This window comes from Xaviernesmea rhizosphaerae (assembly GCF_001938945.1).
GTDB classification, from domain to species: domain Bacteria; phylum Pseudomonadota; class Alphaproteobacteria; order Rhizobiales; family Rhizobiaceae; genus Xaviernesmea; species Xaviernesmea rhizosphaerae.
In genome coordinates this window covers 112,480-168,411 of record NZ_MKIO01000025.1, presented here as the reverse complement: position 1 = coordinate 168,411, position 55,932 = coordinate 112,480, and the positions used below count along the sequence as shown (strand labels likewise).

Sequence of the window (55,932 nt, the reverse complement as noted above, 5' to 3'; positions counted from 1 at the left end):
AAGCCGATGCTGGTGGGCATGGTGCCGCTCGCCACCGGGATGGGAGCTCTCGCCTATGCCGCGACCTATTTTTCGGTCCGGCTTTACAATGCCCGGCGTGCCGCGCGCCGGCTCGCCCGTTTCGGCGCCAGTCGCTCGCTTCCCTGAGTGCCGGCTTGGCGCAGCCTGCCACGAGCCTTATATGCGCCTTGCGGGAAAAGAGGCCGGTCGCGTGACGGATGCCGGCAGCCCGGACGCATCGGGCAAAAGGCATGACGCCAGGCGCGTGAGAAAGGACAGGCCATGATCATCGGGATCGGCAGCGATCTTATCGACATCCGTCGCATCGAAAAATCGCTCGACCGGTTCGGCGAGCGTTTTGCGACGCGGTGCTTCACCGAGATCGAGATCGCCAAGTCGGAGCGCCGCGCCAACCGTGCCGCCTCCTATGCCAAGCGCTTTGCTGCCAAGGAGGCCTGTTCCAAGGCCTTGGGCACCGGTCTGGCCCAGGGCGTGTTCTGGAAGGACATGGGCGTGGTCAACCTGCCGAGCGGCAAGCCGACCATGGCGCTGACCGGTGGCGCCGCGCAAAAGCTGGCGGAGCTGACGCCCCCGGGCCATCGCGCGGCCGTCCATCTGACCATTACCGACGATTTTCCGCTGGCCCAGGCATTCGTGATAATCGAGGCGCTGCCCGTTGCCGAGCGTGACGGAAGCGAGTAGAGCATGCAGCGCGGGATGCCTGGCCCTTGATCTGCTCCTTGCGGGGCAGGGGCTGCGGCAGATGCGGCGGATGTCCGGGCCGGCTTTTCGAGGCAATCCGGCAAATCATATGAACGAGGGTTTTCGCCCCGCAGGCGCGCCGCCGCTCCGGCAGCGCCGCTGCTCGTGAAAACCCTCCAAAGGCCACGTCCCGCGCGGTCGGCGCCATTCTTGTCGGGTGGTTGCGCCGGCCGGGAAAGGCCGCCAGCTCCATACCCGCCGAAGCGCCCCTCGATGACGGCGCGGCCGGCGGCGGCCAATCGAAGGAAAAGACCACGTGGTTGAGAAGATCGAGAAAAAGGAAAGCGGACTCTGGGAGAACGTGAAGATCATCATCCAGGCGCTGCTTCTGGCGCTGGTGATCCGCACCGTCCTGTTCCAGCCCTTCACCATCCCCTCGGGCTCGATGATGCCGACCCTGCTCGTCGGCGACTATATCTTCGTCAACAAATTCGCCTATGGCTATTCCAAATATTCGCTGCCGCTGTCGCCCGACATCTTTTCCGGCCGCATCTTCGGTTCGCAGCCCAAGCGCGGCGACGTCGTGGTCTTCCGCTTTCCGCCCAATCCCGACATCGACTACATCAAGCGCGTGATCGGTCTGCCGGGCGACAAGATCCAGGTGCGCGACAGCATCCTCTACATCAACGACAAGCCAGTGCCGCGCGTGCCCGACGGCAGCTTCCGCGCCGACGACCAGTATGACACCGGCGCCGAGGTGCCTGTCTATCGCGAGACGCTGGATGATGGCGCGACCTATGACACGCTCGACCAGTTCCCGAATTCGCGCGGCGACAACACCCAGGAATTCGTCGTGCCGCCGGACCATTATTTCATGATGGGCGACAACCGCGACAATTCCGCCGACAGCCGCTTTGACGTGGGTTATGTCCCGGCGGAAAACCTGGTCGGCCGCGCCAGCCTGATCTTCTTCTCGCTCGGCCATGACACCTCCTTCCGCGAGGTCTGGAAATGGCCGACCAATCTGCGCTACGACCGCATCTTCAAGGCGGTGCACTGAGCCGATGCGCAAGCTGACGCCGGAAGACCGCCAGGCGCTGGAAGAGGTGCTGGGTTACAGCTTTGAGGACAAGGCGCGGCTCGACCGCGCCTTGACCCATTCCAGCGCGCGCCGGGCCAAGGGCTCGGATTACGAGCGGCTGGAGTTTCTGGGCGACCGTGTGCTGGGCCTGTGCGTGGCCGAGCTTCTGTTCAAGACCTTTCGCGAGGCCAATGAGGGCGAGCTGTCCGTGCGGCTGAACCAGCTGGTCAGCGCCGAGAGCTGCGCGGCCATCGCCGACCGGCTGAAGCTCGAACGCTTCATCCGGACAGGCGCCGATGTGCGCAAGCTCACCGGCAAGCACGTGCTGAACATCCGGGCCGACGTGGTCGAGGCGCTGATCGCCGCCATCTATCTCGATGGTGGGCTGGAGGCGGCGCGCGGCTTCGTCATGGCTCATTGGGAAGACCGCGCCGCCAGCGCCGAGGGCGCGCGGCGCGATGCCAAGACGGAGCTGCAGGAATGGGCCCACGCCCGTTTCGCCGTCACCCCGCATTATCGCGTTGACGACCGCTCGGGCCCGGATCACGATCCGCGCTTCACGGTGACGGTCGAAATTCCCGGACTGGCGCCCGCCACGGGCGTCGACCGGTCGAAACGCGCGGCCGAACAGGCGGCCGCCACCAACATTCTGGAGCGCGAAGGGGTCTGGACGCAGGCTGCCGGGCGCACGGAGAAGGACAAGGCATGAGCGACGAGATCCCCTCTGGCCCCGAGAGCGCCCCCGAGAGTGCCGTGGACACGCCGACCCATTCCGGCTTCGTCGCGCTGATCGGCGCGACCAATGCCGGCAAGTCCACCCTCGTCAACCGGCTGGTGGGCGCCAAGGTCACAATCGTCAGCCATAAGGTGCAGACGACGCGGGCCATCGTACGCGGCATCGCCATTCACGAGCGGGCGCAGATCGTCTTCATGGACACGCCCGGCATCTTCAAGCCGCGCCGCCGGCTGGACCGCGCCATGGTCACCACCGCCTGGGGCGGTGCCAAGGATGCCGATCTCGTGGTGCTGCTGGTCGATAGCGAGCGCGGCCTGCGCGGCGATACCGAGGCGATCCTCGAAGGGCTGAAGGAAGTCCGCCAGCCGAAGATCCTGGTTCTGAACAAGATCGACCGTGTGCGGCCGGAAGACCTGCTGAAGCTCGCCTCCGCCGCCAACGAGACCGTGGCCTTCGACCGCACCTTCATGCTGTCGGCCGCGACCGGCTCCGGCTGCGAGGACTTCCTCGACTATCTGGCCAAGACCCTGCCGGAAGGCCCCTGGTACTATCCGGAGGACCAGATCTCGGACCTGCCCATGCGCCAGCTCGCCGCCGAGATCACCCGCGAGAAACTGTTCCTGCGCCTGCACCAGGAGCTTCCCTATGCCTCGCATGTCGAGACGGAGAAGTGGGAGGAGCGCAAGGACGGCTCAGTGCGCATCGAGCAGGTGATCTATGTCGAGCGCGAGAGCCAGAAGAAGATCGCGCTCGGCAAGCAGGGCGAGGCGATCAAGGCGATCTCCACCGCGGCGCGCAAGGAGATTTCCGAGATCCTGGAGCAGCCCGTCCACCTCTTCCTGTTCGTCAAGGTGCGCGAGAACTGGGGCGACGATCCCGCCCGCTTCCGCGAGATGGGGCTGGAATTTCCCAGGGGCTGAAACGCGATGCGCTCGGTGACGGTCTGATGTCGATCGTCACTGCTCCGGTGCACAGTCAGTTGCCGGATCGCCGGCTTGCCGAACACGCTTTCCCCTGTCACCTGTCTTTCGGTGCACGAAAGAAGGAGAGGGCGAATGCCGCAGCTTGTCGACGGCCGCTGGGTCAAGGACGATGTCGCCGCCAGCGAAATGAAGAACGGCGCCTTTCATCGCGAGCCGACGCGGTTTCGCGATCTGAAGATTGCCGCCGAGCCGGGCCGCTATCAGCTCTTCGTCGCCTATATCTGCCCCTGGGCCTCGCGCACGCTGATGATGCGGGCGCTGAAAGGGCTGGAGGAGATCCTGCCCATTGCCGTATCAGAGCCGGAACTGGGCGAGGATGGCTGGCGCTACGACATCCCCGTCGACGCCGGCCCGAAGGCGCCGCCGATCCGCTTCCAGCATCAGCTCTACACCACGTCCGACGCGCATTACACCGGCAAGGTCTCGGTGCCGGTTCTCTGGGACCGGCAGGAAGGGCGCATCGTCAACAACGAATCCGCCGATATCCTGCGCATCCTCAACCACGCCTTCGATGATCTCACCGGCAACAGAAGCGATTTCTATCCGCAGGCGCTGCGCGGCGAGATCGATCATTGGAACGGCCTGATCTATGACAGCCTCAACAATGGCGTCTACCGCGCCGGCTTCGCCAAGAGCCAGGCCGCCTATGAGGCGGCCGTCAACGACGTCTTCGCCATGCTCGACCGGCTGGAGGCGCATCTGGCCACGCATCGCTATCTCGCCGGCGCCTTCTTTACCGAGGCCGATATCCGCCTGTTCGTGACGCTGATCCGCTTCGATGCCGCCTATCACGGCGTTTTCAAGTGCAACCTGCGCCAGCTCGCCGACTATGCCAATCTCCAGGCCTATCTGCGCGAAATCCTGCAATGGCCCGGCATTGCCGCGACCGTGCGCATCGATCACATCAAGCGCGGCTACTACTCGATCGCCCATCTGAACCCGACGGGAATCGTTCCCCTCGGCCCGCTGCAGGATTTCTCCATCGCCCATGGGCGGGAGCATCTTCCCGGCGAGGGCGTCTGGCAGAAGGCGGCCTGAGCCTTTTTGCCCGGCCCTTGTCCGGAGCGGGAAAGTCACATGCGAGCCGAGCCTGGCAGGTGCCGGCGAAGCGGCAGGCTCATCGGCAGAAGTCCCAGCGCGGCGGATGAGCTGGGGGCGGCTGTCCGCGCACCCTCTCGCCTGCTTGTTCACGCGGCGCGCGCCCTGTAAAACCCGGTCATGCAATGGACCGATCAAGCCGTGGTGCTCGGCATCAAGCGTCTGGGCGAAGCCTCCGTCGTCGCCGAGGTGATGAGCCGCGACCATGGCCGCCATCTCGGCATCGTGCGCGGCGGCCGCTCGCGGGCGATGCAGCCGGTGCTGCAATCCGGCAATCTGGTGGAGCTCACCTGGCGCGCCCGTCTGGACGAGCATATGGGCGAATTCCGCATCGAGCCCCTGCGGCTGCGGGCCGCCCGGCTGATGGAGGCCGCCACCTCGGTCTATGGCGTCCAGGCGCTGGCCATGCTGCTGCGGCTGCTGCCGGAGCGCGATCCGCACCCCCATTTGTTCGAGGCGCTGGATGTGATCCTCGACCATATGGAGGACCCGTCCGAGGCCGGGGAGCTGTTCATCCGTTTCGAGATCGCAGTGCTCAACGACCTCGGCTTCGGCCTGGATCTCATCCAATGCGGGGCCACCGGCACGCGCGACGACCTTGCCTATGTCTCGCCCAAGACGGGGCGGGCCGTTTCCCGCGCGGCCGGCGCGCCCTATGCCGACAGGCTCTTCACCCTTCCGCCGTTCCTGACCGATACGGGTGGGGCGGCCGATCACGCTGCGCTGGTCGAGGCCTTCCGCATGACCGGCTATTTCCTGCATCGGCATGTGTATGACCCGCGCGGCCTTCCGGCATCGGCCGCCCGCGAAGGCTTCGTGCAGGCCGCGTTGCGGGCCCTGAAGGCGCGCGCGCCCGGCGCGGAGTTGGTCCCTTCCGCTGATTCCGTCTCGGCCTCTGGTCCGGCCGTGCGCCTGTCCCAGATAGGGGAGGCCGGCCAGGCGTCCGAAATCGGGAGCGACCGAGCCGCGCCAGCGCGTGATGACCGCGCGAACGATGCCGATTCCCTGGCGTGCCCTGCCGGCACGCCTACCTTGAACGACACGGAGCCTCGCTGATGGACCTTTTGATGCTCGGTGCCTTTCTGCTGGCGCTTCTGGCCTTTGCCCGTGCGCGCCGCACCGAGGAGCGCCTCGCCAGCGAAGTCAAGGCGCTCAAGGCCGAGATCGCCGCCCTGCGTGCCGTCCTGCCCGGCCTTGCCGGTGGACAGCCGGAGAGCCTGCCGCAACCTCTGGCGGAGGTGGCGCCCGCCGACGGCGCGGCATTGCCGGCGGAGGATGGTCTGACCGCCGTCTGGCCGGGCGCACAGGCAGAGCGCGCCCAGGCGGAGGTCGGCGCGGCGCTGGAGCGCGCGGCGCGCGGCGAGCCTGCGCCCAAAGCGAAGGGCGACGCGGCCTTTCCCGAGAGCGGCCCGGTCGATGCCGTGGCTGCACCCCGGCTGGAAAGCCTGGAAAGCCGGCTCGGCGCGCGCTGGGCCGTGTGGACCGGCGGTCTGGCGCTCGCGCTCGGCGGCATCTTCCTGGTGCGCTATTCGATCGAGGCGGGGCTGGTCGGGCCGGGGATCCGGGTGGCGCTGGCGCTTCTCTTCGGTCTGGCGCTGATCGGAGCGGGCGAGATCGTTCGCCGACGGGCCGTGCCCGCGCTGTCCGCCCGCTTTTCCAATGCGATGATCCCCGGCGTGCTGACGGCGGCCGGTGCGGCCAGTCTTTTCGGCGCGCTTTATGCCGCCCATGCGCTTTACGGCTTTATCGGCCCTGTTTCGGCCTATCTGCTCCTGTCGGCGGTCTCGCTCGGCGTGGTGGCGCTGTCGCTGCGCTATGGTCAGGCCCTGGCCGGGCTGGGGCTCGCCGGATCGCTGATCACGCCGGCGCTGGTCTCCTCCGACGATCCCAATTTCTGGGCGCTGTTTCTGTTTCTCGCCATTGCCTGGACCGGCACGGCGCTCGCCGCCCGGCTCAAGGGCTGGCGCATCGTGCCCGCGCTCGCCAATCTTGGCCTGCTCGGCTGGATCCTGCTCGCTTTGCTCGGCTCGGGCATGACCGACGAGCTGCCGATCGTCACAGCACTTCTGGTGATGATCGCCGGCACCGGCCTGATCTGGCCGGCCGCAGCGCTCGGCCACCGGCGCGAAGCCGATGCGCCTGATGCCGCCACAGCCGGCGCCGAACGTGAAATCCCTGTCGCGTCGGACAAGCCGGATGCCGCAGCCGCTGCGCCGGGGACCGCACCTGCGGACATGCCTGATCGCCCGCGCCGCCCCTGGCTCGCGCCGCTGCGCGTGCCTTTTCTTGGCATTACCTTCACGCTGGCGCTCACCGTCTTCCTCTCGGCGCTGGCGCTTGCCACACTCTCGCTTGATCGCCCGCTGGACGGCATTTCGCAGGCCTCGGCCGTGCTTGCCGCGCTGGCCATCCTCGCGGCGCTGCGCCGGGGCATGCTCTATCCGGCGCTTGCGGCCGCTTTCGGCGCCGTCGGCGCGGTAGACCTCTATGCCGATCTGCTGACGCCGTCGGGCGCCATGCTCGGCGCGCCGCCACCGAACTGGACGGTTGCCGCCTTTGCCGCCGGCCTGTCGTTCCTCCTCATCGCTTTCGCCTGGCCGGGCCTGCGCCTCAGGATGATGCCGGCGTCTGAACGGCCGCCGACCGGCCGGCTGGCGGCGGCGATCGCCGGCCTGACGCCGGTCGGGCTGATGGGTCTTTCGTTCCTGATGGTCGGCGTCTTCGCCCAGGATCTGCTGCATCAGCTGCTGTGCCTGGCGCTCGCGGCCCTGCTGCTTGCGCTGACGGAGGCGACGGCGCGCTGGCCGGTCTCGCCGCAAGCGCCGGGCGAGACCGCGCGCGGCCTGCTGATGGCCGGCGCTCTGGGCCTGATCGCCCTTGCCGCCCATGCCAGCGGCAATGGGCTGGCAACCGTGCTCATCATTGCGCTGGCCGGCCTCGGCTTCACGCTGGCAACGGGCTGGCGCGCGTTTCCGGCGCTGCCCTTCATCACCGTGCTGGCGGCCGCCATCCTGCTGGCGCGCTATGCAGCCTTGCCGACCATCGTGCCGGCCGAGGCGCTGGGGCGCACGCCGCTCTTCAATGCGCTGCTGCCGGGCTATGGCCTGCCGGCGCTGACGCTGATCCTTGCCGCCTGGCGCCTGCGCGCCTGGCCGGATGCCCGCGCGCGCGAGCTGCTGCAGGCGCTGGGATGCCTGTTCCTGCTGTTGACGATCGGCATGCTGGTGCGCCACGCCTTGCATGGCGGTGTCATCGATGCCTCCGTACCGTCTCTGGGCGAGCAGGCGATCTACACCCTGCTGCTCATCGGCGCCTCAGCGATCCTCACCGTTCTGGAGCGGCGCAGCCCCAGCCGCTTCTTCCGCCTCGGGAGCATGGCACTTTCCGCGGTGTCGGTGGGGCTGGTGCTCATCGCCCATCTGATCGCGCTCAATCCCTATTTCACCGGCGAGCCGCTGGGTCGCTATCCGCTCGTCGATCTCCTCGGCCTCGGCTATCTCCTGCCCGGTCTGGGCTTTGCCGGTCTGGCTTATCTCGCGACCGTGCGCCGGCCCAAGGCCTATGTCACGCTGATCGGCGCGGCTGCCGGGTTGATGATCTTCGCCTGGGCGACGCTCAGCGTGCGCCGCGTCTGGCATGGGGAAGGCATTGCCAGCTGGAAGGGGTTTCTGCCGGCTGAAACCTACGCCTATTCCGCCGTCTGGCTGGGGCTTGGGGTGGTGCTCTTGATCGCGGGCGCCCGCCGCCATGCGGTTGCCCTGCGCCTGGCCTCGGCGGCCCTGGTGCTGGTGGCCGTGCTCAAGGTGTTCCTCATCGACATGTCGAACCTCGAAGGCGTGCTGCGCGCGCTGTCCTTCATCGGCCTCGGCGGCGTCCTGATCGGCATCGGCCTGTTCTATCAGAAAATCCTTTCGGGCGTGGGGATGCCGGCCTTGCCCGCCGCGCTGCGCTCTGGCACCACAGCAACAACGCCTCCGGTGCCCGAGCAGGATTTTCCCGATGACCGTCCTTCCCCAGACGATACGCGCGACGACAGATGAACCAGTAACCCCGGCCATGCCGGCCGCATGCTCTGATCTGGCGACCATGGCCGGCCATTTCGCCCCGTTTACGGCGCTGGCCGAGCGGCTCCTGCCGCTCTCGTCACCGGCCGGCAATGACGGGTCGCATGATGAAGGCCATATCCTGCGCGTCTGGCGCAATGCGGCGGCAATCCAGGCCGGGGAGGGCGGCGATCCGCGCCTGATCGCCGCCGCCGTGCTGCTGCATGATTGCGTGTCTGTCGAGAAGACCTCGCCGCAGCGCGCCCAGGCCTCGAAGCTTGCGGCGGAGCGGGCGGAGACAATCCTGCTCGCCGAGGGCTGGAGCGCGGCCGACCGGGCGGCCGTCGCCCATGCGGTTCACGCCCACAGCTTTTCGGCGCGCGTTCCGATCGAGAGCCTGGAGGCGGCGATCGTGCAGGATGCCGACCGGCTCGATGCGATCGGCCTGATCGGCGTGGCGCGCTGCTTCTATGTGGCCGGGCGCACCGGTGGCGGGCTGTTTCATCCGCTCGATCCGATGGCCGAGCATCGGCCGCTGGATGACCATGCCTTCGCGCTCGATCATTTCGAGACCAAGCTCCTGCGGCTGGCCGATACGTTCCAGACCGCCACCGGCCGCGCGATGGCACAGCGGCGCACCGAGGCGCTGCGGCAGTTCCGTGACGCGATCCTGTCGGAAATCTAGCAGGCTGCCGCGCAAGGGCATGCAGCGGCTTAATCGGTAAAAAGTGCATAAAAAAATACTAAGCGGCTGTAGCGCATCTGAAAGACCGCGACATGCTTTAGGGTCAGAACCCTGAAGCACCGGACTGAAAATCCTATGCGGACCGACGCTCCGGCTTCGTCTGTGTCAGCGCTGCGGGCAAATTCCCGAGACGAAGCGGGGCAACAGTCCCGTGATGGTCAAGGCTCCAAGGTAGGCGCCGTTCTCGCAGGAGGCCATGCTCTCATCCGCATCGCCACATTGGGCAATCCCGCCATCCGAAGAGCGCTGCAGAGCATGGTCCAGCTCAGCCCGCTCGTCACCACGCAGTGTCTCTCGAAAATCGTCCAGTCGCTGCAGCAAGTCGGCCGTACCGAAATCGCTGCCTGTCCGCTTCAGGCAATGTTCCAGGAACTCAACCGAGGCCAGCTTCTGTCGATCGGCTTTGCCGGGATTGCATTTCTGCAAACTGCCCGGGACATAGAAGTTTCCGTCCGGGCTGGGATCTGTCCCACCGCCACAGCCAGGAATTCCATCCACTGGTCCAAGACCCCCATCTGCGCCGGCGTTGGCGGGTGTCGCGAGCGCCGCACCGAATGCGATGGACAGGACGACTGACATCTGAGCGCAGGTCTTGAGGAGGTTTATCGCCATCTGTCCTTCTCCAATCATTTAGACGAGGCGGATATAAGCACCCTTTGTGTCATATTTCGGCGGAAACGATATCGGTGGAGGGATCGGGTATCGATCTCGGCCTCCGGCGCATCGGACCGTGTATGCCGCAGTCCACGACACAAAGGCTTTTCGCGCTGTTGGCTCCCTGTCTCTCGACCGTGTCGCTTGTGGGAGGATTGAGATAATAAGGGGCGGCCAAACCAAGACGTCGCTCATGTCCTGTCCTGTGTGGTATGACTTTCGGCCTGATACTCAAAGCCTCGCCGCAGGCGCGCCCTGTGCTGGACAGCCGGCAGCAGATATGATGTCCTAAATCTACGGTTGTCCAAGCCATATCAACCTCCGCTAGAACAAGAGCCTGTCGATGCGCCTCTCCGCCCTCCACGTTCACCCGCTGAAAAGCGCGCGCGCCGTTGCCCTGGCCGAGGCCGAGGTGCAGCCGCTGGGGTTCACGGGCGATCGCCGTTTCATGCTGGTCGATACGGCCGGCCATCTGGTGAGCCAGCGTGACCTGCAGGCCCTGGCGCAAGTGACGGCACGACTCGGCGCAGAAGGGCTGGTTCTGGAGAAGGACGGCGAGCGTCTCATCGTCCGCCTCGATCCGGTCCGGCGCATCGAGGTGAAGATCTGGACCAGTTTCGTGGATGTGGTTCTGGCCGATGCGGCGACGAATGATGCGCTCTCGCGCTGGTTCGGCCAGCCGCTGCGGCTCGTCTATCAGGATGCGCAGGCCGAGCGGCATGTGGGCGCGGCCTGGGCGGGCGGGCCTGTTCCGGTCAGCCTGGCCGATGGCTATCCGGTGCTGCTGACGACGACGGGATCGCTCGACGCGCTCAACCGCACGCTGGCCGAGCAGCGCCAGCCTGCTGTCGGCATGGACCGCTTCCGCCCCAATCTCGTGGTGGATTGCGCCATCCCCTGGGACGAGGATGCCTGGGAGGCGATCGAGATCGGCGGCATCCGCTTCGACCTGGTCAAGCCCTGCGAGCGCTGCATCATGACGACGCAGGACCAGATGAGCGGCGAGCGCATCGGCGGCAATCCGATCCAGGGCCTGGCGGTCGAGCGCATGTCGGCCGATCCGCGCGTGCGCGGCGTTCTGTTCGGCTGGAACCTGGTGCCGCGCGGCACCGGCAGGATCGCCGTCGGCGACGCCGTCAAGGTCCTCGGCCGGCGCGGCGAGACCTGGCCGATGCGGCGGCGCGAGGCCCGGTAGAGCACTTCGCGCCGACGTGGCCACTGGTTTTGCGATCAAGACATGCGACAGAACGAGGGCTGGAAGCGCGGGAAGCGAATGTGAAAAGCGCAATGCGCTCGATAGCACCGCACGGAAGAAAGGTCTTTCGCCCTCCGGGCAGGACGCGGGGAGCAAAAGCTCAAGGCGTTTTCGGCGACCTCAAGTTCACCGGAGACGCGTCGGATCAATGTCCTGCAATCATCCCTCAATTTTATTGGCTTTTCGCCGCAGGCTTTACTCCGTACAAACGGATATCAGCAACCGGATTGCCGCCATGTCGTCGCCCAGCGCTTCCTCCCCGCCGAAAGCCTTTCCCTGGCTGATCATCCTGGCCGGCTCGGTGGTGGCCATGCTGACCTTCGGCCCGCGCTCGGCCATGGGCTTCTTCCAGCTGCCGATGCTCAATGATCGCGGCTGGGACCGATCCACGTTCGGCCTCGCCATGGCGCTGCAGAATTTGAGCTGGGGCCTGAGCCAGCCGATCTTCGGCGGTCTGGCGGACAGGTTCGGCACCTGGCGGATCCTGGCGCTGGCCGGGCTGATCTATGCGGCGGGGCTCCTCGTCATGGCTCATGCGCAGGCGCCGCTCTGGCTGCATGTCGGCGGCGGCATCCTGGTCGGCCTCGGCGTCGGCGCCGGCTCCTTCGGCACGGTGCTGTCGGCCTTCGCCCGCCATGTCACGCCGGCCCAGCGCTCCATGGCCTATGGCATCGGCACGGCGGCGGGCTCGGCCGGCATGTTCCTGTTCGCGCCCCTGTCGCAGGGGCTGATCAATGCCTATGGCTGGTCCGACACGCTGGTCTTTCTCGCCGCGCTGATGCTGATCGTGCCGCTGGCCGCCATCCCGCTCGCCGGCAATTCCGCCTCGGGCACCCAAGGCGCCTCCCTCTATCCGCAGACGGCGGGCGAAGCGCTGAAGGAAGCCTTCGGCCACCGCAGCTACTTGCTGCTCGTCACCGGCTTCTTCGTCTGCGGATATCAGGTGGCCTTCATCACCGCGCATTTCCCCGCCTATATCGGCGATCTCGGCATCGATGCGCGCTATGCCGTGATCGCGCTGGCGCTGATCGGCTTCTTCAACATCATCGGCTCGCTGGCGTCAGGCGTGATCAGCCAGAAGAACTCCAAGCCGCATGTGCTGGCGCTGATCTATCTCGCCCGCTCGGTGGTGGTGGCAGGCTTTCTTCTTCTGCCGCAAACGCCGGTTTCGATCATCGTCTTCTCCATGCTGATGGGGCTGCTCTGGCTGTCGACCGTGCCGCCGACCAATGCGCTCGTCGCCATCATGTTCGGCACGCGCCATCTCGGCCTTCTGGGCGGCATGGTGTTCCTGTCGCACCAGGTGGGCTCCTTCCTCGGCGTGTGGATGGGCGGCGTGCTCTATGACCGCTTCGGCTCCTATGGCCCTGTCTGGTGGGTGAGCGTGCTGCTCGGCCTGTTCGCCGCGCTCGTGCATCTGCCGATCCGCGAGCGGCCGGTGGCGCGGCCTGCCGCCGCCTGATGCCGCTGCACCCAAAAAAGCGCACCATCGTGACGCTTGAAAAGCGTCATGAAACTGACTAATTCAGCCTATGGTCATCGGCCGTTCGTTTCGCGCCCCTCTTATGCTCATTTTGAGCATATCCGGGTAAGGGACAGCGGGGTGGAGAGGCTAGAGCATCGGACCGAAAAGTGGGAACCGGTTTTCGGAAAAATCCGATGCAAAAACAGAAAATTAGAGCATCGGACTGCGTACGATTTTCAGTCTGATGCTCTAGGCAGGCGGCCGGGGATGCGGGTCCGCCGGGAAGGAACAGTCCATGCACAACACCCAGTTTCACCCGCTGGCCGCCGGCGCACCAGGCATGACGAGCGCCGCACAGCGCTTTGGCGTTCTGCCCAAGCCGGATCTGTCCTTCACGCCCGAAATCGCGCGCGAGACCGAGCATCTCTACCAAAAGGTCAAGGACTTCATCCCCGCCTTTGAGTGGCCCGTCTATGCGCCCTATGTCGCGGCCATCAACCGGCTGAAGCGCGAGCGCAACGCCGTGATCCTCGCGCATAATTATCAGACGCCTGACATCTTCCACTGCGTGGCCGATATTGTCGGCGACTCGCTGAAGCTCGCCCGCGATGCCACCCGCGTGGATGCCGAGATCATCATCCAGTGCGGCGTGCACTTCATGGCCGAGACCTCCAAGCTCCTGAACCCGGAAAAGACGGTGCTGATCCCCGATTCCAGGGCCGGCTGCTCGCTGTCGGATTCCATCACCGGCGCCGATGTGCGCCTGCTCAAGCAGCGCTATCCCGGCGTTCCCGTGGTCACCTATGTCAACACCTCGGCCGATGTGAAGGCGGAGACGGACATCTGCTGCACCTCCTCCAACGTGCTGCAGGTGGTCGAGAGCCTCGCGAGCGACACGGTGCTCTGCATCCCCGACGAATATCTGGCGATGAACGTGGCGCGCCAGACCAACAAGAAGATCCTGACCTGGAAGGGCCATTGCGAGGTGCATGAGCGCTTCGGCGCCGAGGAGCTTCTGGCCTACAAGGCCGCCTATCCGGGCCTGGAAATCGTCGGCCATCCCGAATGCCATCCGGATGTGATCGCGGTCTGCGATTTTGCCGGCTCGACCGCCGGCATGATCGACTATGTCAAGGACAAGCGTCCGCCACGCGTTCTCCTGGTCACCGAATGCTCGATGGCCTCGAATGTCGCCGCCGAGGTCGAGGGCGTGGATTTCATCAAGCCCTGCAATCTGTGTCCGCACATGAAGCGCATCACGCTGCCGAAGATCCTCGACAGCCTGCTGACCATGACCGACGAGGTGACGATCGATCCGACCGTGGCCGATCGGGCGCGCCTTGCCGTGGAGCGGATGATCGCACTGAAGGCATAGAGCGGGCCTGTCAGAGCCTGTGGGAGGGATGATCCATGAAGAGCGACAATTTCCAGCCGGAAAGGACGGGCGGCATCGATGACATCGTCATCGTCGGCGGCGGTCTTGCGGGGCTGTTCTGCGCGCTGAAGCTCAGCCCGCGTCCGGTCACGCTGCTGGCGGCCGCCCCCATTGGCCATGGCGCTTCTTCCGCCTGGGCGCAAGGCGGCGTGGCCGCGGCCATGAGTCCGGGCGATACGGTGGACAAGCATGTGGCCGACACGCTAGTGGCCGGCGCCGGCATCGTCGACGAGAAGATCGCCCGTCTGATGGCCTCGGAGGCGGCAGACCGCATCCACGACCTGCTGGCCTATGGCGTTCCCTTCGACAAGGATCTCGAGGGCCATCTCGAACTGTCGCGCGAGGCCGCGCATTCCGAGCGGCGCATCGTGCGCGTGCGCGGCGACATGGCCGGCAAGGCGATCATGGAGGCGCTGATCGCCAAGGTGCGCGCCACCCCGTCCATCCGTGTTCTGGAAGGCTATGTGGTGGAGGAGCTGGTGCGCGAGGGGCGCTTCGTCTCCGGCGTCATCGCCCGGCCGGATGCCGGCCAGTCGCTGCGGCGCGTGGCCTTTCCCGCACGCGCCGTGGTGTTGTGCTCGGGCGGCGTCGGCCATCTGTTTTCCGTCACCACCAATCCGCATGAGGCCTGCGGCCAGGGCATCGGCATGGCGGCGCGCGTCGGCGCCATCGTCGCCGATCCAGAATTCGTGCAATATCATCCGACCGCGATCGACATCGGCCGCGATCCCGCGCCGCTCGCCACCGAGGCGCTGCGCGGGGAGGGCGCGCATCTCGTCAACGCCGCCGGCCAGCGCTTCATGGCGGCGCTGCATCCCGATGCGGAACTGGCCCCGCGCGACATCGTCGCCCGCGGCGTCTTTGCCGAGGTCAGCGCCGGGCGCGGCGCCTTCCTCGATTGCCGCGCGGCCGTCGGCGCGCATTTCCCGGATGCCTTCCCGACCGTCTACGCCTCCTGCATCGCCGCCGGCATCGACCCGGTGCATCAACCCATTCCCGTCGTGCCGGCCGTGCATTATCACATGGGCGGCGTGCTGACCGATGCCGACGGACGCACGTCGGTGGACGGGCTCTGGGCGGCCGGCGAGGTGGCCTCCACCGGCGTGCACGGCGCCAATCGCCTGGCCTCCAATTCGCTGCTCGAAGCCGTCGTCTTCGGCGCGCGCATCGCCGAGGACATCAAGACCGTGCTGCCGGTGGCGCGCATCGCCAGCTGGCACGAGAATGCCGGCGAGAGCGACGATCCCGTGACGCTGGAGGACAGCCCGCAGCTAAGCACCCTGCGCAAGCTGATGAGCGCCAAGGTCGGCGTGATCCGCACCCAGGCGGGCCTCTGCGATGCACTGGCGGAAATCGTCGAGCTCGAGCGTGCCAATACCCGTCTGCGCTTCGGCAATATCCTGACCGCCGCCAAGCTGATGACCGTGGCAGCGCTCATCCGCACGGAAAGCCGCGGCGGCCATTTCCGCGCCGACTTCCCCGCCGCCGACCCCGCCTGGCGCCATCGCAGCTTCCTGACGCTGTCGGATGCGAACCGCGTGGTGGCCGAACGCTTCGGCATGCGGGCGGCCTGAGGCACGCCCTTCCAGCCTCTTTCTTTCCTGCCGGCCGCGCCGGACGATGCCACCTGAGGACCTGTGACACATGACTGCAACCGCTCCGCACCCGCCCGAACTGCCGGCGCTTCTCGTGGAAGACCAGGTGCGCGCCGCGCTGGCGGAGGATCTTGGCCGGGCCGGCGACGTGACGACGCTGGCGACGATCGGCCCGAATCGCCAGGCGAGTGCCGTTCTGGCCGCGCGAGAGCCGGGCGTGCTGGCCGGCCTGACGCTGGCGCAGGCGGCCTTCCGGCTGATCGACCCGACGATCCGCTTCGACACGCCACTTGCCGACGGCGCGCCCCTGTCGGCAGGCACCGTAATCGCCACCGTTTCCGGCCGCGCCCGCGCACTTCTTTCGGCCGAGCGGGTGGCGTTGAACTATCTCATGCATCTGAGCGGGGTGGCGAGCCTGACGGCCCGCTTCGCCGCCGAGATCGCCCATACTCACGCCCGCATCACCTGCACGCGCAAGACCTTGCCCGGCCTGCGCGGGGTGGAGAAATATGCCGTGCGTCTCGGCGGCGGCTCCAACCATCGCTTCGGTCTGGATGATGCCATCCTGATCAAGGACAACCACATCGCCGTTGCCGGCGGCATTGCGCCGGCGCTTGCCGCCGCGCGCGCCTATGCCGGCCATCTCCTGCGCATCGAGATCGAGGTCGATACGCTCGACCAGTTCCGCGAGGCTCTGGCCGCGGGCGCCGAGGTGGTGCTGCTCGACAATATGACGCCGGACCAGCTGGCCGAAGCCGTGGCGCTGAACGCCGCGCATCATGGCCTGATCGCTGGCGGCGATTATGTCCATGCGGTCAAGCGCACGGTGCTGGAGGCCTCGGGCAATGTCGCGCTCTCCACCGTCAGGGCCATCGCCGAATCGGGGGTGGATTTCATCTCGACCTCGAAGATCACCATGGCCGCACCCACGCTCGACATCGGGCTCGATATCGCCATGGCATGAACCCTTCCGTCTCGCCCTGACAAGGCCAGGGAATGGCGCGGCCTGTGCGGATAAAGCCCGCCCGGGCCGGCTCCGGCGATATAACGCCATGTCGTCGCTCGGATCTCCTCTCTGTTTTTGCAGCGGATTTTTCTCAAAATCGGGTCCCCCTTGTCGGTCCGATGCTCTATGCATGGCCGGCGGCGAAAGGATCTGGTGCCGAGGCCTTGGGCGTCAGCGCAATGGCCTTTGGCGGACCTTCATCGCAAGGGCGAAGGCTGGGGAACTTTCCCGGCCTTTCCGCCTTTGCCCTCGGCTTTTTCTCTTCCTGAAAGGATGCGGTTTGGACGGCGATATCTGGATGTTCATCGCTATCGGCTTCTTCGCGCAGCTGGTGGACGGCGCCCTCGGCATGGCTTTCGGTCTGCTGACCACCACCAGTCTCCTCACCCTCGGCGTCCCCATCGCCACAGCCAGCGCCATGACCCATGTCACCGAGGTGTTCACGACCGCCGCATCGGGTCTGTCGCACACCTATCACCGCAACATCGACTGGAAGCTCGTCGCCCGGCTGGCGCCGGCGGGCATGGTGGGCGGTGCGATCGGCGCCTTCGTCCTGTCCAACATCGATGGCAAGGTGATCGAGCCTTATGTCTCGGCCTATCTCGTGCTGGTCGGCTTCTACATCCTGTTCAAGGCCTTCCGCCCCATGGCGATCCGCGAGGTGCGCGACTGGCTGGTGCCCTTCATCGGCCTGGCCGGCGGCGGGCTCGATGCCGCCGGCGGCGGTGGCTGGGGGCCGATCGTCACCACCTCGCTGATCGGTCGTGGTCATGATCCCAAACGGGTTATCGGCTCTACCAGCCTGACGGAGTTCGCAGTCACGCTGGTGATCTCCGCCACCTTCATTCTCACGCTCGGCTTTGCCGAACTCGGCTCGGCCATCGGCGTCATCATCGGGGGCGTGCTCGCCGCGCCGATCGGGGCCTTCGTGGTGAAGAAGCTGCCGGTGAAGCCGCTGATGATCGCGGTGGCCTGTCTGATCATCGCCACCTCGCTCTACCGCGTCTTCTGATCGCGCGCGTCCTGCAGACTCCGAGCTTCTGACGTTTGCGTGAAACGCGGAACAAGCCCCCTTCTTCGGCTGTTCCAATCCGAATGCATGAAGGCCGGCCGCTGGCTGGCCTAACCTGAGAAGGAGACCCGATGAACAGCCCGATTCCCGCAGCCTTCGCCTATGCCGCTCTCGCGACCGCCGCGCTGATGACGACCGCCGCACCTGCCGCCGCCCAATCGACCTCGCACACGGCCATGGCGGAATTTGTCGGCAAGGATGGCAAGTCCAACGGCCGGGCCATGCTCACGGCAGGCAAGAACGGCGTGCTGATCGAGATGGAGCTGACGGACCTGCCGCCGGGCAAATGGGTGGCGTTCCACGTGCATGAAACCGGGCGCTGCGACCCTGCGGGCGGCCATGAATCCGCCGGCGGCCACTTCAATCCGACCAAGGCTGAGCACGGTTTTCTCGCGGCCAACGGTCCGCATGCGGGCGACATGCCCAACCAGTATGTCGGACAGGATGGGGTGCTCCGGGCGCAGGTGTTCAACGGCATGGTCAAGCTCGACGACAGCACGACCGGCATTCGCGGCCGCGCGCTGATGATCCACGCCCGCTCCGACGACAACCGCAGCCAGCCATCAGGCGATGCGGGAGAGCGGCTGGCCTGCGCCGTGATCCGCTGATCGAGCAAGTCTCTGTTTCAATGGAGAAAAGGGCCCGCCGATCGATTTCGGCTGGCCCTTTTTTATGAACGGTCCTGATGGTGCCGGCGACAAAGCCAAAGCCGCGCGCGTCAGTTGACCGCGATGTTTTCCATGGCCAGCCGCGCCTGGGCAGTGTGGGTTAGATCGCGCGTGGTCTTCCACCAGTCCGGGGTGCCAATCCACACCCGCAGGATCAGCGTGGCATTGCTGCCGCTGAAGCTGTCGACGAAGACACGCGGCGGCGGTGCGTCGAGCACGCGACCGTCCGCACGGGCAAGATCATTGAGCACCGTGGTCGCCTGGTCCACCTGCTCGCGGGCGACGGTGATGCTTAGGTCGAACTTTCGCGTGGCCTCGCGGCTGTAATTGGTCACCGGCACGTTCCACAGCGTCGAATTCGGCGCGAGCAGATAGACGCCATCGGCCGTCACCAGCTCGGTGGCGAAGAGGCCGATCTCGCGCACGGTGCCGGAGACCTGCGGCGTCTGGATGGTTTCGCCGACACGGAAGGGCCGCAGCACCAGCAGCATGATGCCGGCGGCGATGTTCTGCAGCGTGCCCTGCAGCGCCAGGCCGATGGCAAGACCGGCGGCGCCCAGCGCGGCGATGATCGAGGCGGTCTGCACGCCGAACTGGCCGAGCACGGTGATGAAGACGAGAAGCAGCAGCGCATAGCGGATGATGTTGGAGAAGAAGCGCGCCAGCGTCTCGTCGATGCCGTGAACCTTCTTCAGCCCGCTATAGGCCCAGTTGTGGATCAGCCGCGCCAGCGTCCAGCCGATGATCAGCAGGATGATCGCGCCGAGGATCGAGAAGGAATATTGAACCGCGAGCGCGGTGATCTGCGTGAAGGCGGTTCGCGTGGCGACGATCACGCCCGAGACCTGATTGTCCATCGACGGCTCCAGCTTTGTTGCAGTGCGACGGAGATGGGGCGGGAGGCGGAGGCGTCAAGCCGGACAAAGGCTTCGGAGGGCCGCGAAATCTGCCGGTCGGGTGCCGATCAGGCCCGCGATCGGTCTTCACGCTAGCGCATCGGACAGGAAACCATACACAGGCCGATGCTCCCGATTTCTGTTTTTGCCTCGGATTTGTCCGAAAACCGGTTCCCACTTATCGGTCCGATGCTTTAGCGGCTGCCTAGCTTCAGCCCCGGCGCGGGGCGCTCCTCCAGAATCTGCCGGCGGAAGCGGAAGAGGGCGGCCGGGCGGCCACCGGTGCCGGCCGTGCTGGCGCCCGTCGGCTCCACCAACTCCGCGCCCTCCACCAGGCGGCGGAAATTCTGCTTGTGCAGATGCCGCCCGGAGATCGCCTCGACCATGGTCTGCAGCGCCGTCAGCGTGAAGTCGGGCGGCATCAGCTCGAAGACGACGGGGCGATATTTGATCTTGGCGCGCAGGCGGGCAATGGCAGTGGCGGCGATGCGGCGATGGTCGTGCTGCATCGCCCGGCCGAGCGGCGCGGTGGGAAGAGCCGCGCGCCACGCCGTGGCCTCATCGGGACGATCAGCCAGCGCTTCCCCCACAAGGCCGGCTTCGTAGAGCAGCTCGTAGCGTTCGAGCACGCGCTCCTCGTCCCAGGGGATGTCATCAAGGCCGAAGGCAAGGCGCATGCGGGCGCGGCGCTGGGCTGCGCGGTCGCCCTCGGCGGCCTCCGCCCAGCCGCTGAGGCCGGGCAGAATGACCGCGTCGATCAGGCCCGGCCGGCCGGCGCGCCAGTCCTCCCAAGGCAGATAGGCATACCAGTCGCGCCAGCGCGCGCCTGCCTCCTGCAGCCGCGAGGCCGCCTCCTCGTCCGGCCGGGCCAGCGCCAGATAGCCGACCGAGACCAGATGCTTGGTCTCCTCGCCGGGCTCGCGATGCCGGCCGCGGTCGCCGAAGGTGTAGAGCTGCTCGATGTAGCCGAGCGACAGCGCCGTCTGCTCTTCCACATGATCGCGCAGGCTGGTCTCGAAGGTGCGGTGGCGCTGCGGATCGAAGGGGCCGAAGGGCAGGGCATCGCGCCGCGCGCCGGCCGCATCGGTGAGCGCGAGGATCATCGGCGCCTGCGGCCCCCGCGCAACCACGACGGCGTTCAAGCCGATCTCGACGCTCATGCGGGGATCGGCCTTGCCGCATCCTCTGCCGTCACGGGCAGGAGAAAGGGCGCATTGCCATCGGCCTCCGCCCCCCGGCCAAGGGCTTCGACAGCCGCGACCAGCCGGCCCTCTCGGCCAAGGGCGGCATCGCCCAGTTCGATCAGCCGGGCATTCGGCGTGGCAAAGCGGGAGGCGGCGCGCAGCCGCTGCGCCAGCGCCACCTCGTCCTGGTCCGGCGCGAGCGCGAGCGCGATCAGGAGGGCGGCGGCCGGCGAGCGGGAGACGCCCATCCAGCAATGCACGAGCAGCGGCGCCGAGCGATCCCAGCCACGGGCGAAATCGAGGATGGCCGCGACATGGTGCGCCTCGGGTGTGATCAGAGGCCCGGTGGGCTTGACGATATCATTGAGCGCCAGCAGCAGATGACGCTCTCTCGGAATGCAGGCGGGGCGGTGAAAATGCTGCTGCGCGCCCATCAGGCTCAGCATGCCGCCGCAGCGGTGGCGCACGGCCATTTCCGCGATGCGCGCCAAGGGTGAAACGACGATCAGGCCCATATGCGTCTCTTTCTCATACCGGCCGCGTGGAGCGTGACTGTCCTGCGCGTGGCGAAGCGGCAAGGCGTTCCGCGTCGATCGCGTGAAAGCGCTCGGCAAATAAGGCCTGGGCTTCGGGGGCGGGCAGCGGCGCCATCGGCAGCATCTCCGCCGTGATCGCGCGCGGCCGGCCGAAGAAGCCGGCGGCTTCCGTGGGGGAAAATCCCGCCAGCAGCGTCGCCTCGAAGAAGGCGGCCACGCGGTCGGCCTTCTTGATCTTCTCCGTCAGCGCGGCGGTCGCGCTCGCCGGCAGGCCGAAGCGCAGGTGAATGGCCGCCTCGATGCGCTTTTCCACCGTCTTGTAGCCGCCGCCGACCACGGCCTTGAAGGGGGAGATCATGTCGCCGATCACATATTCCGGCGCATCGTGCAAAAGCGCGATCAGGCGGTCAGCCGGGCTTGCCTTGTTCAGCCGGCGAAAGATCTCTTCCACCACCACGCAATGCTGCGCCACGGAAAAGGCATGCGGACCGGCGGTCTGGCCGTTCCAGCGCGCCACGCGCGCCAGCCCATGGGCGATGTCGGACAGTTCGATATCGAGAGGCGAGGGATCGAGCAGGTCGAGCCTGCGGCCGGAGAGCATGCGCTGCCAGGCGCGGGGGGCGGACATGGACCTTTCGACGCTCCTGTGTTCCTTCGCATCGGTTTGGCGGCAAGCGCCGCTGCCCAGCGGGGTCGGGCAGGCACACGCACGCAAGGCGACAGGCAATCCGCCCTGAAGCGCGTCGCGATCGTTCAGAGTCGCGTCCCGCGCTTCAAGACCTTGTTTCATCGCATGTCGTTGAGGTGTCCTTAAGCCGATTCACTCGGGAAGGAAATCCGCCTGAAGGGCTGGCGGTCGCAAGAGGGTGGATGGGGAAGAAAGTGGAGGGGACCCTCGCGCGCAGGCCAGTGGCGACACGCCGTATCCCGGCCTTGGGCTAGCTCTGATCAAACCGCTCGCCAGATCAAAGCTGGTGGGCTTCCTCGGCGGGCTCTTCCGGGAAGGACAGGCCGGTCCAGGCCGGCAGAGCGAGCGTCACGGGCACCTCGCCGGCTGTCAGAAGCAGGCCGTGGGCCAGCGCATCGCCGACCTTGTCGATCCGCACGATCGCAAGCCCCCGCGCGCCGCGCACGCTGCCCAGCGCGCCGATCGGCCGTCCCGCGGAAAGAACCGGCGCGCCGCTTTCCGGCAGGGCCGTCTCTGCTGTCACCAGCACCAGGCGCCGGCGGGCGGTGCCGCGATGCTGCATGCGGGAGACCACCTCCTGCCCGACATAGCAGCCCTTGCGGAAGGAGAGGCCGCCATTCAGATCGAGCAGGACATCATGGGGAAAGGCATCCTGCGGCGGATAGTCCGGGCCGCATTCGGCAATGCCCGCCGTCAGGCGCGCCTCGTCATAGTCCGCCGCGCCGTCCTGCGAGGAATGGTCCGAGGAATTGCCAGCGTAATGGCGAAAGAGTTGCAGGCCGGCCTTTTCGAAGCGGATGTCGCGCAGGCCCCCAGTCCCGGCGTCGAAGCCGACCGCGACCATGGGATCGGGCTCGGCGCCAAGCGTGACCGCCGCGCGCAGCCTGTACATGGTCAACCGCTTGAGCAGGGCCTCGGCCTGGCCGGCGGCGATCTCGATCGTCAGGCCGTCCGGCCGGCGGCTGACGAGGAAATCGAACAGGATCTTGCCCTGCGGTGTCAGAAGCGCGCCGGCGCGGACCTCGTCCGGGCCCAGCTGACCGAGATCGGTGGTGATCAGCCCCTGGAGGAAGCTTTCCGCATCCGCTCCGGTAACATGGATCAGGCGGCGATCGGCAAGACGCATGGCTGACATGGCATGACCTCTCTGGCAGGGCGCGCGAACATGCGCGGCACGCATGGCTCGCATAAGAGGTAGGACGAAGGACGGTCGCGCGCAAGCATCCTTTGCAGCGCGCGGCTATGCGCCATCACACAACACGGCCGGAAGTTGCAGCGCATTCCGGCTGGACGATCCGCGCAGCGGTGCAGATCGGGATCAGGAAACGCCCGCTCAGTCGCCGCCGGTCAGGAACTTCCAGTGACCGTCGGGCGTGATGCCGATGCGGTAGAAATTATAGCTGCCGAATTCCTGCATCGACATCACGTCGCCGGCCGTAACCAGGCGCATGAGATCGACCTTTTCCGGCGGCGTCAGCGACTCCAGCGGCTTGGCGACGAAATAGGGCCAGACATAGACCTCGTTCGGCGTGCCGGCATCCATGCGCACGAAGCCTGTCGACATCAGATCCAGCATGATCGCTAGAATCTCGATGCCATCATTGTCGCCGGAAAAGCCTTTCAGCGCCTCGACGGGATCCTCTTCCTCGCCATCGCCGATGATGGTCTGGGTGGGACCCTTGCCGATCAGCGGGCGCATCCGCTCGACATCGCCCGACGCCGCCGCTTCCACCAGGAGCTGGCGCATGCGGGCCACAGGGGCCGGGATCTTGGAAACGTCTGTCAGCACCTCGACCGGCTTCTGCGCCTCGCCCGCCGCCGCATTCGGCGCAGCCGGCTTGTTCACCAGCGGATCGGGCAGGGGAATGGCGTCGCGCGCGCCATCCTTGGCGTTCTTCGGCGCCGGCGATGTCTCCGGTGCCTTGGGAGCCGGAGCCTTGGGATCAGTGGGTTCAGCCGGCGAGCCGGGCTGCGCGGCCTGCGCATCCTGCGGCGGATCGCCCGGAATGGTCTGCAGATCGCTGAGCGCCAGGGCCGGGCCGGGCAGGCTGGCAGCCAGGGCCAGGCCGGCCACCAGCAAGGCAAGGCCTCCACGGCGCCGACCAGCGGTCTGGCTCTCGGACAGGCGGGGCCTGAACGGGCGGAGCGTCGTGAAGCGGGTCATCGCACTCTTCTTGATCGTCTTCGGGGTGGTCTCAGAGGATCGGAGGAAAACCGCAGCGCGGTCCGATGCTCTCGTTTCGTCTCCGCATCGGGTCGCCCCGAAATCCGGTTCCCGGCTTTCGGCCGGATACGCTATTGCAGCGAACGCGGCGGGGAGAATTCACCCGCCAGCATGCGCTCGCGCACGGCCACCAGCATGGCCTCCGCGCCGTCTTCGCCGCGCAGGCGAATGGTCTCGCGCATGGCCAGCGCAATGGCCGCATCGGCGATGATCTCGGGCTCGATGCCATCGGCCATGCCGTCGGCCCAGGCTTCGTTCTGATGCTCCATGGCGGCCTGCATCTTTTCATGGACAATCATGTCGTCGATGTCGCTGAGATTGGGTTCCATCATCCGTTCCATGCTGTCTTACGCCTTCACTCGCGGACCATTTCGGGGCATTGGCGCATCCGAAACGGTCACTTTCTCACGTCATACATCCCGTTGCCGGGCTCGATGCCCTGGGACGGGCAGGCGCCCGTTTGCCGCCGCCGTCACCCCAAGCCTCAACCCGATCCCCTGGTATCGCTTCCAGCGCCCCGTCGTCTCCCACCGCCAGACGGCTCGGGCAGCCTGTAATGCGACCATGCGAAACGACGACCCTGTGCAGAGACGACCTCGGGCAGGGGCGGGCATGTTCGCGAAAGGTCGCGGATGCAAGCCCCGTGCTGTCACTTCCTTACCACGATCTTAACGAGTTTAGCAGCCTTTTCCCGAAACGATATGCTGCACCCGCAAAAGAGGTTAATTACCCGTTAATTCCCGAAGCGCGCAACGATTTCCGCCGCCAGTGTTGCACCTTCGGCACGGTACTGCCGTTCGGCCTCCACCGCTGCTGCGGTGCATTGCGTGTAGACCGAGGCGAAGGATCGATAGCCCCGGTTGAAGGCGGCTGTGAGGCGCGTGCGGCGCTCCTCCTCGTTGCGGGCTTCCTGGGCGATCAGCGCCTCCATGCTCTGGCGCCAGTCGCCGGCATCCGGGCTGGCGCACAGCGTGCGCAAATAATGGACGGAGCCGAGGATCTCGGCGAGGCGCATCAGCCGTGGATCATAGGCCGCCGGCTGGCTCTGCGGTGTCGCAGGGGCCGCGGTCTGCGCGCCCGAAGACGGAGCGCCGGAAGGGGTCGTGTTCTCCTGGCGCGCCGCGCCGGGCGCCTTGGTCTGCACCTCGGTCAGCTGCGCAGTCGCGGGCAGTGGGGCTGCTGCTGCGAGGCTGGAGCAAAACAGGACAGTGATGCATGCCCGTGCCGAGTCGATCCACTTGGCACTATTCCTCATGCGCGTGCCGCCTCCAGCCGGGCAATGCAGTCGCGCACGCTGTCTGGCGCCGGAAGGTCGTCGATCTCGCGCGCCGTGAACCAGCCGAGGCTTTCCGCATCGTCGCCGGCAATGGCCTGCGCGTCGTCCTCGGCCTCCACCAGGAAGACCGAGAGAAAAAAATGGCGCATCCCCGGCCCGTCAGCCGAAAGCGGCGGCAGGTCATAGGTGGCGAACAGGCGGGCGTTGCGGGCAAGGATGCCCGTTTCCTCATGAAACTCCCGCAGCGCGGTGTCGGCCGGCGTCTCCCCCGGCTCCGCCCGTCCACCGGGAAAGGCATACATGGCGGCAGACGGCGGCTTGGACCGGCGCACGAGCAGATAGCGATCCCCCCGGATGAGAATGGCCGAGGAGGCGAGATGAGGCTGGCTGGCAGTCATGGCAATCCGGTAGCGGCTTCAGGGCCGGCAAGGCGACGATTCGTGTGCATTGTATCGGCTCGCGCAGCGCTTATCTTGTCGAAAGAGCCATGACCCTGCAAAGCGGTTAAAGTCGGGCTGGTCCCGGTCAGGCCGGGCACGGTCGCGCCGGCGCCCTGGACGGTATCGGAGCGGGCCGGATAAGAGGGGCCCGATAAGAAGGGAATGACGGAGCATGTGCGGACGCTTTGCGCTGACGGCCGATCTTCAGGAACTGGCCGCGCATTTCGGCGGCCTCGATCTCGACCGGCTGGCGCCGCGCTACAATATTGCGCCGACACAGCCCGTTCTCGCGGTGATGGCCGCGCCGACGGGGCTGCCGGGCTCCAACCGCGCGCCATGGCGTGCCGGGCTGGTGCGCTGGGGCTTCGTTCCCGGCTTCATCAAGGATCCGCGCGATTTCCCGCTCGTTATCAATGCCCGCAGCGAAACCGTGTTCGAGAAGGCCTCGTTCCGCGCCGCGCTGCGCCACCGCCGCGTGCTGCTTCCGGCCAACGGCTTCTATGAATGGCGCAAGGCGGGCAAGGGCGAGCGGGCGCAGCCTTTCTTCATCCGCCCGCGCGAGGGCGGCCTCATGGCCTTTGCCGGCTTGATGGAATGCTGGGCCTCGCCCGATGGCAGCGAGGTTGACACGGCGGCCATTCTGACCACGGCGGCCAATGCGGCGCTCGCGCCGATCCATGCGCGCATGCCCGTCATCCTCAAGCCGGAGGATTACGCCCGCTGGCTGGATTGCCGCACGCAGGAGCCACGCGCCGTGGCCGACCTCCTCGCACCGCTGGCCGACGAGGTGCTGGAAGCCATCCCTGTGTCCGACCGGGTCAATTCGGCCTCTCAGGATGGGCCGGAGCTGCAGCTGCCGGCCGAGCTCGTGCCGCTCACGGCCAAGCCGCAGAAGGCGCCCCACTCCAAGGCATCCGGCAGGTCGAGACCCGGCGAGGACGAGGTTCCCGCGGAGCCCGCACAGACGCAGCTCTCGCTGTTTTAAGGACGTCGAAGGGAAAGAAGACAACGGCGGCGGATTGAAGGACAGGTCGCGGCTCGTCCGATGCGCAAACAGATGCGGAACCATTGGACGGCATGGGATTGTCAGTCCGGCGTCCTATGGAGCCTCCAAAGAAGGGGCCGGCTCTGCGCCCGAGAAGAGCCGCCAGCGCCAGCGCTCGTCCGCGAAGGTGAAGACTGCCGTCAGTCGATAGGGAAGGCGTTCGCTTTTCTCCCCATCATCGGCAAGCAGAGCGCCTTCGGCAAAGAGCCAGGCAACATTCCCGTCGACATCGACTTCGACAATCGGGAAATCAAAGGCGTAGCGGACGGTGCGCGTGAACAGCTTCCGGAACAGAGCCACGAGCTGTTCGCGGCTCGTGGCCATTTCGCCGACCTCCGATCCGACCAGGCGAAAGCCATCCGACCAGAGTTCGTCGACGATGGACGGGTCGCGGCTGCGCAGCAGGCCGGACATTCTCTCGACCTTCAGGAGAAGAGCCTCTCTAACCTGATCGTGGTGCATTGCCCCTCCATCAACTTTGAGAAAACGCCAGAGAATGTCCCTGGCAATCGAAGCCTTTCGCCAAGTCTACAGGAAGATTGGAGATCGTCACCATGCCGTGCAAAAGTCCTGCGCCGATGGAGGTCGGGCGCGCCGTCTCTTTGGCGTGACGCAGGGAGAAAGCCGTAAGCCGGGCCGTGAAGGCCCGGCGCGAGGGGGTCAGCTATGAGATGCCTGATCCATGGCCTGGAGCGCCTCCTGGCGCATCCCGTCCCTCCGCTCCCGCAAGCGGCCGGACGGGCAGATGCGCGGCGATCAGGCCGAGCGCAGGCGGTGGTCGTCCGCCGGGCGCTTGGCCTTGGGCGCTTCGGGACGCTTGGGCGTGGTCGCGGCGACGACCGCCTTCAGGCCCAGCGGGCGGTAGCGCTCCAGAAGGTCCGGGCGGCTGGCCTGCTCGGCCGGTTGCTTGGCGGTCTGGGTTTCTGCCGACATGTCATTCACTCCATTAGGATCACTGTGTGTCCGGCCTGCGCATCTGCAGAGCTTCGGGTATCGATGCTCCTCCTGGCGCACGTCTTTCGACGGCGCCGGGGAGGCGCGAAGTCGTTTGTCTGAAACGATGTCTCCTCCCCGAGACCGGTTCGGCGCCAGCGCCGGAGAGCCTCAATGGAGATCCTCCGTGCCGCAAACCGATAGCCTCGAGTTTTCCGCAGGAAACAGGCCGAACGATGACGCTTCTTCGAAACTCTCGTGGCCTTTTCCGGCGGGACGCTCCCAAAGCCGGGCGATCGTGACGAAAGAATGGCGCGCACGGCAGATTTGTCCTATGGGACGGCGGCGCGGCGGATGGGCTTTGCTTGACACTCAAGACAGCCTGCCAGCTGCGTGAATGCGATCAACCAGGGAGACCCGCCATGGCCGGCATGCCGACCTTGAGGCTTTACAACACGCTCACCCGCGAAAAGGCGCCTTTCGCGCCGATCGACGCCTGCGATGTGCGCATGTATGTCTGTGGTCCCACGGTCTATGATTTCGCCCATATCGGCAATGCGCGGCCCGTCATCGTCTTCGACGTGCTGTTCCGGCTTCTGCGCCATCTCTTCGGCGCCGATCACGTCACCTATGCCCGCAACATCACCGACGTGGACGACAAGATCAATGCGCGCGCGCTGCGCGACCATCCCGACCTGCCGCTCAACGAGGCGATCCGGGCCGTGACGGAGAAGACCGCCGCGCGCTTCGCCGCCGATACGGCCGCGCTCGGCGCGCTGACCCCCACGCACGAGCCGCGCGCTACCGACAATATTGCCGGCATGGTCACGATCATCGGCGCTCTGGTGGCCCGGGGGCATGCCTATGCCGCCGGCGGCGAGGTTCTGTTCGACACGGCCTCGATGCCGACCTACGGGCAGCTCTCGCGCCGCCCGCTGGACGAGCAGCAGGCCGGCGCGCGCGTGGCCGTCGACGCGCACAAGAAAAACCCGGCCGATTTCGTGCTGTGGAAATTGTCCAGCGATAACGAGCCGGGCTGGGACAGCCCCTGGGGCCGCGGCCGGCCGGGCTGGCATATAGAATGCTCCGCCATGAGCAACCGCTATCTCGGCGAGGTCTTCGACATTCACGGCGGCGGGCTCGACCTGATCTTCCCGCATCATGAAAACGAGATCGCCCAGTCCTGCTGCGCCTTCGACACGCAGGCCATGGCGAATGTCTGGATGCACAACGGCTTCGTCCAGGTCGAGGGTCGGAAGATGTCGAAGTCCGAGGGCAATTTCATCACCATCGCCGATCTTCTGGACACGGAGCGCTTCGGCGGTCGGCGCTGGGAGGGCGAGGTGCTCCGTCTCGCCATGCTGATGACGCATTACCGCCAGCCGATCGACTTCTCGGTCAAGCGGCTGGAGGAGGCGCGCGGTCTGGTGCGGCGCTGGGCAGATGCCAAGCTCGCGATTCTCGCGGCCCATCCGGAGGCGGCCTCCGCCCCGTTCGCGCTGGCGCAGGACAGCCCTGTGCTCGACGATCTCAACCTCTATCCGGCGCTGACCGGCCTGAACGGGCTGGCGAGCGAGGCGATGAAGGGCGATTTAGCGGCGGCCTCTGCCTTCCTTGGCCTGCTCGATCTCCTCGGCTTCGAGAGCATCGAGCGCCACGCACAGGCAACTGCCGATCTTGACCTGTCCCTTGCAGGTGAGGGTGAGTGGGCCGATGTGGCCGAGCAGGTCGAAGCCCGCCGGCAATTGCTGATCGCGAAAAATTTCGCCGAGGCCGACCGCATCCGCGACGCGCTTTCCGCCCGCGGCATCCAGCTGAAGGACGGCAAGGACCCGCAGACGGGCGAGCGGGTGACGAGCTGGGAGGTGAAGCGGTAGCGCTTTCTTTCCTGCGATCCTCTTGCACCTTGATCACACCGCCGGGACGCGCCTATCCTGGCGGTGTTTTTGTTGGCAGGGCTCTGCCGAAGCGCGTAGCACCGCAAGGATATGTGTTGGTCGCGCGCGCCGAGTGCGGGAGAGACAGCATGAGCTTGATCGAGAGACGGAAGGGGCAGGCTGTCGAGCTGGTGCAGGACGGGGCGGATCAGTGGATCCGCATTCCTTCCGATCTGGCCTTGCCCGGACATTCCGCCCTTCTGCACCGCGAAGGCGAGCGGCTGGTGATCGAGCCAGTTCCGGCGACCGGCCTCCTCGACTGGCTGTCGACGCTGACGGACTGGGAAGGTGATTTTCCCGAACTGGACGAACAGGCTCCGCCGCCCCGGGATGTCGACCTTTGACCGGTGCACTTTACATGCTCGACACCAACATCGTATCCGACCTGATCCGCCATCCCTTGGGACGTGTGACACAGCGCATTGCTGAGGCAGGCGAGCAAGCGGTCGCCATCAGCGCGATCGTGGCGTCCGAACTCCGCTTCGGTGCGGCAAAGAAGGCGTTGCTTCCGCTCGCGCAGCGGATCGAGGGCGTTTTGCAACGTGTCGCGGTGCTGAGCTATGATGAGCGGGCGTCCGTGGATTACGCCGAGATCCGGCAGGATCTCGAATCGCGCGGTGCGCCGATCGGCGCGACCGATCTGTTCATCGCGGCGCATGCCCGCGCGCTCGATCTCGTTCTGGTGACCGCGAACACACGCGAATTCCAGCGAGTGCCGCGCTTGAAACTCGAAAACTGGCTGGAGACCGCGCCATGACCGATCCCGTGCGAACCGGCGGCTGCCAGTGCGGCGCCGTGCGTTTTCAGGTGGAGGGGCCGCTTGGCGATGCCTCGGTCTGCCATTGCCGCATGTGCCAGAAGGCCTCGGGCAATTTCTATCTGCCGCTGGTCTCGGTGCGCCAGGCGCGCCTCATTTGGACGCGGGAGGTGCCCCGGCGCTTCCAGTCCTCCAACCATGTGCGCCGCGCCTTCTGCCCGCATTGCGGCACGCCGCTGACCTATGAGGCGCCAGACGGCATGTCGGTGACGATCGCCGCCTTCGACGATCCGACGGATATCCGCCCGACGGTGCAATGGGGAACGGAAAACAAGCTGCCTTATGTCGATGGGGTCGCCGATCTGCCTGCGCATGCGACGCTCGAGGACCTGACGGCCGCCTCTTTCATCGCCGACATCGTCTCCTATCAGCATCCCGACCATGAGGTGCCCGGCTGGACGCCACGGCTGGACGAGGAGGAGCGCGAGACCAAGGACCATTGGCGGCCGCAGGAGCAGGGGGTTTGACGATGGCGCGCGATCAGAACGAACTCCTCTCCGGCGGATGCCAGTGCGGTGCCGTGCGCTTCCGCGCCAGCCACCTCGGCCGCCCCTCCATCTGCCACTGCCGCATGTGCCAGAAGCAGTTCGGCAGCTTTTTCGGTGCCTTCGTCACCGCCGATCCGGCCCATCTCGAATGGACGCGTGGCGCCCCGGCGCTCTACCGCTCCTCCAACAAGGTCCGGCGCGGCTTCTGCCAGCGCTGCGGCACGCCGCTGACCTATCATCATCCCGGCGGCGTCGAACTTGCCATCGGCGCCTTCGACCATCCTGAAAAGCTCGAGCCGGAAATCCAGGTCAACCACCACAAGCGCCTGCCCTGGATCGATCGTCTGTTCGACAAGCCCGTTCTCGTCAGCGAGGAGGCCGACGCCTTCTTCGCCAGCATCGACTCCTACCAGCATCCCGACCATGACACCGCGGTCTGGCCGCTGGAGGACGACGGCGCGCCCGCGCCGCGTTCCCGTCATGGCCGGCATGGATCAGGCGAGGGCGTGGAGGAGTGACGGATCGGCAGCTTTACACCGGCGGCTGCCAGTGCGGCGCGGTGCGCTACCGCGTCGAAGGCGACCTCGCCGACCCGCATCTCTGCCATTGCCGCATGTGCCAGAAAGCGACCGGCAATTATTTCATGCCCGTTGCCACCACACCGCGCGAAAGGCTCACGCTGACGCGCGGCGAGCCGGCCTGGTTCGTCTCCTCCGCTGTGGCGCGTCGCGGCTTCTGCGCCGCCTGTGGCACGCCGCTGTTCTACGATATGCCGGGCGAGGCGATCATCGGCCTCGTGCTCGGCGCGCTGGATGCGCCTGATGCGGTGCGCCCCGTGCGACAGTCCGGCATGGAATCGCGCCTCGCCTGGTTCGACCGCCTCCCGGCTCTTGCCGGCGACAACAGCAATGCCGACAGCGCCGATGGTGAGGCCCGTCTCGGCGCGATTGTCCAAAGCAACCGCCAGCATCCCGATCACGACACGGATCACTGGTCCCTGCCGCCGTTCTCCAGCAAGCCTTGAAAGATACGCAAACGCATGACCCAACCCCTGCGCACATTTTATCCTGAGATCGAACCCTATGAGAGCGGCCATCTCGATGTTGGCGACGGCCATGTGATCTACTGGGAAAAGGTCGGCACGCCGGGCGCCAAGCCGGCCGTGTTCCTGCATGGCGGCCCGGGCGGCGGCTGCACGCCCACCTTTCGCCGCTTCTTCAACCCTGAAGCCTATGACGTCCTCCTGTTCGACCAGCGCGGCTGCGGCCGTTCCACGCCGCATGCGGGGCTGGAGGCGAACACGACCTGGCATCTGGTGGCCGATATCGAGCGGCTGCGCGAACTGATGGGCGTGGGAAAATGGCAGGTCTTCGGCGGCTCATGGGGCTCGACGCTGGCGCTCGCCTATGCCGAAACCCACCCCGAGCGCGTCTCGGAGCTGGTGGTGCGCGGCATCTACACGCTGACCAAGGGTGAGCTCGACTGGTATTATCAGTTCGGCGTCTCGGAAATGTTCCCCGACAAGTGGGAGCGCTTCGTTGCGCCGATCCCGCCCGACGAGCGCGGGCAGATGATGCAGGCCTATCACAAGATCCTGACCGGCCCGGACAAGGCGGCGCAGATCGCCGCTGCCAAGGCCTGGAGCCTGTGGGAAGGGGAGACGATCACGCTCCTGCCGAACCCCGACTATTCAGCCGGCTTCGGCGAGGACCACTATGCGCTGGCTTTCGCCCGCATCGAGAACCATTTCTTCGTTCATGGCGGCTGGATGGAGGAGGGGCAGCTCCTGCGCGATGCCCACAAGATCGCCGACATCCCCGGCGTGATCATCCACGGCCGCTACGACATGCCGTGCCCGATGCGCTATGCTTGGGCGCTGCACAAGGCCTGGCCCAAGGCCGAGTTCTGCCTGGTTGAGGGCGCCGGCCATGCCTCCAATGAGCCGGGCATTCTCGACCGGCTGATCTACGCCACGGACAAGTTCGCGGGCCTCTGATCGGCCCGCCTGTCGCGGCGAAAGATTGACAGATCGTGAAGCCTTGGTGACAAGGGGCATAAACAAGGCCCCTTGTCACCATCAGGGGTATCAGCCGTTCCCAGGGAGGGAACATCATGACCCGCGATCGCCTCTATCTCTTCGACACCACGCTTCGGGACGGGCAGCAGACGCCCGGCATCGATTTCTCGGTCGAGGACAAGATTGCGATTGCGGAGATGCTGGACGCTTTCGGCCTCGATTATGTCGAGGGCGGCTATCCAGGCGCCAATCCCACAGACACCACCTTTTTCGCCCGGCGGCGCACGCGCAAGGCCCGCTTCGTTGCCTTCGGCATGACCAAGCGCGCAGGCGTGTCCGCTGCCAACGATCCGGGGCTTGCCGCGCTCCTGCAGTCGGCGAGCGACGCGATCTGTCTTGTCGCCAAGAGCTGGGATTACCACGTGGCGGTAGCGCTCGGCTGTTCCAACGAGGAGAATCTCGACAATATCCGCGCCTCCGTCGCCGCCGTTGTGGCGAGCGGCCGTGAGGCAATGACCGATTGCGAGCATTTCTTCGATGGCTACAAGGCCAATGCGCCCTATGCGCTCGCCTGCGCCCGCGCGGCTTACGATGCCGGCGCCCGCTGGGTCGTGCTCTGCGACACCAATGGCGGCACCCAGCCCTCCGAGATCCGCGAGATCGTCGCCGCCGTGATCGCGGCCGGCATTCCCGGCGATCGGCTCGGTATCCATGCGCATAATGATACGGGCCAGGCGGTCGCCAATTCGCTGGCGGCGGTGGAGGCCGGCGTGCGCCAGATCCAGGGCACGCTGAACGGCATCGGCGAACGCTGCGGCAATGCCAATCTGGTGACGCTGATCCCGACTCTGATGCTGAAGGCGCCCTATGCCGAACGCTTCACGCTGGGCATCGACCGCGAGCGGCTGCAGGGGCTCACCGCCCTGTCACATGCCTTTGACGAGCGGCTGAACCGCTCGCCCGACCATCAGATGCCCTATGTCGGTGCCTCCGCCTTCGCCACCAAGGCCGGCATCCATGCCTCGGCCCTGCTGAAGGACCCGCGCACCTATGAGCATGTGCCGCCGGAGACGGTCGGCAACCTGCGCAAGGTCATGGTGTCAGACCAGGGCGGCAAGGCGAATTTCATCAATGCCCTAAAGCGGCGCGGCATCGCCGTGGACAAGGACGACCCCAAGCTCGACCGGCTGATCGCCATCGTCAAGGAGCGCGAAGCCCAGGGCTATGCCTATGAGGGGGCTGACGCGAGCTTCTCGATCCTCGCCCAGCGCACACTTGCCAGCGTGCCGGACTTCTTCCGGGTCGAGGGCTTCCGCGTGATGGTCGAGCGGCGCTACGATGCAAATGGCCAGCTGCGCACCGTGTCCGAAGCCGTGGTGCGCGTCTCGATCGACGGCGAAACCATGATGTCGGTGGCCGAAGGCCATGGCCCCGTCAATGCGCTCGACCTGGCGCTGCGCAAGGATCTCGGCCCCTACCAGACCGAAATCGCCGATCTCGAACTGGTGGACTACAAGGTGCGCATCCTCAATGGCGGCACCGAGGCCATCACCCGCGTCCTGATCGAATCGGGGGACAGCACTGGCGCGCGCTGGTGGACCGTCGGCGTCTCCGACAACATCATCGACGCCTCCTTCCAGGCGCTGATGGATTCGATCCTCTACAAGCTCCTGAAGAACCGTGGCGAGGCGGGGCGGGCGGCGGCGGAGTAGGGGCTGATTGGACACGCCCTTGTCTCAGACAGCGATGATGGCGACGAGAGCATCGGACTGAAAACAGTTCTTACAGGACACGACACCAAAGATCTGTGCGCTTGGACGCCCCCTCATCTGCCTGCCGGCATCCGACCGGGGCCGAGCCACGGGTCTCGTCCCGTCCTTCGGACCCCCGTTGGGGGGAAGAGACCAAGCCGCATCGGACGGCGCCAACGCTCAACAAACAGGAGGATAACCACCTTCTGTGGTGCTGTTGAGGATGAACGACGGTGCCGCACGTCTCTTCTCCCCAGTGGGGGTCCGAAGGACGGGACGAGACCCGTGGCTCGGCCCCGGTCGGATGCCGGCAGGCAGATGAGGGGGCAGACCTCCGCGTACAAACGCCTGTGCCCTGTCCTGTGAACAGTCCTCAGCCCTATGCCCCAGAAGTTGGATGCTCGGGTCGAAGTCCGGGCATGATGAAGCGGCTCTTGTGCCTCAAGCGGGCGCTGACAGCCGGCTTCCCGATGGCCCGCGGCCTGACATTCGCTGATGCACCGTCTCCACACGCATTGCCCCACCTGCGAGGTCATCCTCGGCCTTGAGCCGAGGATCCCGATCGACCTCCAGTTCCCGGGCGCGTCAAAGCACCAGCCGGAACTTCGCGAAGCCCTCAGCACCGTCGCCGGCATCCTCGATCTTTGCGCCCTTGACCGTGGCGATCAGGCCGCGCGCCTTCGGGCCGCTTTCGAAGGTGGCCGTGGTGCCGGGCAGGGCCTCGATGCGCCAATTGTCGTCGGCCGAGGGGTTGATCGTGCCCTGGTCGTGGATGTAGCGCACGATCACGTCGCGGTTGGTGTCGGGGGCGGCGAAGATCACCTTGTCGGCGGCGATCGCCGGGAACTTGCCGCCGCCGCCGGCGCGGTAATTGTTGGTGGCCACCACGAAGTCTTGTGCCGGATCGATCGGCTTGCCGCCAAATTTGAGATCGACGATGCGGTTGGCCTCGGGATGGACGAGCTTGCCGTCATTGTCGAAGCGGGCCGGCTGCGACAGGTCGATCTCGTAGGTCACGCCGTCGATCACGTCGAAATTATAGGAGGGGAAGCCGGCGGCGATCAGCGGCTGGTCCTTCTCGCCCGGCTTCAGCTGGTTGAACAGGCCGGCCGACATTTCCAGCCAGTCCTTCACCTGCGCGCCGTTGATCTTCACCGCCTGCACCGTGTTCGGGTAGAGATAGAGATCGGCGACGTTCTTGATGGCGATGTCGCCTGCCGGCACGTCGGTATAATAATCCGGGCCGCCGCGGCCGCCGGCCTTGAAGGGGGCGGCGGCGGAGAGGACGGCCAAGTCCTTCCACTGCGTCTCCTTCAGCATGTCCTTGATATACCACATCTGCGCCTGGCTGACGATCTGCACCGAGGGGTCGTCTGCCACGAGGGCGAAATAGGAGTACAGCGGCGCCGCGCTCTTGCCGACCGGGGTGCGCACATAGGTCAGCGTCGCCTCGTGTTCCGGCTTGGCGGCGGTGAGGATATCGGCGCGGTCGACCACGTCGGCCACCACCTTCTTGTCCTCGCGATGGTAGATCGGCCGCGCCTCGGTGGTGAAGTCCACCACCTTCCAGCTCTTGCCGTCGCGCTCGAGAAGCAGGTCGATCAGGCCGAGATGCGAGCCCCAGAAGCCGGCCATGACCGCCGGCTTGCCCTGCAGCGAGCCCTTGACCGAATCGACGCCGGCAATGCCATCGAAGCTCTTCGGCCCGGGGAAGACCAGATGCTGGTGGCCGGTGAGGATCGCATCGATCCCGTCCACGCCGGCGAGATAGAGCGAGGCGTTTTCCATGCGATCGCTCTGGCCGGTGCCGTCGATGCCGGAATGCGAGAGCGCGACGATCAGATCGGCCCCCTGTTCCTTCATGACCGGCACCCAGGCGCGCGCCGCCTCGACGATGTCGCGCGTCATGGCCTTGCCTTCGAGATTCTTGGCGTCCCACAGCATGATCTGCGGCGGCACGAAGCCGATCAGGCCGATCTTCAAGGGGCTCGTGGCGCCGGCGCCGTCCGTCACCGTCTTCTCGACGATGGTGAAGGGCTTGAAGAACAAATCGTCCTTCTTCGGATCGCTGGCGAGCTGGCCCTTGGTCAGGTTGGCGCAGACATAGGGGAAATTGGCGCCCCCAAGCGCCTTGAACATGAAGTCCAGCCCGTAATTGAACTCGTGATTGCCGAGCGTGCCGGCCTCATAGCCAAGCAGGTTCATCGCCCGGATGACGGGGTGCACGTCGCCCTCCTTCAGGCCCTTCTGATAGGCCATGTAATCGCCCAGCGGATTGCCCTGCAGGAAGTCGCCATTGTCGACCAGGAAGGAGTTGCCGGCTTCGGCGCGGATGGCGTCGATCAGCGAGGCCGTGCGCGACAGGCCCAGCGTGTCGTTCGGCTTGTCCCCGTAATAGTCGTAGGGGTAGACGTGCACATGGATATCCGTGGTCTCCAGAATGCGCAGATGTGCCTGGTTGGCCGCAGCGCGCGCCGCAAAGGGATGGAGCAGCACCAGGCTGGAGGCGGCGCCAAGGCCAGCCAGCAGCGCGCGGCGCGTGAGGATTGCGGGCGAGGCGAGGGTGGAGGCGGTCATGGGTTTCCCTTTCTGCCATTTCGAAACAGGCGTGCCGGCGTCATCTGGCGGCATGGCGGCTGCGCCACAGGGCGAACAGGATGCGACCGGCCGGGGAGCGGCGTGCCGTGTCTGCAGCCGGGCGGTGCAGCATAAGCGCGCCCATCGGCGATTGCATCCGTCAAATGTGGCCGTTCTGCCGTCGCCCGCGCGAGAACCGGCAAAGCTCAAATTTTCTGCTCAACCGTTCAGCCAAATGAATTGGCACGGCCGTTTGGAATGGCGTAAGCCGCGCGCATAACAAGAACATGTCGATGCGGAGGAATGACCATGGCGGAGCTCGGGAGCGGCGAGAGCCTGAAACCGGCGGCGAGCGAGAGCGGGGACAGTCCGCGCGGCGTCCTGCTGGCCCTGATCGCCTATCTGCTCTGGGGGCTTCTGCCCTTCTTCATGAAAGCGGTCGCCCATATCCCCGCGCCGGAGATCATTGCGCACCGCGTCGTCTGGTCCCTGCCGATCGTCGGTGGCTACATCGTCTGGCTGGGCCGGACGGCGGATCTGAAGCGTGCGCTGACCAATCCGCGCATGCTGGCCATGGCCTGCCTCACCGCCGCGCTGATCACCGTCAACTGGGGCATCTATGTCTGGTCGATCGCCGCCGGCCGCGCGCTGGAGGCCGCACTCGGCTATTACATCAATCCGCTGCTCTCCATCCTGCTCGGCGCGGTGCTGCTGAAGGAGAAGCTCAGCCGGGCGCAGATGGTGGCCATCGCGCTGGCGGTGCTGGCGGTGGCGATCCTCACCATCGACGCTGGCGGCCTGCCCTGGGTGTCGATCTGCCTGGCGCTGAGCTGGGCCTTCTATGCCTTCTTCCGTAAGACGCTGCCGGTTGGCCCCAATCAGGGGTTCTTCCTGGAGGTGATGCTGCTGAGCGGCCCGGCCGTCGCCTATATTCTCTGGCTGGAGACGACGGGGCAGGGACATTTCGGCGATACGGGCCCTGCCGATGTCGGCCTGCTGCTCGCCTGCGGCGCCGTCACCGCCGTGCCGCTGCTGCTCTATGCCAATGGTGCCAAGCTCCTGAAGCTGTCGACCATCGGCATCATGCAATATATCGCCCCGACCATGATCTTCTTCATCGCCGTCTTCGCCTTCGGCGAGCCCTTCGGCCTGGTCAAGCTCGCGGCCTTCGCGCTGATCTGGAGCGCGCTCGCGGTCTATACCGGCTCGATGTATGTCAGCGCGCGCCAGGCGCGACGCACCGCCGGGTGAGCGCGCAGGCCCCGGCCAGGGCAAGGCCCGGAGATCGGAAGATCCTGAGATCGGAAGGCCGGGAGATCAGGAAGACGCCGCCTTGCGCAGGCGGCACCTTCGCCATTTGACCGCCTGCCAGAGCCCGATCAGAGCTTGTCGATGATCTCGCTCTCGCCTTCGCGGTCCACCTTGCCGGCCCAGTGCTGGATCAGCGTCGGCACGATGTCGGCGATCCGGTCGATGATCAGCGGCTGGACCTGATGGGCGGTATGGATGAAGCCGGCATCGGCCATATGACGGATCAGCGCGGTCAGCGGGTCCCAGAAACCGTCGATATTGGCGAAGACCATCGGCTTGCGATGGCGGCCGAGCTGGGCCCAGGTCATGATCTCGACAATCTCTTCCAGCGTACCGATGCCGCCGGGCAAAGCGACGAAGGCATCGGCGCGCTCGAACATCCTGTGCTTGCGCTCATGCATGTCGGGCGTGACGACGAGTTCGCTCAGCTGGCCGAGCGAATGGCGCGTGGCCTCCATGTCCATCAGGAACTCCGGGATGATGCCCGTCACCCGCCCGCCCTGGGACAGGACGCCGCTGGCAACCGCACCCATGAGCCCGCGCGTGCCGCCGCCATAGACGAGGCGCAGGTGATGTTCGGCGATGGATTTGCCCAGTTCGCGGGCAGAGGCCATGAACATGGGATCGCGTCCCGGCTGAGAGCCGCAATAGACGCAGACGGATCGAATCGGAAGGGTCGTGTCACTCATGCCCCAAGCAGACAGCGCGCCTTCGTGAGCGTCAAGGAAAATGACAGGAAGGGCAGAAGCGTGATGGCGGAACGCTTGTCGAACAAGGCGGAAATCGCTAGCAATTTTTCATGGACATGCCGTAATCCGGCAGGGCCGCGCTTGCGATCCGTCTGCCTGCGATTCCGGGCCTTGCAGCGGCTCTGGCCATAGGCGCGCGGCACAGGACCGGGCTTGCGCGATCGGCGGGCGGAACGGGCCGGTTTTTGACCGGCCGGAACCGCCGGGCGGGCTGCGCTGGCCGGATGGCGGCAGGGATCTTTCGGGCAGGCGCCGGGCGCCGCGCCCCGTGGGGTGGAGTTGAGTGTGATGAAGAACAAGGCCGGACTGGTGGCGCTGGTCGTCCTGGCAGTTGCCACGCTGTTGATGGTGTTCCTGGTCCTGCCCAATCTCGGCAGGGACAGCGCCGGATCGCGCGCGCCGGCTTCCTCCGCCACAACCGCCGAAACCGCGCCGCAACCCGCGACGCCTCAGCCCGCCCCGGCGCCCGCGTCGCCGAGTTCAGTGTCGTCCAGCCCGGCCGAGACCACGACGGCTGCCGACGCCAAGCAGCCGCGCGTGCCCGATGCCGCAGCCTCCGCCCCGTCTCCGGCTCCCGATAGCGCTCCGGCTCCCGACAAACCCGTTGCGACCGATCAGCCCGCCGCGCCCGACAACGCGGCTGCGCCTGCCCAGGCCGCAACCGGAGACACGGCCCAGGCCGATATTCCAAGCTTCGACGTGCTGCGCGTCGAGCGGGACGGGTCGACCGTGATTGCCGGCCGCGCTGCGCCCGGCAGCGATCTGGCGGTGGTCAATGGCGACACGGTGATCACCACCACCAAGGTCAGCCCCAGCGGCGATTTCGCCGCCGTGCTCGACCAGCCGCTTGCACCGGGAGACTACCAGCTGACGCTGCGCGCCACCGGCAAGGATGGCAAGGACAAGAGCTCGAACGAGGTGGCGACGGTCTCCGTGCCCAAGACCCCTGATGGCGAGCTGCTCGCCATGGTGTCGAAGCCCGGCGAGGCCAGCCGCATCATCACCGCGCCGGGCGAGGCGGCGGACGTGCCGCCCGCGCCCGCCATTGCCGCGCCGCCGCCGGCCGCGGAAGCCGCCGCTCAGCCGGCCGCCGCCCTGCCGGCTCCGGCCATGCGCATCGCCGTGACCGCGGTCGAGATCGAAGGTAGCCGGATCTTCGTTGCCGGCACCGCGCCGGCCGGCGCGCTGGTGCGCGCCTATGCCGACAACACCTTTATCGGCGAGGCCAAGGCCGGCGCCAATGGTCGCTTCGTCATCGATGGCCAGATCGATCTCTCGGTCGGCTCCCATATCATCCGCGCCGATCTTATCGGACCCGATGGGGTAAAGGTGACCATGCGTGCCTCCGTTCCCTTCGAGCGCCCTGCCGGCGCGCAGGTTGCTGCCGTCGCCCAGCCGACGGCCGACGCCGCGGCCAGCGAGGCCGACGCCCAGCTTCTGGACATGGCGCGCGGCCAGGTCCGCAAGGCCTTTGCGCTGCTGAAGGGCCTGTTCGCCAGCGATCAGACGCCGCAGGCCGATACGCTGGCGGCCGCCCGCTCCGCGACCGAAATCGCGCTTGGGTCGCTGTCGGGCCTGAAGGCCGACCCGACGAGCTCTGCCACGACGCGCGAACGCATGCAGATCTCCGCCAAGGCCGCCGGCAAGGCGCTGGCGGTCCTCAAACCCGTGGCCCGCGAAGCCGCCGCCGTCAAAGCCGTTCTCTCCCAGGTCGAGGCGGCGCTGGCTCCGGTGCTGCATGACGAGCCGGCAATGGCCGCCGTGCCGCCCGCTGGCGTCGACAGCGCCGCCGCGGGCGGACAGGCTGCGCCTGCGCCCCAGACGGCCCCGCCCGAAACCGCTGCGGCCGAGCCGCCGACGGTGCAGCAGGCGCCGCTGCAGCAGAGCCGCAATTCCGTGATCATCCGCCGGGGGGATACGCTGTGGCAGATTTCACGGCGTGTCTATGGTGCGGGTGTCCGCTATACGACCATCTATGTGGCCAATGAGGACCAGATCAACGATCCGGACCGAATCCTGCCCGGCCAGGTCTTCGGCGTGCCGGACAAGGCGCTGCCGGATCCCGAATCCGAAGCGATCCACCGCCGCCACATGCAGCAGATGCAGCGCAACTGAGCGGAGCGCGGCGCTGCTCTCGTCGCCGCGCTGATGCCTGGGCGCAGGGCTGTCCCGGTCTAAGCATCGACCTGGCGCTTTCGCCTCTGCGGGGTGCGCAGCGGCATGCCAGCACCTTGTGGCTTGCATCTGCCCAACTGCGGCGTCGCCCCTCCATCATCTTTCCCGAGGTCTTATCGATCGCAGGCAGGATGCTCCGTATTGAAAGCGTCACGGTATCCGTGCCTTTGTCGGCAGCGCGCGGATGGGGACGCGTGACAGCAAAGAGACAGCATCGACGCCGCAGGATTTTCCGCGCAGCGTTCTCCATTTTTGTTTTTGCATCCGACCGAAAACCGCTTCCCGCTTTTCGGTCGGATGCTCTGGAAAAGGTGTGCCGTGGCACGACAAGACAAACTGGTTTCCGCCGATTCCGGCAATCCGCTGGGCACACTGCGCAATCTCTGGCCCTATATGTGGCCGCATGACCGGCCCGACTTGAAGATGCGGGTGGTCTGGGCGACGGTGATCCTGCTCGTCGCCAAGATCGTTCTGCTGCTGGTGCCCTATTTCTTCAAATGGGCGACCGATGCGCTGAACGGCCGCGCCGATCTCTCCGGCACCGCGCCGACGATTCTCACCGGCGCGCTGGCGCTGGTGGTCGCCTATAATCTGGCGCGCCTCCTGCAGGCGGGGCTGAACCAGCTGCGCGATGCACTGTTTGCCAGCGTCGGCCAGCATGCCGTGCGCCGGCTGGCCGAGCGCACCTTCATCCATATGCACCAGCTCTCGCTGCGCTTCCACCTGGAGCGGCGCACCGGCGGCCTGTCGCGCATTATCGAGCGCGGCACCAAGGGCATCGAGACGATCGTGCGCTTCACGATTCTCAACTCCATCCCGACGCTGATCGAGTTCCTGCTGACCGCCATCGTCTTCTGGTGGGGCTATGGCCTGCAATATCTGCTCGTCACCGCCGTCACGGTCTGGCTCTATATCTGGTTCACGGTAAAGGCCAGCGACTGGCGCATCTCCATCCGCCGCCAGATGAACGACAGCGACACCGAGGCCAACACCAAGGCGATCGACTCGCTCTTGAACTTCGAGACCGTCAAATATTTCGGCAATGAGGAGATGGAGGCCCGCCGCTTCGACCAGTCGATGGCGCGCTACGAAAAGGCGGCGACGGAGGTCTGGACCTCGCTCGGCTGGCTGAACTTCGGCCAGGCGCTGATCTTCGGCGCGGGCACAGCGGTGATGATGGTGATGTCGGCGATGGCCGTGCAGCGGGGCGAGCAGACGCTCGGCGATTTCGTCTTCATCAACGCCATGCTGATGCAGCTTTCCATCCCGCTGAACTTCATCGGTTTCGTCTACCGCGAAATCCGCCAGGGCCTGACCGATATCGAGCAGATGTTCGATCTCCTGGAAGTCCAGCCGGAGGTGGTGGACTGTCCCGGCGCGCCGTCGCTCGCCATCGAGCGCGGCGCCATCCGCTTCGACAATGTCCATTTCGCCTATGATGCCGACCGGCCGATCCTGAAAGGGGTCTCCTTCGAGGTGCCGGCCGGCAAGACGGTGGCGGTCGTCGGCCCCTCGGGCGCGGGCAAGTCGACGCTTTCGCGCCTGCTCTACCGCTTCTATGATGCGCAATCCGGCTCCATCACCATCGACGGGCAGGATGTGCGCCAGGTAACGCAGAAGAGCCTGCGCGCGGTGATCGGCATGGTGCCGCAGGACACGGTGCTGTTCAACGACACCATCGCCTACAACATCCGCTATGGCCGGATCGGTGCGAGCGAGGCCGAGGTGGAGCAGGCGGCCGACATCGCCCAGATCGGCGGCTTCATCCGCGCGCTGCCCAAAGGCTTCTCGGCCATGGTCGGCGAGCGCGGCCTGAAGCTCTCGGGCGGGGAGAAGCAGCGCGTGGCAATCGCCCGCACCATCCTGAAAAGCCCGCCGATCCTGATCCTCGACGAGGCGACCTCTGCACTCGATACCCGCACCGAACAGGAAATCCAGGCGGCGCTCGATATCGTCTCGAAGGACCGCACCACGCTGGTCATCGCCCACCGCCTGTCGACGGTGATCCATGCCGACGAGATCATCGTGCTGCGCGACGGCGTGATTGCCGAGCGGGGCAACCACGCCGCGCTGATCGCCGCGGGCGGCCTCTACGCCTCCATGTGGAACCGCCAGCGCGAGGCCACCCAGGCGGAGGAACATCTGAAGCAGGTGGTGGAAAACGACGATCTCGGCGTGGTCGTGCGCGGCCCTTCGGCGCGGTGAACCGCGCTTTGAGGGCGGCGAGAAAACGGCCCGCGCACTGCTTCCGCCCGTGCTCTGTTGCTCCCGGCGGCCTTTCGCTCTAAGTCAGACGAAAGAAACGCCGGGAGAAACGCCTGAATGAGCCTGACCACATCCATTCGCAACACGCTGGTGCCGATCCACAAGGCGGGCTATCCCTTCATCGCGATCTTCTTCGTGGTCTCGCTGCTGCTCGGGCTTTTCTGGAAACCGCTGATGTGGATCGGCTTCGTGCTGACCCTCTGGTGCATCTATTTCTTTCGCGATCCGGTGCGCGTCACCCCGCTCGATGACGATCTGGTGATCAGCCCGGCCGATGGCCGCGTCTCCTCGATCGCCGAAATCGTGCCGCCGGCCGAGCTGGGGCTGGGCGCCGAGCCGATGCTGCGTATCTCCGTCTTCATGAATGTGTTCAACTGCCATGTGAACCGCGCGCCCATGGCGGGCCGCATCGCCCGCATCGCCTATCGTAAGGGCCAGTTCGTCAATGCCGAGCTCGACAAGGCCAGCCATGACAATGAGCGCAACGGGCTGGTCATCGACACCGCGCATGGCGAAATCGGCGTGGTGCAGATCGCAGGGCTGGTCGCGCGGCGCATCATCTGCTGGTCGCAGACCGGTGAGAGGCTGCAGCCGGGCGAGCGCTTCGGCCTGATCCGCTTCGGCTCCCGCCTCGACGTGTTCCTGCCCGCCGGCGCGCGCGCGCGCGTCAGCCTCGGCCAGACCGCGATCGCCGGCGAAACCGTTCTGGCGGAATTCGCCACGGACAAAGGGCCGGTGATCAGCCGCCGCGGCTGATCCGCCGGGCTGAAACGAAAAGACGGCAGAAGCATTCCCAAAAAGGGGCGCAGTGAATTTCGCTTGCGCCCCGCCTGTGTCAGCGCAGAACGGCGTGTCTGGCCGGCGATCCACATTCGATCGCCGCGTTCCGCCGCAATCCCGAACCCATAAGCACCCCGTACCCATGAGATTGAAAGGGCGCCCTGCCGATGGAAACCACCCCGTTCCCTTCCTTTGAGCCCAATGGCCCGAACGACGAGGCGCGGGGGCCGCGTCTGCGCGAGATCCCGCTGCGCATGCTGGTGCCCAATCTGATCACCGTTCTGGCGATCTGCGCCGGCCTGACGGGCGTGCGCATGGCCTTTGACGACCGGTTCGAGCTGGCGGTCGGCATGGTGCTGCTCGCCGCCTTTCTCGATGGCATCGACGGCCGGGTGGCGCGCCTGCTGAAAGCCACGTCGAAATTCGGCGTGCAGATGGATTCGCTCGCCGATATCGTCAATTTCGGCGTCGCGCCAGCCTTCGTGCTCTTCGCCTTCGTGCTGGACAAGGCGCCCTCACTCGGCTGGATCGCTGCGCTGGTCTATGTGATCGCCGCCGGCCTCAGGCTCGCCCGCTTTAACGTCATGGCCGACCGCGACATCAAGGCGCCCTGGCAATCGGAATATTTCGTCGGCGTGCCGGCCCCGGCCGGCGCCATGCTGGTGCTGCTGCCGGTCTATCTCGGCCTTCTCGGGCTGGAGCCGAGCCGGACCTTCGCGGTTTTCGCGGCGATCTACACCGTGTTCATCGGCTTTCTCCTGGTCAGCCGCGTTCCCGTCTGGTCCGGCAAGTCGGAAAACCGGGTGCGTCGCGACCTGGTGCTCCCCGTCATCCTCGCAGTGGTGCTCTATGTCGCCACGCTGATGAGCTTCACCTGGGAGACCATGGCCTTCACCGCCGTCGGCTATCTCCTGACGCTGCCCTTCGGCATGCGGGCCTGGCAGCGCAAATATGGCGACTGGCCGCATCCGGTGAAGACGGTTGAGGAGGAGCCGGTCCGCGAGGAGACGAGGGTGTCGGAAGAGGAGACCGGCAAGATCTCTTGATGATTTCGCCCGCGCGACCTATCTTTTGAGAACTGGAGGCACAGATGGCAGAGCCGCAGTTTTCCATTCCCAGCCGGAAGGCGCAGGATCTCGCCAACAGGCTGGCGCGCCGCGAAAACCTCTCCGTCATGGAGGTCGTCGAGCGGGCGCTCGAAGCCTATGAGAGCCGTAGAGACACGCACGAGCCGGCGGCCGCCTTCTACCAGAGGATTGCCGAGCGATGCGGTACGGATCTGGATCTTGACGCCGTCATTCAGGACGGCCGTGCTCCGCACGCAGGTGTCGATCTTTGATCTTTCTGGACACCAATGTCGTCTCGGAAAGCCTGCGGAAGCAGCCGGAGGAGGCGGTCATTGCTTGGCTCGTTCGACATGACGCTGAACTTGCACTTTCGAGCGTTGTCATTGCCGAGATTGCCTTTGGGATCGAGAAGATCCGGCCAGACCAGCGCGCGACGCGATTGCAGCAGGGGCTGCAGGAGTGGTGCCGCCGCTTCCGGAACCGCATTTTCGATCTGACCGAAGAGGCTGCCCTGGCTTATGGCGAGATCATGGCCGAGGCTGCCCGGAGCGGGCAGGGCATGTCGGTGCCCGACGGGATGATTGCGGCTATTGCCCGGGTGAATAACGGCCAGCTGGCAACGCGCAATCTCAAGGATTTCCGCACAACAAGACTGACGCTGATCTCGCCTTGGGACGTACAAGAGGACGCCTGAGCGGTCGGGCGAGAGAGCTCCAAACGGCCCTGCATCGACCCCTCACTCCGGCATCCGGTAATCCACGATCTTGCGCTCGCGCACTTGGAAGAGCTTGCCCGTCTCCGTCTGTCCGGCTCCGCACAGCGGCAGCAGCGCCTCGGCGATCTCGGAAGGGTGGGGCACGGTCGAGGGATCCTCGCCGGGCATGGCCTGGGCCCGCATGGCGGTGCGCGTGCCGCCGGGATCGACGGAGAGGATGCGCAGGGGCAGGCGCTGGGTCTCGCCGGCCCAGGTGCGGGCGAGCGCTTCCACTGCCGCCTTCGAGGCGGAATAGGGCCCCCAGAAGGGGCGGCACTTATGCGCGGCACTCGAGGAGAGGATCAGCGCGCGGCCCTGGTCGGATTTCAACAGGACCGGCTCGACCGAGCGGATCAGCCGCCAGGTGGCGGTGACGTTGATCGCCATCACCTGCTCGAACACCTTGGCCTCGACATGGCCGATCGGCGAGATCGTACCGAGGATGCCGGCATTGGCGACGAGAATGTCGAGCTGGCCCCAGCGCTCGTTGATCGCCGCACCCAGCCGGTCGATCGCGGCCATGTCGGTCAGGTCGAAGGGCACGAGGGTGGCGCCCGAGCCGCCGGCCTGGCGGATGGCGTCGTCAAGCTCTTCCAGCCCGCCAATGGTGCGGGCGCAGGCCACCACATGGGCGCCGGCCTTGCCGAGCGCCAGCGCCGTGAAATAGCCGATGCCGCGCGAAGCGCCGGTGACCAGCGCGATCCGTCCTTGAAGAGTGGTCATCCCGCTTTACCCGTTGCTCGCCATGACCGAAAGCTTGCGCACATTGTTGGCCGCTTCCTGGTCGATCAGGCGGGTCGGATATTCGCCGGTGAAGTAATGGTCGGTGAATTGCGGCTTGGCGGCATCGCGCGGCGCGCCGCCGACGGCTTCATAGAGACCATCGATCGACAGGAATTCCAGGCTGTCGGCGCCGATATAAGCGCACATGGAGGCGAGGTCGGCATGCTGGTTGGCCAGCAGCTTGTCGGCGTCTGGCGTGTCGATGCCGTAGAAGTCGGGATGGTAGATCATCGGGCTCGCCACGCGGATATGCACCTCGCGCGCGCCGGCCTCGCGCATCATCTGCACGATCTTGACCGAAGTGGTGCCGCGCACGATCGAATCGTCGATCAGCACCACGCGCTTGCCCTCGATCATCGCCCGGTTGGCCGAATGCTTGAGCTTGACGCCGAAGGCGCGGATCTGCTGCGTCGGCTCGATGAAGGTGCGGCCGACATAATGGTTGCGGATGATGCCGAGCTCGAAGGGAATGCCGCTTTCCTGGGCGAAGCCGATCGCCGCCGGCGTGCCGCCATCCGGCACCGGCACGACGACATCGGCCTCGACAGGCTTTTCGCGGGCGAGATTGATGCCCATGTTCTTGCGCGCCACATAGACGTTGCGGCCGCCGACGACCGAATCCGGCCGGGCGAAATAGACATATTCGAACAGGCAGAGCCGCTCGGCCTGCGGCTTTTCCGCCTTGCGCGATTCGATCGAGATCGAGCCGTCGGGCTGGATCTCGCAGATGATCACTTCGCCATTCTCGACATCGCGCACGAATTTGGCGCCGATAATGTCGAGCGCGCAGGTTTCCGAACAGAAGATCGGCTTGCCGTCGAGCTCGCCCATGACCAGCGGGCGGATGCCATGGGGGTCGCGCGCCGCCATCAGCTTGGTGCGGGTGATGGCGAGCATGGAATAGCCGCCCTCGATCTGGGAAATCGCGTCGATGAAGCGCTCGCCCGAGCCGACCTGCTTGGAGCGGGCGATCAGGTGCAGCACGACTTCGGTGTCGGAGGTGGACTGACAGATCGCGCCATCGGCGATCAACTGGCGGCGCAGCGTCAGCCCGTTGGTCAGGTTGCCGTTATGGGCAATGGCGATGCCACCGACCTCGAGTTCGGCAAAGAGCGGCTGCACGTTGCGCAGCGCCACTTCGCCCGTGGTCGAGTAGCGGGTGTGGCCCATGCCGATGAAACCGGGCAGCTTGGCGAGGATGGCCGGGTCGGTATAGTGATCGCCGACGAGGCCCATGCGCTTTTCGGTGTAGAACTGCCGCCCGTCGAAGGTGACGATCCCCGCGGCTTCCTGGCCGCGATGCTGCAGCGCGTGCAGGCCGAGCGCAGTCAGCGTCGCCGCGTCCTCATGCCCGAGAATGCCGAAAACCCCGCATTCCTCGTGCAGCGTGTCGCCGTCGAGCTCGTCATTCCAGGTTGCGCTGTGGTGATCGGTCATGGTCGTCGGGCCTTCCGTCGCGAACAGAACTTGCGATGCGAACGCCGGCCTCTCGCGGGGAAGGTCCTGGCGGGATCCTCAAATGCCATCGGCGCCCATCACGGTGGAGGACCGTGGCAAGGGCGCCTTTGGCAGATCGTGCAAAACTCTCTCTTCAGTCTTGCCGTGGCGATTGTGCCGAAACAAGGGCCTGCGGCGCGCATGTCGTATCGGCGTCAGCGATCTTCAAGCCATTGGCTTAAAGAGGCGCCGTTAACCCGTCATCCGGCGACGCGCGGCTGTTGTCGCGCGCCCATCAGCCGCCATTGTTCGAGCGGGGCTCGGTTGCCGGGGCGTCGTCCTGCGGCGGCTGCTCGACGGCGGGCGCATCGTTCTCGCCACGGCCGGCGCCGGTCAGGCGCTGGCGCACGTCCTCGGCAATGTTTTCCGGCAGCAGCGCTACCAGCTTGGCACCGAGATTGTCGAGAACGGGCTTGGACTTGGCCTGCAGGATCCAGGCCGGCTGCTGCTCCGGCTTGACCAGCCAGTTGAAGAACAGCATGGCCACCACGATCAGCAGCACGCCGCGCGCGGCGCCGAAGACGAAGCCGAGCGTGCGGTCCAGCGCGCCGATGCGGCTGTCGATGATGAAATCGGCAATGCGCATGGTGATGAAGGACACGATGATCAGCGCCACCAGGAAGATGACGCCGGCCGCGCCGACCAGCGCGATGGTCGCGCTTTCGGTATATTGCTTGGCATAGGGCACGAGATAGGGGTGCAGGTAATAGGCCGCGCCAGCGGCGGCGACCCAGCTGGCGACGGACAGGACCTCGCGCGAGAAGCCGCGCACCATGGCGAGCACCGCTGAAAACAGGGCGACGCCCAGAACGATGCCGTCGAGAATGGTGATGGCCATGATGCTCCTTACTCCGAACGCTTCCGGCGGCAGTCCGAACAGGTCCGGCGGCCCCCACGGCGCCGGCCGGCATCTCCCCGGGGAGCTTGCGACCGCGCCGATCCATCTCTGTCTTCCGGCCGATCCTGATCGGATCTTGCTGGCCAGACGCAACAGGCCGCGGCGGACAATCCCGGCCACGGCCCCTTCCTGCAATCTCAAAAACGGCTGCAGCGCCCGAAGAAGCGCGCCGCCGGCTCTGTCAGTCGTCTTCCGCCGGTGTCAGCGCGGCGCGCGATCCGGCAATCTTGGCCACGAGGTCCGGCAGGCTCTCCATCTCGCTCCAGCGCTGGCCGGAACCCTTCGGCAGGTCGGCGGAGGCTGAGGGCAGGACGGCCTGTGAAAAGCCGAGCTTTTCGGCTTCCTTCAGGCGCTGTCCGGTCTGCGCAACCGGCCGGATGGCCCCCGACAGGCTGACTTCGCCGAAATAAACGCAATCCGGAGGAAGGGCAAGACCGGCAAGCGACGAAACCAGTGCGGATGCGACGGCAAGGTCGGCCGCCGGCTCAGCGATGCGGTATCCACCGGCGACATTGAGATAGACATCATGGCTGCCGAGCCGGACACCGCAATGGGCCTCGAGCACGGCGAGGATCATCGACAGGCGCGCCGAGTCCCAGCCGACCACCGCGCGGCGCGGCGTGCCGAGCGAGGTGGGCGCCACCAGCGCCTGCACCTCGACCAGCACCGGCCGCGTGCCTTCCATGCCGGCAAAGACGGCGGCGCCCGGCGCCTTGGCATTGCGCTCGCCCAGGAACAGCTCGGACGGGTTGGTCACCTCGCGCAGGCCCCGATCGCTCATCTCGAACACGCCGATCTCGTCCGTCGGGCCGAAACGGTTCTTCACCGTGCGCAGGATGCGGTAATGATGGCCGCGATCGCCCTCGAAATAGAGCACGGCATCGACCATGTGCTCGACCACCCGGGGGCCGGCGATCTGGCCCTCCTTGGTCACATGGCCGACCAGCACCACCGTCGCCCCGGTCTGCTTGGCGAAGCGGATCATCGCCTGAACCCCGGTGCGCACCTGGGTGACCGTGCCCGGCGCGCTGTCAACGATGTCGCTCCACAGCGTCTGGATCGAATCGATAATGACCAGATCGGGCCGCTTGCCGTCCGACAGGGTGGCGAGAATGTCCTCGACATTGGTTTCGGCGGCCAGCAGCACGCTGCTGTCGGCCGCGCCCAGGCGCTGGGCCCGCAGGCGCACCTGCGCCACCGCCTCCTCGCCCGAGACATAGATGATTCGGTGGCCCTGGCGGGCAAGGGCTGCGGCCGCCTGCATCAGGACGGTGGACTTGCCGATGCCGGGATCGCCGCCGATCAGCACCGCCGAGCCGCGCACGAAGCCGCCGCCGGTGGCCCGGTCGAGCTCGGAAATGCCTGTGGCGACGCGCGGCGCATCTTCCGCCTCGCCGTCCAGCGTGGTCAGCGCCACGGGGCGACCCTTCTTCGGCATCTTGCCCGGGCCGCCGCCGATGCCGGCGGTCGGATCCTCCTCGATCACCGTGTTCCACTGGCCGCAGCCCTCGCATTTTCCCACCCAGCGCGAGTGAACGGTGCCGCAGTTCTGACAGATGAAGGAGGGGCGGGCTTTCGCCATGGCGATGCTGGGCTTTCAAGAATGCCGGCGCTTGCCCTCGAAGACTGGGGGTATGCGGCCGCGGCAGGGAACGAACGAGGGAAGCCGCAGATCACGCGATCTCCTTTTGTTCTCATTTAGAGCAAGATTGCCGCCTTTCCAAGCGGCAATCGCTACCTCGTGAGACCCGTTCGCCGCGCTCAGTCCTCGGGGTCGAGATAGAGCCTGTCATAGCGATGGCCGAGACTGGTCAGGAGTTCGTAGTCGATCGTTCCGGCGGCGGCGGCCGCCTGGGTGATCGAAAGATTGGGGCCGAAGAGCTCGACATAGTCGCCGGCCCGCGCGCCCGGCACGTCGGTCACGTCGAACATGGTCAGATCCATGGTGATGCGCCCGATCTGGGGCACGCGCCGGCCGTGCAGAACGCCATGTGCGCCCTGTTCCAGCGCGCCGCGCAGCGGCACGCCGGCGCTCGATCCGCTGCGGTGAAAGCCATCGGCATAGCCGGCGCCGACGATGGCGATGCGGCTGTCGCGCGCCAGAATTGCCGCCGCGCCATAGCTGACGCTTTCGCCCGCTTTCGCCGCGCGGATTTGCAGGATGCGTGCCTCGGCGGTGACGACAGGCACCATGGCGTTGGTCGCCCCGTTGACCGCCTGGCCGCCATAAGTGGCGATCCCGGGACGGGTCAGGTCGAAATGATAGTCGGGGCCGAGATGTACACCGGCGGAATTGGCCAGACTCGCCTCGACGCCGTCAAAAGCTTCTGTCACCTGGCGGAAGAGGGCGAGCTGGCGGGCGTTCAGCGGATGGTCCGGCGTGTCGGCGCAGGCGAGGTGGCTCATGACCAGCACGGGCGAGAAGCTCGCCGGGCGCGCGGGGTCGTCTGCGAGCGCCAGCGCCTCTTCGGGGGAAAGTCCCAAACGGGTCATGCCGGTGTCGACATGAAGGGCGCAGGGATATTCCCCATGCTCTGCCAGCAGGGCCATGAAGAAGGCGAGCTGCTCTTCCGAATTGATGACGGGCACCAGCTCGTAATCGAAGAAGACCGGCTCCAGCCCTGGCCAAAGGCCCGAGAGCACGAAGATGCGGGCATCGGGCGCAAACGGCCTGAGCTCAGCGCCCTCCTGCGCCGTGGCGACGAAGAAATCGCGCGCGCCTGCGGCATAGAGCGTTTCGGCCACGGGCTCGATGCCCATGCCATAGGCGTTGGCCTTGACCACGGCGGCCGTGCGCGCGCGGCCGGACAGGCGCTGCATCTCCAGCCAGTTGGCCTTGATCGCGCCGAGATCGATGGTGGCGCGCAGGCAGGCGGCATCGAAGCCATCCTCGTCGAAGCCGGCGTCGTCGTCGCTGGGGAAAAAGGCGTCGGTCATGCTGAATGCCCTTTCAAGATCATGCGGACGGCGCGGCCTCTCCGGCCGCCATGGTTCTGCTTTATCACTTTTGTTCAAGACGCCTATGCGATGACGCGATAATCTCTCGTCATGCACAGCGTTTCCCAGGAGCAGGCCACCCATCAGCGGCCCCCGTCCGGTCAGGAGCAGGCCCGCTTCTGGCGCGATCCGCGATTCGGCAATATGGAATGCATGGCCGCGACCTTCGTCACCCATGAATTCCCGCCGCATGCCCACGATACCTTTTCCATCGGCGCCATCGAGGCGGGATCGCAAGTGGCGATGATCCGCGGGGAGCGCGAGGCGACGGGACCGGGCGCGCTCTACCTCATCAATCCCGGCGAGACGCATGACGGCCAGCCGGGCAGCGAGGGCGGCTATCGCTACCGCATGATCTATCCCGATGCCCGCTTTTTCTCCACCATCCTGGAGGAGGCCACGGGCAAGGCCTTTGCCGGCACGCCGAGCTTCAGCCGCCAGCTTCTCACCGACGCACCGCTCGCGGCGGCCTTCAACCGAGCGCATCAGGCGCTGGAAGCCGGCGCGAGCGCGCTGGAGGGGGAGGAGAGCCTCTACAGCGTGCTGCTTTCCACCTTCGCCCGCCATGGCAGCGCGGTGCTGACGCCATCGGGCGGCGCCGAGCCCGTGGCGGTGGCGCGGGCGCGTGACTATATCGCCGCACATTTCACCGAGGAGATCGGGCTGGAAGCGCTGGCGGCCACGGCCGGCCTCAGCCGCGCCCATCTCATCCGCGCCTTCCGCCGGCACTATTTCATCACGCCCCATGCCTATCAGACCGATCTGCGCATCCGGCTGGCCCGGCGCCTGCTGGGTGAAGGCACCACGCCTTTGGAAACCGCGCTGGCCTGCGGTTTCGCCGATCAGGCGCATCTCACCCGCCAGTTCAAGGCGCGCACGGGGCTGACGCCGGCGGTCTACCGGGCGGGATAGGCCAGGGCATCGGTTTGATGCGCTTAGAGCATCAGACTGAAAATCGTACGCAGTCCGATGCTCTAATTTTTTGTTTTTGCATCGGATTTTTCCGAAAACCGGTTCCCACTTTTCGGTCCGATGCTCTAGGCGCCTGCCGGTCCAGACGCGCAACGTCACTTTCCTTCAAGACCATCGACCGCCTCTCCGGCTAATCCTCCTCCCCGCGAATGGAGGGCCCGATGCAGACGGCAAGGCAGACGACAGATCAAACGACAAGAGCAGGCGGCGATATCGTCGCGGGACTGAAGACGATCCTGCCCATGCTGGTGGCCGTGGCCCCCATCGGGCTGGTCTTCGGCGCGGTGGCGGTGGGCAAGGGCCTGTCGCCGCTGGAGGCCATGGCGATGAGCGCGCTGGTCTTTGCTGGCGGCTCGCAATTCGTGGCCATGGATCTGTGGACCGACCCGCCGGCCTGGGCCGCCCTCGGCTTCGCCGCCCTTCTGGTCAATCTCCGGCTGATTCTGATGAGCGCCTCGCTGGAGCGGGCGGTGGCGGATTTTGCGCCCGCGCAGAAGCTTGCTGCCTTCGCCATCATGGCGGATGAGAACTGGGCGCTGGCCGAGGCCCGCAGCCGGCGCCAGAAGCTGACGCCCGCCTTCTATTTCGGCCTGTCTCTGCCCTTCTACGGCATGTGGCTGGTCTCGACCGCCGCCGGGGCGCTGCTCGGTGCCGTGATCGGCGACACGCGGCCGCTCGGGCTCGACTTCGCCTTTCCCGCCGTCTTCATCGTGCTGTTGATGGGGTTCTGGAAGGGGCGGCAGACCGGGCTGGTGCTGGCCGCCAGCGCGCTCGCCTCGATCCTCGTCCATGCGCTGCTGCCGGGCGCCTGGTATATCGCCGCCGGCGCGCTCGCCGGTCTCGCCGCCGCCTTCATCCCCCTGTCCAGGGAGCAAGTCGCATGACAATCGATCCCGCAACGCTCGCCACGATCCTCGCCATGGCCGCAGCCACGCTCGCCGCGCGGCTCGCCGGCGCCTTCCTGGTGCGGCGCATAACGCTGGGGCCGAAGCTGGAGCAGGCGCTGAACACTGTGCCGCCGGCAGTGCTCATGGCCGTCGTCGCCCCCACGGCACTGACCACGGGCCCGGCCGAAACCGCCGCCTGCGCCGTCACGGCGCTCGCCGCCCTGCGCCTGCCGATGCTGGCCGCCGCCACGGCGGGCGTGGTGACGGTGGCGGTGTTGAGGGCGCTTGGGTTTTGAGCTGGCTTTGTCGTGGAAAAGAATCGGGTGGGGTTGGATCTCACGCCGAGACCGCCGGTCGCCATTCGCGCGTGGCGTTGCGGGCCTCGTTGGCGCGCAGGGCTTCTTCCAGGGAGATGCCGTGACGGTTGGCGATGGCGCAGAGATAGATCAGCATGTCGGCCAGTTCGTCGGCCACCGCCAAGGCTGCGGCGCCCCCTTCGATCGGCATGCCGGTCTGCCGGCGCACGGCCTTGAACAGCTCGCCCAGTTCCTCGCCGAGCAGCAGGCATTTTTCAAGCGCGGTCTGCCGCGAAAAGCCGCGCTCGACCTCCATGTGGGCGACATAGGCCTGAACCGCATCGAGCGAAGCCTTGTTCTACAGCCTGTCCATCCGAATCGCCCCTGTTGATTGTTAGGGCAAAGCTTAGGCGGATTGGTTAACGCCCGCGTGACATCGGGGCCAAGTGACGTCGGGGCCGCCGGCGTGGCGGCCCTTAATTCGGCATCAGTGCTCCTCGTACTGGGTGAAGGAGGGGTCGGCGAGGTCGGCGAAGCGGGTGAATTCCGACTGGAAGGCGAGCTTCACCGTGCCGGTCGGCCCGTGACGCTGCTTGGCGATGATGACGTCGGCCGTGCCCTTGACCTTCTCCATCTGCATCTTCCACTCCTCGTATTTCGGGTCGAACTCGTCGCGCGGCTCCATGTTCTTCACGTAATATTCCTCGCGGAACACGAAGAGCACGACGTCGGCGTCCTGCTCGATCGAGCCGGATTCACGCAGGTCCGAGAGCTGCGGCCGCTTGTCCTCGCGGCTTTCCACCGCGCGCGACAGCTGGGAGAGTGCGATGATCGGCACGTTCAGCTCCTTGCCGAGCGCCTTCAGGCCGGTCGTGATCTGGGTGATTTCCTGCACGCGGTTCTCGTTGGACTTGCCCGAGCCGGTCATCAGCTGGACGTAGTCGACCACCAGCACGTCGAGACCGCGCTGGCGCTTCAGCCTTCGGGCGCGGGCGGACAGCTGGGCGATGGAGATGCCGCCGGTCTGGTCGATATAAAGCGGCACCTTCTGCATCATCTGGGCGCAGGCCACCAGCTTCTCGAAATCGGCCTCGGAAATGTCGCCGCGGCGGATCTTGGAGGAGGAGACTTCCGTCTGCTCGGAAATGATACGG

The 55,932-nt window shown here is 66.2% G+C and carries 55 protein-coding genes and 1 pseudogene (2 of these 56 cut by a window edge); 35 read left to right on the top strand and 21 right to left on the bottom strand.

Translation table 11 applies throughout. From position 1 onward, the window contains the following. The 9 genes and pseudogenes from BJF92_RS09230 to BJF92_RS09190 form a co-directional block, all read left to right on the top strand. A protein-coding gene (locus tag BJF92_RS09230; RefSeq protein ID WP_245294702.1) for a DUF2062 domain-containing protein crosses the window boundary here: on the top strand, positions 1-147 show its end. It extends 345 nt beyond the left edge of the window; 147 of the gene's 492 nt are visible here — the last part of the coding sequence; its start codon lies off the left edge, out of view; its stop codon occupies positions 145-147. A gap of 135 nt (positions 148-282) precedes the next feature. Beyond that, positions 283-702 (top strand): holo-ACP synthase, encoded by a 420-nt coding sequence (acpS, locus tag BJF92_RS09225; RefSeq protein ID WP_075634461.1) that lies wholly within the window; start codon positions 283-285, stop codon positions 700-702. A 316-nt stretch (positions 703-1,018) separates the two neighbouring features. Continuing rightward, positions 1,019-1,762, top strand: coding sequence for a signal peptidase I (lepB, locus tag BJF92_RS09220; protein WP_075634460.1), 744 nt, complete (start codon positions 1,019-1,021; stop codon positions 1,760-1,762). Positions 1,763-1,766: 4 nt separating this feature from the next. After that, positions 1,767-2,492, top strand: a complete 726-nt coding sequence (rnc, locus tag BJF92_RS09215) for a ribonuclease III (RefSeq protein WP_075634459.1) — start codon at positions 1,767-1,769, stop codon at positions 2,490-2,492. Further along, positions 2,489-3,439: a GTPase Era gene (gene era / locus BJF92_RS09210; protein ID WP_075634458.1), complete on the top strand. Its 951-nt coding sequence runs from the start codon at positions 2,489-2,491 to the stop codon at positions 3,437-3,439. Before rnc ends, era begins: the two co-directional genes overlap by 4 nt. A 135-nt stretch (positions 3,440-3,574) precedes the next feature. Beyond that, positions 3,575-4,540, top strand: coding sequence for a glutathione S-transferase family protein (locus BJF92_RS09205; protein ID WP_075634457.1), 966 nt, complete (start codon positions 3,575-3,577; stop codon positions 4,538-4,540). Between the two features lie 180 nt (positions 4,541-4,720). Next, a pseudogene (gene recO, locus BJF92_RS09200) lies at positions 4,721-5,494 on the top strand (DNA repair protein RecO); the annotation flags it as partial. Between the two features lie 161 nt (positions 5,495-5,655). Further along, positions 5,656-8,640, top strand: a complete 2,985-nt coding sequence (locus tag BJF92_RS09195; protein ID WP_075634456.1) for a DUF2339 domain-containing protein — start codon at positions 5,656-5,658, stop codon at positions 8,638-8,640. 46 nt (positions 8,641-8,686) lie between these two features. After that, a complete protein-coding gene (locus tag BJF92_RS09190; RefSeq protein WP_075634488.1) occupies positions 8,687-9,328 on the top strand; it encodes an HD domain-containing protein in 642 nt (213 codons plus the stop codon). 165 nt (positions 9,329-9,493) lie between these two features. On the opposite strand, the gene BJF92_RS09185 is transcribed toward BJF92_RS09190, so the two are convergent. After that, complete coding sequence (locus BJF92_RS09185; RefSeq protein ID WP_075634455.1) at positions 9,494-10,000, bottom strand: hypothetical protein; 507 nt, start codon at positions 9,998-10,000, stop codon at positions 9,494-9,496. Between the two features lie 385 nt (positions 10,001-10,385). On the opposite strand from BJF92_RS09185, the gene BJF92_RS09180 reads away from it, so the two are divergent. The 7 genes from BJF92_RS09180 (at position 10,386) to BJF92_RS09150 (ending at position 18,478) form a co-directional block, all read left to right on the top strand. Beyond that, entirely contained in the window at positions 10,386-11,237 is an 852-nt protein-coding gene (locus BJF92_RS09180) for an MOSC domain-containing protein (RefSeq protein WP_075634454.1), read from the top strand. A 286-nt stretch (positions 11,238-11,523) separates the two neighbouring features. Then, complete coding sequence (locus tag BJF92_RS09175) at positions 11,524-12,759, top strand: MFS transporter (RefSeq protein ID WP_075634487.1); 1,236 nt, start codon at positions 11,524-11,526, stop codon at positions 12,757-12,759. A 298-nt stretch (positions 12,760-13,057) separates the two neighbouring features. After that, positions 13,058-14,137, top strand: a complete 1,080-nt coding sequence (gene nadA, locus BJF92_RS09170) for a quinolinate synthase NadA (protein WP_075634453.1) — start codon at positions 13,058-13,060, stop codon at positions 14,135-14,137. A 35-nt stretch (positions 14,138-14,172) separates the two neighbouring features. After that, the gene (locus tag BJF92_RS09165; protein ID WP_075634452.1) at positions 14,173-15,771 is read left to right on the top strand and encodes an L-aspartate oxidase; all 1,599 of its coding nucleotides are present in this window, start codon (positions 14,173-14,175) and stop codon (positions 15,769-15,771) included. 70 nt (positions 15,772-15,841) lie between these two features. After that, on the top strand, positions 15,842-16,756 hold the full coding sequence (gene nadC, locus BJF92_RS09160; protein ID WP_075634451.1) for a carboxylating nicotinate-nucleotide diphosphorylase: 915 nt from the start codon (positions 15,842-15,844) through the stop codon (positions 16,754-16,756). Positions 16,757-17,096: 340 nt separating this feature from the next. Then, the gene (locus tag BJF92_RS09155; protein ID WP_075634486.1) at positions 17,097-17,810 is read left to right on the top strand and encodes a sulfite exporter TauE/SafE family protein; all 714 of its coding nucleotides are present in this window, start codon (positions 17,097-17,099) and stop codon (positions 17,808-17,810) included. A gap of 188 nt (positions 17,811-17,998) precedes the next feature. Beyond that, positions 17,999-18,478, top strand: coding sequence for a superoxide dismutase family protein (locus tag BJF92_RS09150; RefSeq protein WP_075634485.1), 480 nt, complete (start codon positions 17,999-18,001; stop codon positions 18,476-18,478). Between the two features lie 110 nt (positions 18,479-18,588). Here BJF92_RS09150 and BJF92_RS09145 read toward each other — a convergent pair whose 3' ends face one another. From BJF92_RS09145 to BJF92_RS09105, 9 genes are all read right to left on the bottom strand, one after another. Beyond that, the gene (locus BJF92_RS09145) at positions 18,589-19,395 is read right to left on the bottom strand and encodes a mechanosensitive ion channel family protein (protein ID WP_075634450.1); all 807 of its coding nucleotides are present in this window, start codon (positions 19,393-19,395) and stop codon (positions 18,589-18,591) included. A gap of 233 nt (positions 19,396-19,628) precedes the next feature. Then, the gene (locus BJF92_RS09140) at positions 19,629-20,594 is read right to left on the bottom strand and encodes an NUDIX hydrolase (RefSeq protein ID WP_075634449.1); all 966 of its coding nucleotides are present in this window, start codon (positions 20,592-20,594) and stop codon (positions 19,629-19,631) included. After that, the gene (locus BJF92_RS09135) at positions 20,591-21,133 is read right to left on the bottom strand and encodes a tyrosine phosphatase family protein (protein WP_075634448.1); all 543 of its coding nucleotides are present in this window, start codon (positions 21,131-21,133) and stop codon (positions 20,591-20,593) included. The genes BJF92_RS09140 and BJF92_RS09135 overlap by 4 nt, the downstream gene beginning before the upstream one ends. Before the next feature lie 13 nt (positions 21,134-21,146). Next, positions 21,147-21,782, bottom strand: a complete 636-nt coding sequence (locus tag BJF92_RS09130; RefSeq protein WP_075634447.1) for an HD domain-containing protein — start codon at positions 21,780-21,782, stop codon at positions 21,147-21,149. Between the two features lie 337 nt (positions 21,783-22,119). Continuing rightward, positions 22,120-22,977 (bottom strand): CAF17-like 4Fe-4S cluster assembly/insertion protein YgfZ, encoded by an 858-nt coding sequence (ygfZ, locus tag BJF92_RS09125; RefSeq protein WP_075634446.1) that lies wholly within the window; start codon positions 22,975-22,977, stop codon positions 22,120-22,122. 198 nt (positions 22,978-23,175) lie between these two features. After that, positions 23,176-24,006 carry an NADH-quinone oxidoreductase subunit E gene (locus BJF92_RS09120; protein ID WP_245294701.1) on the bottom strand — a complete coding sequence of 277 codons (831 nt, stop codon included), beginning with the start codon at positions 24,004-24,006 and terminating at the stop codon, positions 23,176-23,178. A gap of 131 nt (positions 24,007-24,137) precedes the next feature. Further along, on the bottom strand, positions 24,138-24,407 hold the full coding sequence (locus BJF92_RS09115) for a hypothetical protein (protein WP_139790636.1): 270 nt from the start codon (positions 24,405-24,407) through the stop codon (positions 24,138-24,140). Between the two features lie 392 nt (positions 24,408-24,799). Further along, the gene (locus BJF92_RS09110) at positions 24,800-25,321 is read right to left on the bottom strand and encodes a TIGR02301 family protein (RefSeq protein WP_075634445.1); all 522 of its coding nucleotides are present in this window, start codon (positions 25,319-25,321) and stop codon (positions 24,800-24,802) included. Further along, positions 25,318-25,740 carry an NUDIX hydrolase gene (locus BJF92_RS09105; RefSeq protein ID WP_075634444.1) on the bottom strand — a complete coding sequence of 141 codons (423 nt, stop codon included), beginning with the start codon at positions 25,738-25,740 and terminating at the stop codon, positions 25,318-25,320. The genes BJF92_RS09110 and BJF92_RS09105 overlap by 4 nt, the downstream gene beginning before the upstream one ends. Before the next feature lie 214 nt (positions 25,741-25,954). Here BJF92_RS09105 and BJF92_RS09100 point away from each other — a divergent pair, with 214 nt between their 5' ends. Then, complete coding sequence (locus BJF92_RS09100) at positions 25,955-26,767, top strand: SOS response-associated peptidase (protein WP_075634443.1); 813 nt, start codon at positions 25,955-25,957, stop codon at positions 26,765-26,767. A 114-nt stretch (positions 26,768-26,881) separates the two neighbouring features. Here the strand turns inward: BJF92_RS09100 and BJF92_RS09095 are convergent, their stop codons facing one another. Together BJF92_RS09095 and BJF92_RS25535 are read right to left on the bottom strand one after the other, a co-directional pair. Continuing rightward, positions 26,882-27,241 carry a nuclear transport factor 2 family protein gene (locus BJF92_RS09095; RefSeq protein WP_075634442.1) on the bottom strand — a complete coding sequence of 120 codons (360 nt, stop codon included), beginning with the start codon at positions 27,239-27,241 and terminating at the stop codon, positions 26,882-26,884. Positions 27,242-27,583: 342 nt separating this feature from the next. Beyond that, the gene (locus BJF92_RS25535; RefSeq protein ID WP_158032213.1) at positions 27,584-27,760 is read right to left on the bottom strand and encodes a hypothetical protein; all 177 of its coding nucleotides are present in this window, start codon (positions 27,758-27,760) and stop codon (positions 27,584-27,586) included. Positions 27,761-28,182: 422 nt separating this feature from the next. On the opposite strand from BJF92_RS25535, the gene cysS reads away from it, so the two are divergent. The 8 genes from cysS to cimA all read left to right on the top strand — a co-directional run bounded on the left by cysS (position 28,183) and on the right by cimA (position 34,731). Continuing rightward, positions 28,183-29,637 carry a cysteine--tRNA ligase gene (gene cysS, locus BJF92_RS09090; protein ID WP_075634441.1) on the top strand — a complete coding sequence of 485 codons (1,455 nt, stop codon included), beginning with the start codon at positions 28,183-28,185 and terminating at the stop codon, positions 29,635-29,637. Between the two features lie 149 nt (positions 29,638-29,786). After that, positions 29,787-30,041, top strand: a complete 255-nt coding sequence (locus tag BJF92_RS09085; RefSeq protein ID WP_075634440.1) for an antitoxin — start codon at positions 29,787-29,789, stop codon at positions 30,039-30,041. 14 nt (positions 30,042-30,055) lie between these two features. Then, the gene (locus tag BJF92_RS09080; protein ID WP_075634439.1) at positions 30,056-30,454 is read left to right on the top strand and encodes a type II toxin-antitoxin system VapC family toxin; all 399 of its coding nucleotides are present in this window, start codon (positions 30,056-30,058) and stop codon (positions 30,452-30,454) included. Then, positions 30,451-30,981, top strand: coding sequence for a GFA family protein (locus BJF92_RS09075; protein WP_075634438.1), 531 nt, complete (start codon positions 30,451-30,453; stop codon positions 30,979-30,981). The genes BJF92_RS09080 and BJF92_RS09075 overlap by 4 nt, the downstream gene beginning before the upstream one ends. Before the next feature lie 2 nt (positions 30,982-30,983). Beyond that, positions 30,984-31,520: a GFA family protein gene (locus tag BJF92_RS09070; RefSeq protein WP_075634437.1), complete on the top strand. Its 537-nt coding sequence runs from the start codon at positions 30,984-30,986 to the stop codon at positions 31,518-31,520. Next, the gene (locus BJF92_RS09065; protein ID WP_075634436.1) at positions 31,517-32,026 is read left to right on the top strand and encodes a GFA family protein; all 510 of its coding nucleotides are present in this window, start codon (positions 31,517-31,519) and stop codon (positions 32,024-32,026) included. The genes BJF92_RS09070 and BJF92_RS09065 overlap by 4 nt, the downstream gene beginning before the upstream one ends. A gap of 15 nt (positions 32,027-32,041) precedes the next feature. Continuing rightward, positions 32,042-32,998 carry a prolyl aminopeptidase gene (gene pip, locus BJF92_RS09060; protein ID WP_075634435.1) on the top strand — a complete coding sequence of 319 codons (957 nt, stop codon included), beginning with the start codon at positions 32,042-32,044 and terminating at the stop codon, positions 32,996-32,998. A gap of 116 nt (positions 32,999-33,114) precedes the next feature. Continuing rightward, positions 33,115-34,731 carry a citramalate synthase gene (gene cimA, locus BJF92_RS09055; protein WP_075634434.1) on the top strand — a complete coding sequence of 539 codons (1,617 nt, stop codon included), beginning with the start codon at positions 33,115-33,117 and terminating at the stop codon, positions 34,729-34,731. Positions 34,732-35,355: 624 nt separating this feature from the next. On the opposite strand, the gene BJF92_RS09050 is transcribed toward cimA, so the two are convergent. After that, complete coding sequence (locus BJF92_RS09050; protein ID WP_075634433.1) at positions 35,356-37,347, bottom strand: bifunctional 2',3'-cyclic-nucleotide 2'-phosphodiesterase/3'-nucleotidase; 1,992 nt, start codon at positions 37,345-37,347, stop codon at positions 35,356-35,358. 309 nt (positions 37,348-37,656) lie between these two features. Between BJF92_RS09050 and rarD the strand changes: the two genes are divergently transcribed. Then, entirely contained in the window at positions 37,657-38,598 is a 942-nt protein-coding gene (rarD, locus tag BJF92_RS09045) for an EamA family transporter RarD (RefSeq protein ID WP_075634432.1), read from the top strand. A gap of 128 nt (positions 38,599-38,726) precedes the next feature. Here the strand turns inward: rarD and BJF92_RS09040 are convergent, their stop codons facing one another. Further along, positions 38,727-39,347, bottom strand: a complete 621-nt coding sequence (locus BJF92_RS09040) for an LOG family protein (RefSeq protein ID WP_075634431.1) — start codon at positions 39,345-39,347, stop codon at positions 38,727-38,729. A 345-nt stretch (positions 39,348-39,692) separates the two neighbouring features. Between BJF92_RS09040 and BJF92_RS09030 the strand changes: the two genes are divergently transcribed. From BJF92_RS09030 to BJF92_RS09005, 6 genes are all read left to right on the top strand, one after another. Beyond that, a complete protein-coding gene (locus tag BJF92_RS09030; protein ID WP_075634429.1) occupies positions 39,693-41,522 on the top strand; it encodes a LysM peptidoglycan-binding domain-containing protein in 1,830 nt (609 codons plus the stop codon). A gap of 378 nt (positions 41,523-41,900) precedes the next feature. Further along, the gene (locus BJF92_RS09025) at positions 41,901-43,787 is read left to right on the top strand and encodes an ABCB family ABC transporter ATP-binding protein/permease (protein WP_245294699.1); all 1,887 of its coding nucleotides are present in this window, start codon (positions 41,901-41,903) and stop codon (positions 43,785-43,787) included. Positions 43,788-43,904: 117 nt separating this feature from the next. Next, positions 43,905-44,603 (top strand): phosphatidylserine decarboxylase, encoded by a 699-nt coding sequence (locus BJF92_RS09020; RefSeq protein WP_075634428.1) that lies wholly within the window; start codon positions 43,905-43,907, stop codon positions 44,601-44,603. A gap of 191 nt (positions 44,604-44,794) precedes the next feature. Then, entirely contained in the window at positions 44,795-45,673 is an 879-nt protein-coding gene (pssA, locus tag BJF92_RS09015; protein ID WP_078057942.1) for a CDP-diacylglycerol--serine O-phosphatidyltransferase, read from the top strand. A 44-nt stretch (positions 45,674-45,717) separates the two neighbouring features. Continuing rightward, positions 45,718-45,966, top strand: coding sequence for a type II toxin-antitoxin system VapB family antitoxin (locus BJF92_RS09010; RefSeq protein ID WP_075634427.1), 249 nt, complete (start codon positions 45,718-45,720; stop codon positions 45,964-45,966). Beyond that, positions 45,963-46,388: a type II toxin-antitoxin system VapC family toxin gene (locus BJF92_RS09005; RefSeq protein WP_075634426.1), complete on the top strand. Its 426-nt coding sequence runs from the start codon at positions 45,963-45,965 to the stop codon at positions 46,386-46,388. The genes BJF92_RS09010 and BJF92_RS09005 overlap by 4 nt, the downstream gene beginning before the upstream one ends. A 42-nt stretch (positions 46,389-46,430) precedes the next feature. On the opposite strand, the gene BJF92_RS09000 is transcribed toward BJF92_RS09005, so the two are convergent. From BJF92_RS09000 to alr, 5 genes are all read right to left on the bottom strand, one after another. Next, on the bottom strand, positions 46,431-47,171 hold the full coding sequence (locus BJF92_RS09000; RefSeq protein ID WP_075634425.1) for an SDR family NAD(P)-dependent oxidoreductase: 741 nt from the start codon (positions 47,169-47,171) through the stop codon (positions 46,431-46,433). Positions 47,172-47,177: 6 nt separating this feature from the next. After that, positions 47,178-48,668 carry an amidophosphoribosyltransferase gene (gene purF / locus BJF92_RS08995; protein ID WP_075634424.1) on the bottom strand — a complete coding sequence of 497 codons (1,491 nt, stop codon included), beginning with the start codon at positions 48,666-48,668 and terminating at the stop codon, positions 47,178-47,180. A 295-nt stretch (positions 48,669-48,963) separates the two neighbouring features. Beyond that, positions 48,964-49,566: a CvpA family protein gene (locus tag BJF92_RS08990; RefSeq protein ID WP_075634423.1), complete on the bottom strand. Its 603-nt coding sequence runs from the start codon at positions 49,564-49,566 to the stop codon at positions 48,964-48,966. Positions 49,567-49,807: 241 nt separating this feature from the next. Continuing rightward, positions 49,808-51,208 carry a DNA repair protein RadA gene (gene radA / locus BJF92_RS08985; RefSeq protein ID WP_075634422.1) on the bottom strand — a complete coding sequence of 467 codons (1,401 nt, stop codon included), beginning with the start codon at positions 51,206-51,208 and terminating at the stop codon, positions 49,808-49,810. 179 nt (positions 51,209-51,387) lie between these two features. Further along, entirely contained in the window at positions 51,388-52,563 is a 1,176-nt protein-coding gene (alr, locus tag BJF92_RS08980) for an alanine racemase (RefSeq protein ID WP_075634421.1), read from the bottom strand. 111 nt (positions 52,564-52,674) lie between these two features. Here alr and BJF92_RS08975 point away from each other — a divergent pair, with 111 nt between their 5' ends. From BJF92_RS08975 to BJF92_RS08965, 3 genes are all read left to right on the top strand, one after another. After that, on the top strand, positions 52,675-53,535 hold the full coding sequence (locus BJF92_RS08975; protein ID WP_075634420.1) for an AraC family transcriptional regulator: 861 nt from the start codon (positions 52,675-52,677) through the stop codon (positions 53,533-53,535). 221 nt (positions 53,536-53,756) lie between these two features. Beyond that, on the top strand, positions 53,757-54,479 hold the full coding sequence (locus tag BJF92_RS08970; protein WP_075634419.1) for an AzlC family ABC transporter permease: 723 nt from the start codon (positions 53,757-53,759) through the stop codon (positions 54,477-54,479). Continuing rightward, the gene (locus tag BJF92_RS08965; protein WP_075634418.1) at positions 54,476-54,778 is read left to right on the top strand and encodes an AzlD family protein; all 303 of its coding nucleotides are present in this window, start codon (positions 54,476-54,478) and stop codon (positions 54,776-54,778) included. Before BJF92_RS08970 ends, BJF92_RS08965 begins: the two co-directional genes overlap by 4 nt. Positions 54,779-54,818: 40 nt before the next feature. Here BJF92_RS08965 and BJF92_RS08960 read toward each other — a convergent pair whose 3' ends face one another. Further along, positions 54,819-55,094, bottom strand: a complete 276-nt coding sequence (locus BJF92_RS08960) for a MazG nucleotide pyrophosphohydrolase domain-containing protein (RefSeq protein WP_143523981.1) — start codon at positions 55,092-55,094, stop codon at positions 54,819-54,821. Positions 55,095-55,265: 171 nt separating this feature from the next. Further along, positions 55,266-55,932, bottom strand: partial view of a replicative DNA helicase gene (locus BJF92_RS08955; RefSeq protein ID WP_075634417.1) — the 3' portion only. 833 nt of this gene lie beyond the right edge of the window; 667 of the gene's 1,500 nt are visible here — the last part of the coding sequence; the start codon falls outside the window, past its right edge; it ends in the stop codon at positions 55,266-55,268.

Bases quoted from the DNA above. Each gene is read 5' to 3' on its own strand.
- acpS (WP_075634461.1), top strand. From the start codon at position 283: ATGATCATCGGGATCGGCAGCGATCTTATCGACATCCGTCGCATCGAA.
- rnc (WP_075634459.1), top strand. From the start codon at position 1,767: ATGCGCAAGCTGACGCCGGAAGACCGCCAGGCGCTGGAAGAGGTGCTG.
- era (WP_075634458.1), top strand. From the start codon at position 2,489: ATGAGCGACGAGATCCCCTCTGGCCCCGAGAGCGCCCCCGAGAGTGCC.
- BJF92_RS09205 (WP_075634457.1), top strand. From the start codon at position 3,575: ATGCCGCAGCTTGTCGACGGCCGCTGGGTCAAGGACGATGTCGCCGCC.
- BJF92_RS09195 (WP_075634456.1), top strand. From the start codon at position 5,656: ATGGACCTTTTGATGCTCGGTGCCTTTCTGCTGGCGCTTCTGGCCTTT.
- BJF92_RS09190 (WP_075634488.1), top strand. From the start codon at position 8,687: ATGGCCGGCCATTTCGCCCCGTTTACGGCGCTGGCCGAGCGGCTCCTG.
- BJF92_RS09185 (WP_075634455.1), bottom strand. From the start codon at position 10,000: ATGGCGATAAACCTCCTCAAGACCTGCGCTCAGATGTCAGTCGTCCTG.
- BJF92_RS09180 (WP_075634454.1), top strand. From the start codon at position 10,386: ATGCGCCTCTCCGCCCTCCACGTTCACCCGCTGAAAAGCGCGCGCGCC.
- nadA (WP_075634453.1), top strand. From the start codon at position 13,058: ATGCACAACACCCAGTTTCACCCGCTGGCCGCCGGCGCACCAGGCATG.
- BJF92_RS09165 (WP_075634452.1), top strand. From the start codon at position 14,173: ATGAAGAGCGACAATTTCCAGCCGGAAAGGACGGGCGGCATCGATGAC.
- nadC (WP_075634451.1), top strand. From the start codon at position 15,842: ATGACTGCAACCGCTCCGCACCCGCCCGAACTGCCGGCGCTTCTCGTG.
- BJF92_RS09155 (WP_075634486.1), top strand. From the start codon at position 17,097: ATGTTCATCGCTATCGGCTTCTTCGCGCAGCTGGTGGACGGCGCCCTC.
- BJF92_RS09150 (WP_075634485.1), top strand. From the start codon at position 17,999: ATGACGACCGCCGCACCTGCCGCCGCCCAATCGACCTCGCACACGGCC.
- BJF92_RS09145 (WP_075634450.1), bottom strand. From the start codon at position 19,395: ATGGACAATCAGGTCTCGGGCGTGATCGTCGCCACGCGAACCGCCTTC.
- BJF92_RS09140 (WP_075634449.1), bottom strand. From the start codon at position 20,594: ATGAGCGTCGAGATCGGCTTGAACGCCGTCGTGGTTGCGCGGGGGCCG.
- BJF92_RS09135 (WP_075634448.1), bottom strand. From the start codon at position 21,133: ATGGGCCTGATCGTCGTTTCACCCTTGGCGCGCATCGCGGAAATGGCC.
- BJF92_RS09130 (WP_075634447.1), bottom strand. From the start codon at position 21,782: ATGTCCGCCCCCCGCGCCTGGCAGCGCATGCTCTCCGGCCGCAGGCTC.
- ygfZ (WP_075634446.1), bottom strand. From the start codon at position 22,977: ATGTCAGCCATGCGTCTTGCCGATCGCCGCCTGATCCATGTTACCGGA.
- BJF92_RS09120 (WP_245294701.1), bottom strand. From the start codon at position 24,006: ATGACCCGCTTCACGACGCTCCGCCCGTTCAGGCCCCGCCTGTCCGAG.
- BJF92_RS09115 (WP_139790636.1), bottom strand. From the start codon at position 24,407: ATGGAACGGATGATGGAACCCAATCTCAGCGACATCGACGACATGATT.
- BJF92_RS09110 (WP_075634445.1), bottom strand. From the start codon at position 25,321: ATGAGGAATAGTGCCAAGTGGATCGACTCGGCACGGGCATGCATCACT.
- BJF92_RS09105 (WP_075634444.1), bottom strand. From the start codon at position 25,740: ATGACTGCCAGCCAGCCTCATCTCGCCTCCTCGGCCATTCTCATCCGG.
- BJF92_RS09100 (WP_075634443.1), top strand. From the start codon at position 25,955: ATGTGCGGACGCTTTGCGCTGACGGCCGATCTTCAGGAACTGGCCGCG.
- BJF92_RS09095 (WP_075634442.1), bottom strand. From the start codon at position 27,241: ATGTCCGGCCTGCTGCGCAGCCGCGACCCGTCCATCGTCGACGAACTC.
- BJF92_RS25535 (WP_158032213.1), bottom strand. From the start codon at position 27,760: ATGTCGGCAGAAACCCAGACCGCCAAGCAACCGGCCGAGCAGGCCAGC.
- cysS (WP_075634441.1), top strand. From the start codon at position 28,183: ATGGCCGGCATGCCGACCTTGAGGCTTTACAACACGCTCACCCGCGAA.
- BJF92_RS09085 (WP_075634440.1), top strand. From the start codon at position 29,787: ATGAGCTTGATCGAGAGACGGAAGGGGCAGGCTGTCGAGCTGGTGCAG.
- BJF92_RS09080 (WP_075634439.1), top strand. From the start codon at position 30,056: ATGCTCGACACCAACATCGTATCCGACCTGATCCGCCATCCCTTGGGA.
- BJF92_RS09075 (WP_075634438.1), top strand. From the start codon at position 30,451: ATGACCGATCCCGTGCGAACCGGCGGCTGCCAGTGCGGCGCCGTGCGT.
- BJF92_RS09070 (WP_075634437.1), top strand. From the start codon at position 30,984: ATGGCGCGCGATCAGAACGAACTCCTCTCCGGCGGATGCCAGTGCGGT.
- pip (WP_075634435.1), top strand. From the start codon at position 32,042: ATGACCCAACCCCTGCGCACATTTTATCCTGAGATCGAACCCTATGAG.
- cimA (WP_075634434.1), top strand. From the start codon at position 33,115: ATGACCCGCGATCGCCTCTATCTCTTCGACACCACGCTTCGGGACGGG.
- BJF92_RS09050 (WP_075634433.1), bottom strand. From the start codon at position 37,347: ATGACCGCCTCCACCCTCGCCTCGCCCGCAATCCTCACGCGCCGCGCG.
- rarD (WP_075634432.1), top strand. From the start codon at position 37,657: ATGGCGGAGCTCGGGAGCGGCGAGAGCCTGAAACCGGCGGCGAGCGAG.
- BJF92_RS09040 (WP_075634431.1), bottom strand. From the start codon at position 39,347: ATGAGTGACACGACCCTTCCGATTCGATCCGTCTGCGTCTATTGCGGC.
- BJF92_RS09020 (WP_075634428.1), top strand. From the start codon at position 43,905: ATGAGCCTGACCACATCCATTCGCAACACGCTGGTGCCGATCCACAAG.
- pssA (WP_078057942.1), top strand. From the start codon at position 44,795: ATGGAAACCACCCCGTTCCCTTCCTTTGAGCCCAATGGCCCGAACGAC.
- BJF92_RS09010 (WP_075634427.1), top strand. From the start codon at position 45,718: ATGGCAGAGCCGCAGTTTTCCATTCCCAGCCGGAAGGCGCAGGATCTC.
- BJF92_RS09000 (WP_075634425.1), bottom strand. From the start codon at position 47,171: ATGACCACTCTTCAAGGACGGATCGCGCTGGTCACCGGCGCTTCGCGC.
- purF (WP_075634424.1), bottom strand. From the start codon at position 48,668: ATGACCGATCACCACAGCGCAACCTGGAATGACGAGCTCGACGGCGAC.
- BJF92_RS08990 (WP_075634423.1), bottom strand. From the start codon at position 49,566: ATGGCCATCACCATTCTCGACGGCATCGTTCTGGGCGTCGCCCTGTTT.
- radA (WP_075634422.1), bottom strand. From the start codon at position 51,208: ATGGCGAAAGCCCGCCCCTCCTTCATCTGTCAGAACTGCGGCACCGTT.
- alr (WP_075634421.1), bottom strand. From the start codon at position 52,563: ATGACCGACGCCTTTTTCCCCAGCGACGACGACGCCGGCTTCGACGAG.
- BJF92_RS08975 (WP_075634420.1), top strand. From the start codon at position 52,675: ATGCACAGCGTTTCCCAGGAGCAGGCCACCCATCAGCGGCCCCCGTCC.
- BJF92_RS08970 (WP_075634419.1), top strand. From the start codon at position 53,757: ATGCAGACGGCAAGGCAGACGACAGATCAAACGACAAGAGCAGGCGGC.
- BJF92_RS08965 (WP_075634418.1), top strand. From the start codon at position 54,476: ATGACAATCGATCCCGCAACGCTCGCCACGATCCTCGCCATGGCCGCA.
- BJF92_RS08960 (WP_143523981.1), bottom strand. From the start codon at position 55,094: ATGGAGGTCGAGCGCGGCTTTTCGCGGCAGACCGCGCTTGAAAAATGC.